This is a genomic window from Acinetobacter sp. FY731, from assembly GCF_059515905.1.
This window is the reverse complement of record NZ_JCAKNB010000004.1, coordinates 57,672-115,342: the sequence shown is the minus strand read 5'-3', so window position 1 is coordinate 115,342 and position 57,671 is coordinate 57,672. Positions and strand designations below refer to the sequence as shown.

Annotated in this window: 53 protein-coding genes and 3 pseudogenes (2 of these 56 cut by a window edge); 28 read left to right on the top strand and 28 right to left on the bottom strand. The window is 34.2% G+C overall.

The window, feature by feature from the left end; translation table 11 throughout:
* Both AC5YC8_RS06685 and AC5YC8_RS06680 read right to left on the bottom strand, forming a co-directional pair.
* A protein-coding gene (locus AC5YC8_RS06685) for a hypothetical protein (RefSeq protein WP_496163990.1) crosses the window boundary here: on the bottom strand, nt 1–108 show its beginning. 111 nt of this gene lie to the left of the window's left edge; the window shows 108 of its 219 coding nt (coding positions 1–108); the start codon lies at nt 106–108; its stop codon lies off the left edge, out of view.
* 77 nt (nt 109–185) lie between these two features.
* Nucleotides 186–1,967: a putative bifunctional diguanylate cyclase/phosphodiesterase gene (locus AC5YC8_RS06680; RefSeq protein WP_496163989.1), complete on the bottom strand. Its 1,782-nt coding sequence runs from the start codon at nt 1,965–1,967 to the stop codon at nt 186–188.
* 335 nt (nt 1,968–2,302) lie between these two features.
* Here AC5YC8_RS06680 and argC point away from each other — a divergent pair, with 335 nt between their 5' ends.
* The 5 genes from argC to AC5YC8_RS06655 all read left to right on the top strand — a co-directional run bounded on the left by argC (nt 2,303) and on the right by AC5YC8_RS06655 (nt 7,337).
* On the top strand, nt 2,303–3,352 hold the full coding sequence (gene argC, locus AC5YC8_RS06675) for an N-acetyl-gamma-glutamyl-phosphate reductase (RefSeq protein WP_496117916.1): 1,050 nt from the start codon (nt 2,303–2,305) through the stop codon (nt 3,350–3,352).
* Nucleotides 3,353–3,430: 78 nt separating this feature from the next.
* Nucleotides 3,431–4,177, top strand: a complete 747-nt coding sequence (locus AC5YC8_RS06670) for a DUF6776 family protein (protein WP_496163988.1) — start codon at nt 3,431–3,433, stop codon at nt 4,175–4,177.
* 18 nt (nt 4,178–4,195) lie between these two features.
* Nucleotides 4,196–4,612 carry an ATP-dependent Clp protease adapter ClpS gene (gene clpS, locus AC5YC8_RS06665; RefSeq protein ID WP_496117919.1) on the top strand — a complete coding sequence of 139 codons (417 nt, stop codon included), beginning with the start codon at nt 4,196–4,198 and terminating at the stop codon, nt 4,610–4,612.
* 9 nt (nt 4,613–4,621) lie between these two features.
* Nucleotides 4,622–6,898, top strand: coding sequence for an ATP-dependent Clp protease ATP-binding subunit ClpA (clpA, locus tag AC5YC8_RS06660; protein ID WP_496117921.1), 2,277 nt, complete (start codon nt 4,622–4,624; stop codon nt 6,896–6,898).
* 85 nt (nt 6,899–6,983) lie between these two features.
* A complete protein-coding gene (locus AC5YC8_RS06655; RefSeq protein ID WP_496117923.1) occupies nt 6,984–7,337 on the top strand; it encodes a YnfA family protein in 354 nt (117 codons plus the stop codon).
* Nucleotides 7,338–7,416: 79 nt separating this feature from the next.
* Here the strand turns inward: AC5YC8_RS06655 and AC5YC8_RS06650 are convergent, their stop codons facing one another.
* A complete protein-coding gene (locus AC5YC8_RS06650) occupies nt 7,417–7,938 on the bottom strand; it encodes a lytic transglycosylase domain-containing protein (protein ID WP_496163987.1) in 522 nt (173 codons plus the stop codon).
* A 241-nt stretch (nt 7,939–8,179) separates the two neighbouring features.
* Between AC5YC8_RS06650 and ybaK the strand changes: the two genes are divergently transcribed.
* The 3 genes and pseudogenes from ybaK (at nt 8,180) to adeS (ending at nt 11,142) form a co-directional block, all read left to right on the top strand.
* Entirely contained in the window at nt 8,180–8,647 is a 468-nt protein-coding gene (ybaK, locus tag AC5YC8_RS06645; protein WP_496163986.1) for a Cys-tRNA(Pro) deacylase, read from the top strand.
* A 362-nt stretch (nt 8,648–9,009) separates the two neighbouring features.
* Nucleotides 9,010–9,768: an alpha/beta fold hydrolase gene (locus AC5YC8_RS06640; protein ID WP_496163985.1), complete on the top strand. Its 759-nt coding sequence runs from the start codon at nt 9,010–9,012 to the stop codon at nt 9,766–9,768.
* A gap of 281 nt (nt 9,769–10,049) precedes the next feature.
* A pseudogene (gene adeS / locus AC5YC8_RS06635) lies at nt 10,050–11,142 on the top strand (two-component sensor histidine kinase AdeS).
* A 129-nt stretch (nt 11,143–11,271) separates the two neighbouring features.
* Here adeS and AC5YC8_RS06630 read toward each other — a convergent pair.
* The 5 genes and pseudogenes from AC5YC8_RS06630 to AC5YC8_RS06610 all read right to left on the bottom strand — a co-directional run.
* Nucleotides 11,272–11,558, bottom strand: a pseudogene (locus tag AC5YC8_RS06630) (adenosine deaminase); the annotation flags it as partial.
* Between the two features lie 93 nt (nt 11,559–11,651).
* The gene (locus AC5YC8_RS06625) at nt 11,652–12,194 is read right to left on the bottom strand and encodes a GNAT family N-acetyltransferase (RefSeq protein WP_496163984.1); all 543 of its coding nucleotides are present in this window, start codon (nt 12,192–12,194) and stop codon (nt 11,652–11,654) included.
* Between the two features lie 79 nt (nt 12,195–12,273).
* Nucleotides 12,274–12,450 carry an efflux RND transporter permease subunit gene (locus AC5YC8_RS06620; RefSeq protein ID WP_496163983.1) on the bottom strand — a complete coding sequence of 59 codons (177 nt, stop codon included), beginning with the start codon at nt 12,448–12,450 and terminating at the stop codon, nt 12,274–12,276.
* Nucleotides 12,441–14,072: pseudogene (locus AC5YC8_RS06615) on the bottom strand (efflux RND transporter permease subunit); the annotation flags it as partial. The pseudogene AC5YC8_RS06615 and the gene AC5YC8_RS06620, both read right to left, overlap by 10 nt.
* A complete protein-coding gene (locus tag AC5YC8_RS06610) occupies nt 14,069–15,247 on the bottom strand; it encodes an efflux RND transporter periplasmic adaptor subunit (RefSeq protein ID WP_496163982.1) in 1,179 nt (392 codons plus the stop codon). The pseudogene AC5YC8_RS06615 and the gene AC5YC8_RS06610, both read right to left, overlap by 4 nt.
* Nucleotides 15,248–15,426: 179 nt before the next feature.
* Between AC5YC8_RS06610 and AC5YC8_RS06605 the strand changes: the two genes are divergently transcribed.
* Entirely contained in the window at nt 15,427–16,125 is a 699-nt protein-coding gene (locus tag AC5YC8_RS06605; protein WP_496163981.1) for a DUF1826 domain-containing protein, read from the top strand.
* 72 nt (nt 16,126–16,197) lie between these two features.
* Here the strand turns inward: AC5YC8_RS06605 and AC5YC8_RS06600 are convergent, their stop codons facing one another.
* Complete coding sequence (locus tag AC5YC8_RS06600; protein ID WP_496163980.1) at nt 16,198–16,902, bottom strand: SDR family oxidoreductase; 705 nt, start codon at nt 16,900–16,902, stop codon at nt 16,198–16,200.
* A gap of 117 nt (nt 16,903–17,019) precedes the next feature.
* Between AC5YC8_RS06600 and AC5YC8_RS06595 the strand changes: the two genes are divergently transcribed.
* Entirely contained in the window at nt 17,020–17,904 is an 885-nt protein-coding gene (locus tag AC5YC8_RS06595) for a LysR substrate-binding domain-containing protein (protein ID WP_496163979.1), read from the top strand.
* Between the two features lie 89 nt (nt 17,905–17,993).
* Here the strand turns inward: AC5YC8_RS06595 and AC5YC8_RS06590 are convergent, their stop codons facing one another.
* Nucleotides 17,994–19,040 (bottom strand): NAD(P)-dependent alcohol dehydrogenase, encoded by a 1,047-nt coding sequence (locus tag AC5YC8_RS06590; protein WP_496163978.1) that lies wholly within the window; start codon nt 19,038–19,040, stop codon nt 17,994–17,996.
* Between the two features lie 215 nt (nt 19,041–19,255).
* On the opposite strand from AC5YC8_RS06590, the gene AC5YC8_RS06585 reads away from it, so the two are divergent.
* On the top strand, nt 19,256–19,696 hold the full coding sequence (locus tag AC5YC8_RS06585) for a DUF2147 domain-containing protein (RefSeq protein ID WP_496163977.1): 441 nt from the start codon (nt 19,256–19,258) through the stop codon (nt 19,694–19,696).
* Between the two features lie 58 nt (nt 19,697–19,754).
* Here the strand turns inward: AC5YC8_RS06585 and AC5YC8_RS06580 are convergent, their stop codons facing one another.
* From AC5YC8_RS06580 to cysK, 3 genes are all read right to left on the bottom strand, one after another.
* A complete protein-coding gene (locus AC5YC8_RS06580; RefSeq protein ID WP_496163976.1) occupies nt 19,755–20,645 on the bottom strand; it encodes a DMT family transporter in 891 nt (296 codons plus the stop codon).
* Between the two features lie 107 nt (nt 20,646–20,752).
* Nucleotides 20,753–21,646, bottom strand: a complete 894-nt coding sequence (locus AC5YC8_RS06575) for a LysR family transcriptional regulator (protein ID WP_496117942.1) — start codon at nt 21,644–21,646, stop codon at nt 20,753–20,755.
* Between the two features lie 176 nt (nt 21,647–21,822).
* Complete coding sequence (gene cysK, locus AC5YC8_RS06570; RefSeq protein ID WP_496117943.1) at nt 21,823–22,818, bottom strand: cysteine synthase A; 996 nt, start codon at nt 22,816–22,818, stop codon at nt 21,823–21,825.
* 372 nt (nt 22,819–23,190) lie between these two features.
* On the opposite strand from cysK, the gene plsB reads away from it, so the two are divergent.
* The 6 genes from plsB to AC5YC8_RS06540 all read left to right on the top strand — a co-directional run bounded on the left by plsB (nt 23,191) and on the right by AC5YC8_RS06540 (nt 30,646).
* Nucleotides 23,191–25,686, top strand: coding sequence for a glycerol-3-phosphate 1-O-acyltransferase PlsB (gene plsB, locus AC5YC8_RS06565; RefSeq protein ID WP_496163975.1), 2,496 nt, complete (start codon nt 23,191–23,193; stop codon nt 25,684–25,686).
* Between the two features lie 165 nt (nt 25,687–25,851).
* Nucleotides 25,852–26,157, top strand: a complete 306-nt coding sequence (locus AC5YC8_RS06560) for an ArsR/SmtB family transcription factor (protein ID WP_496118043.1) — start codon at nt 25,852–25,854, stop codon at nt 26,155–26,157.
* A 101-nt stretch (nt 26,158–26,258) separates the two neighbouring features.
* Nucleotides 26,259–27,989 (top strand): SulP family inorganic anion transporter, encoded by a 1,731-nt coding sequence (locus tag AC5YC8_RS06555; RefSeq protein ID WP_496117946.1) that lies wholly within the window; start codon nt 26,259–26,261, stop codon nt 27,987–27,989.
* A 209-nt stretch (nt 27,990–28,198) separates the two neighbouring features.
* On the top strand, nt 28,199–29,392 hold the full coding sequence (gene sstT / locus AC5YC8_RS06550) for a serine/threonine transporter SstT (RefSeq protein ID WP_496117948.1): 1,194 nt from the start codon (nt 28,199–28,201) through the stop codon (nt 29,390–29,392).
* Between the two features lie 31 nt (nt 29,393–29,423).
* On the top strand, nt 29,424–30,095 hold the full coding sequence (locus tag AC5YC8_RS06545) for a YoaK family protein (protein ID WP_496117950.1): 672 nt from the start codon (nt 29,424–29,426) through the stop codon (nt 30,093–30,095).
* 14 nt (nt 30,096–30,109) lie between these two features.
* Entirely contained in the window at nt 30,110–30,646 is a 537-nt protein-coding gene (locus tag AC5YC8_RS06540; RefSeq protein WP_496117952.1) for a DUF2058 domain-containing protein, read from the top strand.
* A gap of 39 nt (nt 30,647–30,685) precedes the next feature.
* On the opposite strand, the gene AC5YC8_RS06535 is transcribed toward AC5YC8_RS06540, so the two are convergent.
* Nucleotides 30,686–31,126 (bottom strand): hypothetical protein, encoded by a 441-nt coding sequence (locus tag AC5YC8_RS06535; protein WP_496163974.1) that lies wholly within the window; start codon nt 31,124–31,126, stop codon nt 30,686–30,688.
* 229 nt (nt 31,127–31,355) lie between these two features.
* Between AC5YC8_RS06535 and AC5YC8_RS06530 the strand changes: the two genes are divergently transcribed.
* Together AC5YC8_RS06530 and gcvH are read left to right on the top strand one after the other, a co-directional pair.
* Nucleotides 31,356–33,179, top strand: a complete 1,824-nt coding sequence (locus AC5YC8_RS06530) for an ABC transporter ATP-binding protein (protein ID WP_496163973.1) — start codon at nt 31,356–31,358, stop codon at nt 33,177–33,179.
* Nucleotides 33,180–33,443: 264 nt separating this feature from the next.
* The gene (gene gcvH, locus AC5YC8_RS06525; RefSeq protein WP_496117957.1) at nt 33,444–33,818 is read left to right on the top strand and encodes a glycine cleavage system protein GcvH; all 375 of its coding nucleotides are present in this window, start codon (nt 33,444–33,446) and stop codon (nt 33,816–33,818) included.
* Nucleotides 33,819–33,899: 81 nt separating this feature from the next.
* Here gcvH and AC5YC8_RS06520 read toward each other — a convergent pair whose 3' ends face one another.
* From AC5YC8_RS06520 to AC5YC8_RS06510, 3 genes are all read right to left on the bottom strand, one after another.
* Nucleotides 33,900–35,060, bottom strand: coding sequence for a PilT/PilU family type 4a pilus ATPase (locus tag AC5YC8_RS06520; protein WP_496117959.1), 1,161 nt, complete (start codon nt 35,058–35,060; stop codon nt 33,900–33,902).
* Nucleotides 35,061–35,297: 237 nt separating this feature from the next.
* Nucleotides 35,298–36,353, bottom strand: coding sequence for a 3-deoxy-7-phosphoheptulonate synthase (locus tag AC5YC8_RS06515; RefSeq protein ID WP_496163972.1), 1,056 nt, complete (start codon nt 36,351–36,353; stop codon nt 35,298–35,300).
* Between the two features lie 496 nt (nt 36,354–36,849).
* Nucleotides 36,850–37,959, bottom strand: a complete 1,110-nt coding sequence (locus AC5YC8_RS06510) for an S-(hydroxymethyl)glutathione dehydrogenase/class III alcohol dehydrogenase (RefSeq protein ID WP_496117963.1) — start codon at nt 37,957–37,959, stop codon at nt 36,850–36,852.
* A 119-nt stretch (nt 37,960–38,078) separates the two neighbouring features.
* Between AC5YC8_RS06510 and AC5YC8_RS06505 the strand changes: the two genes are divergently transcribed.
* Together AC5YC8_RS06505 and AC5YC8_RS06500 are read left to right on the top strand one after the other, a co-directional pair.
* Nucleotides 38,079–39,653 carry a phospholipase D family protein gene (locus AC5YC8_RS06505; protein ID WP_496164146.1) on the top strand — a complete coding sequence of 525 codons (1,575 nt, stop codon included), beginning with the start codon at nt 38,079–38,081 and terminating at the stop codon, nt 39,651–39,653.
* A gap of 133 nt (nt 39,654–39,786) precedes the next feature.
* Nucleotides 39,787–40,224 (top strand): hypothetical protein, encoded by a 438-nt coding sequence (locus tag AC5YC8_RS06500; protein WP_496117965.1) that lies wholly within the window; start codon nt 39,787–39,789, stop codon nt 40,222–40,224.
* On the opposite strand, the gene AC5YC8_RS06495 is transcribed toward AC5YC8_RS06500, so the two are convergent.
* Nucleotides 40,221–41,621, bottom strand: a complete 1,401-nt coding sequence (locus AC5YC8_RS06495; RefSeq protein WP_496163971.1) for an aminotransferase-like domain-containing protein — start codon at nt 41,619–41,621, stop codon at nt 40,221–40,223. The two genes, AC5YC8_RS06500 and AC5YC8_RS06495, sit on opposite strands and share 4 nt — an antisense overlap.
* A gap of 136 nt (nt 41,622–41,757) precedes the next feature.
* Here AC5YC8_RS06495 and AC5YC8_RS06490 point away from each other — a divergent pair, with 136 nt between their 5' ends.
* On the top strand, nt 41,758–42,621 hold the full coding sequence (locus AC5YC8_RS06490) for a DMT family transporter (RefSeq protein WP_496163970.1): 864 nt from the start codon (nt 41,758–41,760) through the stop codon (nt 42,619–42,621).
* 24 nt (nt 42,622–42,645) lie between these two features.
* On the opposite strand, the gene AC5YC8_RS06485 is transcribed toward AC5YC8_RS06490, so the two are convergent.
* The 3 genes from AC5YC8_RS06485 to AC5YC8_RS06475 all read right to left on the bottom strand — a co-directional run bounded on the left by AC5YC8_RS06485 (nt 42,646) and on the right by AC5YC8_RS06475 (nt 45,255).
* Nucleotides 42,646–43,242: a uracil-DNA glycosylase family protein gene (locus AC5YC8_RS06485; protein ID WP_496163969.1), complete on the bottom strand. Its 597-nt coding sequence runs from the start codon at nt 43,240–43,242 to the stop codon at nt 42,646–42,648.
* A 38-nt stretch (nt 43,243–43,280) separates the two neighbouring features.
* Nucleotides 43,281–43,991, bottom strand: coding sequence for an SGNH/GDSL hydrolase family protein (locus AC5YC8_RS06480; protein WP_496117972.1), 711 nt, complete (start codon nt 43,989–43,991; stop codon nt 43,281–43,283).
* Between the two features lie 217 nt (nt 43,992–44,208).
* Entirely contained in the window at nt 44,209–45,255 is a 1,047-nt protein-coding gene (locus tag AC5YC8_RS06475; protein ID WP_496117974.1) for a fatty acid desaturase, read from the bottom strand.
* A gap of 341 nt (nt 45,256–45,596) precedes the next feature.
* On the opposite strand from AC5YC8_RS06475, the gene AC5YC8_RS06470 reads away from it, so the two are divergent.
* Complete coding sequence (locus AC5YC8_RS06470) at nt 45,597–46,772, top strand: multidrug effflux MFS transporter (protein WP_496163968.1); 1,176 nt, start codon at nt 45,597–45,599, stop codon at nt 46,770–46,772.
* A gap of 45 nt (nt 46,773–46,817) precedes the next feature.
* Here the strand turns inward: AC5YC8_RS06470 and AC5YC8_RS06465 are convergent, their stop codons facing one another.
* From AC5YC8_RS06465 to AC5YC8_RS06450, 4 genes are all read right to left on the bottom strand, one after another.
* Complete coding sequence (locus AC5YC8_RS06465) at nt 46,818–47,561, bottom strand: SDR family oxidoreductase (RefSeq protein ID WP_496163967.1); 744 nt, start codon at nt 47,559–47,561, stop codon at nt 46,818–46,820.
* Between the two features lie 28 nt (nt 47,562–47,589).
* Complete coding sequence (locus tag AC5YC8_RS06460) at nt 47,590–48,285, bottom strand: histidine phosphatase family protein (protein ID WP_496163966.1); 696 nt, start codon at nt 48,283–48,285, stop codon at nt 47,590–47,592.
* The gene (locus AC5YC8_RS06455; RefSeq protein WP_496163965.1) at nt 48,282–49,403 is read right to left on the bottom strand and encodes a phosphotransferase family protein; all 1,122 of its coding nucleotides are present in this window, start codon (nt 49,401–49,403) and stop codon (nt 48,282–48,284) included. The genes AC5YC8_RS06460 and AC5YC8_RS06455 overlap by 4 nt, the downstream gene beginning before the upstream one ends.
* Before the next feature lie 92 nt (nt 49,404–49,495).
* On the bottom strand, nt 49,496–50,737 hold the full coding sequence (locus AC5YC8_RS06450; protein WP_496163964.1) for an acyl-CoA dehydrogenase family protein: 1,242 nt from the start codon (nt 50,735–50,737) through the stop codon (nt 49,496–49,498).
* 92 nt (nt 50,738–50,829) lie between these two features.
* Here AC5YC8_RS06450 and AC5YC8_RS06445 point away from each other — a divergent pair, with 92 nt between their 5' ends.
* Nucleotides 50,830–51,747, top strand: a complete 918-nt coding sequence (locus AC5YC8_RS06445) for a LysR family transcriptional regulator (RefSeq protein WP_496117986.1) — start codon at nt 50,830–50,832, stop codon at nt 51,745–51,747.
* 70 nt (nt 51,748–51,817) lie between these two features.
* Here the strand turns inward: AC5YC8_RS06445 and lpxB are convergent, their stop codons facing one another.
* Nucleotides 51,818–52,987 (bottom strand): lipid-A-disaccharide synthase, encoded by a 1,170-nt coding sequence (gene lpxB / locus AC5YC8_RS06440; protein ID WP_496163963.1) that lies wholly within the window; start codon nt 52,985–52,987, stop codon nt 51,818–51,820.
* Nucleotides 52,988–53,578: 591 nt separating this feature from the next.
* Between lpxB and AC5YC8_RS06435 the strand changes: the two genes are divergently transcribed.
* The 3 genes from AC5YC8_RS06435 to AC5YC8_RS06425 all read left to right on the top strand — a co-directional run bounded on the left by AC5YC8_RS06435 (nt 53,579) and on the right by AC5YC8_RS06425 (nt 56,301).
* A complete protein-coding gene (locus AC5YC8_RS06435; protein WP_496163962.1) occupies nt 53,579–54,469 on the top strand; it encodes a sulfite exporter TauE/SafE family protein in 891 nt (296 codons plus the stop codon).
* A gap of 127 nt (nt 54,470–54,596) precedes the next feature.
* Nucleotides 54,597–55,688: a 3-deoxy-7-phosphoheptulonate synthase gene (locus AC5YC8_RS06430; RefSeq protein ID WP_496118047.1), complete on the top strand. Its 1,092-nt coding sequence runs from the start codon at nt 54,597–54,599 to the stop codon at nt 55,686–55,688.
* 88 nt (nt 55,689–55,776) lie between these two features.
* Nucleotides 55,777–56,301: a protein tyrosine phosphatase family protein gene (locus tag AC5YC8_RS06425; RefSeq protein ID WP_496117995.1), complete on the top strand. Its 525-nt coding sequence runs from the start codon at nt 55,777–55,779 to the stop codon at nt 56,299–56,301.
* On the opposite strand, the gene ispF is transcribed toward AC5YC8_RS06425, so the two are convergent.
* Nucleotides 56,289–56,777: a 2-C-methyl-D-erythritol 2,4-cyclodiphosphate synthase gene (gene ispF, locus AC5YC8_RS06420; RefSeq protein ID WP_496163961.1), complete on the bottom strand. Its 489-nt coding sequence runs from the start codon at nt 56,775–56,777 to the stop codon at nt 56,289–56,291. The genes AC5YC8_RS06425 and ispF overlap by 13 nt on opposite strands.
* Before the next feature lie 95 nt (nt 56,778–56,872).
* Here ispF and AC5YC8_RS06415 point away from each other — a divergent pair, with 95 nt between their 5' ends.
* Entirely contained in the window at nt 56,873–57,523 is a 651-nt protein-coding gene (locus AC5YC8_RS06415) for an A1S_1983 family putative colistin resistance protein (RefSeq protein WP_496163960.1), read from the top strand.
* A 51-nt stretch (nt 57,524–57,574) separates the two neighbouring features.
* Here the strand turns inward: AC5YC8_RS06415 and AC5YC8_RS06410 are convergent, their stop codons facing one another.
* Nucleotides 57,575–57,671, bottom strand: the 3' end of a protein-coding gene (locus tag AC5YC8_RS06410; protein WP_496163959.1) for an AEC family transporter. The gene runs 812 nt beyond the window's last position; only the last 97 of its 909 coding nucleotides appear in the window; its start codon lies off the right edge, out of view — the gene reads right to left on this strand; it ends in the stop codon at nt 57,575–57,577.

Below are 57,671 nucleotides of genomic sequence, written 5' to 3'. Positions count from 1 at the left end.
TTTAATTTTCCCTGTTTCAATGTCTTCAACATCTGGGTGGCATATAGATATAGATTCTTCTGCATTAATAAAAATATCTAAAGCTTCTCGTTTTTTAATTAATGTCATTTTTATAACTCAGTATAGTGTTGTTAAACAGTTGATTATTAATCTAATTAATCAAATAGAGTGTAATACTTAATAGGTTATTTATCTAGTAAATTTTCAACTTCTTTTGCTGTAATGGCATCTTTAAATAAGAAGCCTTGTCCTTGTGGGCAACCCATTTTTTTAAGCATATTGAGTTGCTCTTGGTTTTCAATACCTTCGGCAATGACATTCATGTTTAGCAAATGTCCTAATTTGATAATACCTTCCACAATAGCAGCACTAGAGTGTTCTTTGGTTATTTTCTCGATAAAGCTATAGTCAATTTTAATACAGTTAACGGGTAAATCTCTTAGATGTGTTAAAGATGAATGTCCTGTACCAAAATCATCGAGCGAAATTTTAATGCCTGCATCATGAAGTTTATTTAAAGCACGTGTTACATAATCCACGCCATGATCGGCAAATAAATGTTCTGTAATTTCTATTTCTATATGTTGGGGCGAAATACCAGCATCGTGTATACGCTGTAATAAGATTTCTGCGTAGTTATCACGGAAAAACTCAACAGGTGAAGCATTAATTGCAACAGGGATTATTTTTTTACCTTTTGATTGCCAAGTTTTGATATCTGCAAAAATTTTACTTTGCATATCTGCACTAATTTTAGTGGAAAGTTCAAAGTCATCAAAAGCTTCAGTAATGGTTTCAGGGGTAAAGACAGTATTGGATTGAGGGCAGATCCATCGAAGTAGTGCTTCTAAACCGATAATTTCTAATGTTGAAAGGTCAACTTTGACTTGATAATACGGTGTAATGGATTTTTCACGCAGAATACGCCGTGCTGTTTCTATTTGAATTGCTTTATTTCGAGGCTCATTAAACATATTTTCATTGAAATATTGAATGCCACCACGACCACGTATTTTTAAATTCTTTAAGGCGGTATCAGCGCATTGTAATAAGTTAGAAAAATTGTCAGCATCTTGAGGATATAAAGAACAACCTACACTCATACTGCTATTTAATAGCTTTCCATGATATTCAAATGGCTTAAGGGTGAGATCTAGAATCCTTTGGCTTATTGCATTGATATCATCAATACTCTGTATATCGTAATAAACGACAGCAAATTCATCGCTTCCAAGTCGAGCAATTAAACTTGAACTTGAGAATTCTTTTTGTAGTCTTTTGGCGAGATGTTTAAGAACAAAATCTCCAGCGGTATAGCCTTGCGTATCATTAATATTCTTAAAATGATCTAAACCAATGATAAATACACCAATATGTCTATATTTTTTATCCGATTTTAATAGATTTTGTACGGTATTTTTTAATCCATAACGGTTGAGTAAACCTGTTAGTTCATCAGTTTCATTGGATATGCATAAGGCATTTTTAACTTGATGGTTTATTTCTTCTTGAGTTTGCAATTGGGTTAGAACATTTTTATGCGCTTGATAGTGTTTTTGTACATTAATAAGACTTACAAACCATTCGACTGTTTTTAGCGCATTAATGTTTGGTTTAGCAAAGGCAAGAAACCAGTAGTACTCATTGTTACTATTTTTAATTCTAAAAGGATGTTGAACATTATGTGGGTTAGTCGTTTCAAGATTTAATAATTCTTTAAAGTTTTCTAAATCTTTATGGTGAATTGCATCGAAAATATCTTGTAATTGTAAGTTGGTTTTAGATGGGTTGAGATAATGCTGAAAATCTTTATTAATATAAATGTTGTCTGAACGTAGTATGAAAGCAAAATTTGGAATTTGATTTAATAGTGTTTTATTGTGTTTTGAAATTAGGGAATGTGCTGTCGCTACAGGCTTCTTTAGGGCTGTAAGATCATGTTTTGACTTTATCGTTGTTTTCCGCACTTTTTTGACCTTGTTAAAGTAGCAGTGGATTTAAAAAAATCACTTGATCTATTTGTGTTTTGAGTAATTAAATTTATAGTTAAAACACGCATTTTTCAACATGCGACTTTTTCCGCTATGTATTCGCTATCATATAGATAAACTTAAATAAATATACACAAATTTATTATTTTAGATGCAATGTTTTTATGACTACTTAAGTGAAAGTAATGAGTAGACTAAATAAAGAAGTTAAAAAATCAACAAACTCGATCAAAATTGTTCAGAAAGTTTTTAAACCCTGCCATACTAAGCAAGGAATATATCAATAAATTTTTTAAATTGAGGTAACTAGCGTGATTTCTGTCGGGATTGTTGGTGGAACAGGTTATACAGGCGTTGAATTATTACGTCTTTTATTGCGTCATCCAAATGTGCAAGTCACTGTTTTAACTTCTCGAACTGAAGCTGGTCGTCGTGTAGATGATATGTTCCCAAGTTTACGTGGGCAAACAGATCTTAAATATTCAGATTTAGACATTCAAGAATTAAAGAAATGTGATGTTGTATTCTTTGCAACGCCTCATGGTGTCGCAATGAAACATGCTGCCGAGCTTGTAGCTGCAAATACTAAGGTTGTTGACCTTGCTGCAGACTTTAGATTGCAAGATTTGGCTCAATTTGAAAAATGGTATGGCTTAGAACATGCTTGCCCAGATGTATTAAAAGCTTCGGCATACGGTTTGTCTGAATTAAATCGTGAAAAAATTAAACAAGCGAGCGTGATTGGTAACCCTGGCTGTTATCCAACAACAGTTCAATTAGGTTTAGCGCCTGTATTGAAAGCTGTTGAAGCATTAGTGAAACCAGAAAGTATTATTATCGATGCGAAATCTGGTGTATCTGGTGCAGGGCGTAAAGCAAGTTTAGGTATGATTTACTCTGAGAATGCAGATAACTTTAAAGCCTATGGTGTTGCAGGGCATCGTCATCATCCTGAAATTGTAGAAGCACTAGAGAATATTTCGGGTCAAAAAGGCGTGTTTGATCATATTTTGTTTGTACCACACTTAGTTCCGATGATTCGTGGCATGTTTAGTACAATCTATATTGATTTAACAGAAGCGGGTCAAACAGCAGATTTACAAAGTATTTATGAGCAATTCTATGCGAATGAACAATTCGTAGATGTAATGCCTGCAGGAAGTTCGCCTGAAACTCGTTCTGTACGTGGCGCAAATCAATTACGTATTGCACTATATAAACCTCAGCCGCAAAAATTAGTGATTTTGGTTGTACAAGACAACTTAGTGAAAGGCGCTGCGGGTCAAGCAGTTCAAAATATGAATTTGATGTTTAATTTTGCTGAAAATGCAGGGTTAGATGTGATTGGGTTATTACCATAAGTAACGCTTTTCAACTACACAGAGAGAATGTTTTCGAATTAAATCTGTGTTTTGAAAAATATTGAAGAAGAGATGACGATGAGCAACATTGAATCTAATGCTGAAGAAAAACAAATAAAGTCGAAAAAGCTACATTTACAAGGCAATATGCCACTTGTAGTTGGTGCAGCAGTTTTGATTTTAGGTAGTGGCTTGTTAGGCTATAGTGTTGGACATCGTCAAGGTTTAACGGTCGCTGGTTATGATGCCGATGCACAGCAACTTGTAGAAGTTGTTGGTGTACAAAAAAATCGATTAGAAACGCTCAACAAATCTCTAAACGCTGCTGTTCAAGAGCGTGATGTTGCTATTAGTAATTCAAATGATTTATTTGCACAGGTGACGCAAGCCAAAGCAGATAAAACTCAAACCGATAGTATGCTCACAATTTATCGGGAAGTACTTAGACAACGTGGTGGCTTAAGTTTGACAGTTCAAAACTTAGGAGTTAAACCACTTGTTGATAATGCCTATGAATATCAAATTGATTTAATACAAGTTAGTCCATCTAGAACTAAAGCATCAGGTAATGTAGAACTACGTTTAATCCAAGGTTCTGAAGTTCTTGTGGTACCTATGGAAAGTACCCATTTTGATTTTGAAGATTTTCAGCGTTTAACTGGACGTTGGACTATGCCGAAAGGTTTCTCGCCTCAATATATGGAAGTGCGTGTAACAGGATCATCTCCAATTGTTAAGCGTTTTAGTTGGTCAAGAGGAAAACCTGTAGATGCTGTTTCAACAACTGTTGCAGACATTCCTCAAGTAAAAGCAACAGTTCAATAGTGTGTGTTTGAATTAAATATGAGTAATTTAAAACGTCAAATTTGTTTGGCTGATATAAAAAATGGATTTTCTCAATCAGGTTTTGTGGATTGGCATTTAAATATTCGCACTAACATGCAAGACGAGAATCATGAAGAGGATGGTGATACAGTTGTTCAGACTGCACCTCCCGAATTTAAACGTCCGCCTATGTACGCCGTCGTTCTATTAAATGACGATTACACACCAATGGACTTTGTTATTGAAATTTTACAAGAAAAGTTCGCAATGAATCTTGACCAAGCTACTCAAGTAATGCTAACTGTACATTATGAAGGAAAGGGTATTGCTGGCGTCTATCCAAGAGATATAGCGGAAACAAAAGCAAACCTAGTCAATAATTACGCTCGATCACAAGGTCATCCTTTACTTTGTCAGATAGAGCCTAAAGATTAAGGGGATCACATGCTAAGTCGACAATTAGAAGTATCATTACGTTTGGCTGTTAGCATGGCTCGTCAAAAGAGACATGAGTTTCTGACAGTTGAACATTTGTTATTGGCATTATTAGATAACGACTCTGCGGTTAATGCTTTAAAGGCATGTGGCGCAGATATTATTGTACTGCGTAAAGAACTAGAAGAATTTGCAGAACAAAATACACCTAAATTAGCTGAAGATAGTGATTTAGCACCTCATCCTACAGAAAGTTTTGATCGTATTTTACAGCGTGCAATTTTTCATGTTCAGTCTAGTGGCGGAGATCGTACTGTTGAAGGTGCAGATGTTCTTGTTGCTATGTATTCAGAGCGCGATACATTTGCTGTATATCTATTAAAACGCCATCAAATTAATCGTCTTACTTTAACGCAGTACCTATCACATGGTGCGCGTAAACAAGAAGAGCATACAGAGGAAGAAGTAGAAGATCTTGATGGTGAGCAACTATCATCTTCAAATGCAGGTCCTTTAGAGCTGTATACGTTGAATCTAAATGCTGAGGCGCAAAAAGGGAAAACAGATCCTCTCATTGGTCGTGAAAAAGAAATTGAGCGTGCAGCACAAATTTTATGTCGTCGCCGTAAAAATAATCCTTTATTGGTCGGCGATCCTGGTGTGGGTAAAACTTCAATTGCTGAAGGTTTAGCTTGGCTCATTGTGAATGGTAAAGCACCTAAGCCTTTAGCGAATGCAGAAGTTTATAGCTTAGATATTGGTGCATTGGTTGCAGGTACAAAATACCGTGGTGATTTTGAAAAACGCTTAAAACAACTTTTAAATGTTTTAAAGAAAAAACCAGAAGCGATTTTGTTTATTGATGAAATTCACATGATTATTGGTGCAGGCTCAAGTATGGGCAGCACAATGGATGCATCAAACTTAATTAAACCAGCACTTTCAAATGGTACTTTGCGTTGTATTGGTTCTACAACATTCCAAGAATATCGCCAAGTTTTTGAGAAAGATCATGCTTTATCACGCCGTTTCCAAAAAATTGATGTAAATGAGCCTTCTATTTCAGAAACTATTGATATTTTACGTGGTTTGAAATCTAAATTTGAAGAATTCCATCATGTGAAATATGACGATCAAGCGATTATTACCGCAGTAGAGCTTTCTGCTAAATTTATTAATGATCGTTTCTTACCAGACAAAGCCATTGATGTTATTGATGAAGCAGGTGCTCAGCGCCGTTTAAAAGCGGAGCAAGATGACACCGTTATTACGGTTGAAAATGTAGAAGATATTGTTTCTAAAATTGCACGCATTCCTGCAAAAACAGTATCTAAAGACGATAAAACTGTACTAGCAAATCTTGAACGTGACCTTAAGCGTGTTGTGTTTGGTCAAGACGATGCCATTGTTGCATTAGCATCAGCAATCAAGCTTTCACGTGCAGGATTAAAATCTCCAGATAAGCCTGTTGGTAGTTTTGTATTTGCTGGCCCAACAGGTGTAGGTAAAACCGAAGTGACTAAACAGCTTGCCAAATTACTCGGTGTAGAGCTTGTCCGTTTCGATATGTCTGAATATATGGAGCGTCACGCTGTATCACGTTTAATTGGTGCACCTCCGGGTTATGTTGGTTTTGACCAAGGTGGCTTATTAACCGATGCAATTCATAAAAACCCACATTGTGTTCTATTGCTAGATGAAATTGAGAAAGCACATCCAGATGTGTTTAATCTATTACTGCAAATTATGGATCATGGCTCATTGACTGATAATAATGGTCGTAAGTCAGATTTCCGCAATGTGGTTCTTGTTCTTACGACAAATATTGGCGCAGAAAGTATTTCACGTACCAATATTGGTTTCATGGAACAAGACAATAGTAATGATAACCAAGATGCAATGAAAAAAGCATTTTCACCTGAATTCCGTAACCGTTTAGACAGTGTGATTCAATTTAAAGCACTACCAACAACAGTGATTGAAAATGTGGTTGATAAGTTCTTAACTGAACTGCAAGCACAGTTGGATGAGAAAAAAGTTATTCTTGAAGTTGGTAAAGCAGCACGTACATGGTTGGCGGAAAATGGCTATGATCGTTTAATGGGTGCAAGACCTATGCAACGCTTAATTCAAGAACACTTGAAAAAGCCTTTAGCTGAAATGATTCTTTTTGGTGAATTAGCAGAAAATGGCGGTAATGTTGCTGTCACTGTTAAAAAGGAAAAAGGCAAAGCTGTAGGTTTAAAACTTGCTATTTTCGAAGATCAAACAGCAGAACCTGCTTAATAAACTTCCATGCTAAAAATAACTCGTGTATACACGAGTTATTTTTTATCTAAATTTTTTAAAGATCATGTTGTGAGGCATTGCTATGGATTTTCAAATTACAAAAATAATCACGACATTCTTTTTATTTTTTATTACGGCTATTGCTGAAATATTAGGATGCTACTTCCCATATTTAATTTTAAATCAAGGGAAAAGTCATTGGTTATGGATTCCTACTGCAATTAGTCTTGCTGTATTTGTTTGGTTGCTGACTTTACATCCTGCAGCCTCGGGACGAATTTATGCTGCTTATGGCGGTATTTATATTTTTACCGCATTACTGTGGCTTAAATATGTCGATCAAGTGAGTCTTAGCCGTTGGGATATTGCTGGAGGATGTGTAGTTGTTATTGGTGCTGCATTGATTATATTACAACCACAAGGTTTAATTCGTTAAAATATAGCAGTTTACAGTTGTTATAGAATATTAAAAAAGGATGCCTACAAGCATCCTTTTTGACATAAATTAATTGATATTAAAGAGCATGTTTTAATTCTTTTCTATGTTGTTTAACTTGTTTTGCGTAGCGTTTACCTTGTTTTTTCATTTTACGATTGGTGTTATAACCCGTTGGACCAACATTATAATATGCCAATGCTTTAGGCATGCTCCCTGCGGATGCTTCATATTTTTTTAAAACATAAGTTCCACAATTCACATTTGCAGTTTCATCAAACAAATCTCCTGGGCAAATATTTTGCCAATAACGTGGAATAACTTGTGTTAAGCCTACAGCAGAAGCATTTGATACAACAGTAGATCTGTATGATGATTCTTGGCGAATTAGTGCTGCAATCAGCAGGGGATCCATATTATAACGATCTGCAGTTGCAACAATAATAGGAGATACACGATCTGCGGTAGTTGGGTTTACAGAGTAGGCACGTTGAATGCCAGAAGATAATTTTGTTGCACGTTTTTCTACAGAGCCCATTCCTAACGAAGAACAACCTGTAAAAATAAGCGTAGTCATTGAAATTCCAACAACTTTAAGCATATTTAAGTTTTTTATTTTAGGGATAAAGTTAACGCGTTTTAAAGTAAACAAAATACAAACCAACTCAAACAAAATATTTACCCGAATATAAGGAAAGCATGTATTTATCGTCAAGGGTATATTCGCAATGATTTTATAGAATTTGTTTACAGGAAATGATTTAAATTATGACTTTAAAAATTAACAACTAAATTTAAAAGGCATATAATTTACATCATAGTGATTTTTGATTGATAGACCGATGACACCAGCATGTAAAATTTTAAAATCAAATAAAATAGAATACAGTATTCATGAATATGAGCATGATCAAAATGCTAAAAGTTTTGGTTTAGAAGCTGCTGAAAAGTTAGGTTTAGATGTTCATGAAGTGTTTAAAACCTTAATGGTCACAGATGATAAGACTTACTTTATTGCTGTATTGCCTGTGAATCATCAACTAAATTTAAAGAAAGTTGCGAGTGCCTTAGGTTGTAAAAAATTACACATGGCAGATCCTAAAGATGCTGAACGGCTAACAGGATATCTAGTGGGTGGAATTAGTCCTGTAGGTCAGAAAAAGCGTTTAAAAACAGTTATTGATATAACCGCAGAAACCTTAAACAAAATATATGTTAGTGGTGGAAAGCGAGGGTTAGATATCGGTGTAAACCCTAAAGATTTAGCAAAGGTATTAGGGGCAAGTTTTTTCGATATTCTTGATATCTAATACAAAAGCACAGATATTTTTGCTTAAAATATAGGCCTTATTTAGTTGAAGTTTACAGTAAAACTCAATGTTATAAAAATCCTCGGGGATATATCTGCATAAAAACCTAAAATGATTAGTTTTTTTAATAAATGTAATATCGAAATATAGCAACATGGCGATCAATTTAAAAATAGCCTAAGCAATCTAAGCATTAACTCACAAACACGTGGATACATAACAGCTATTTTATGACTGTTGTAATAAGTATTTAAGCGTAATGTGGAAGGAATTAGCTTATCGCATCAAAATAGCCTAAGCAAATTTCTATTTTTAAAAGAAAAACCTATAATCCTATAAATCTCAAAAGCAAACAGCAGCACATGATCCTTAATTTTGAATATCAAGAAAATAAAGAAAATCCTGAAGCTCGAACAATCGTATTTATTCATGGTTTGTTTGGAAGCTTAAGTAATTTAGGCATGCTGGCGAGGGCATTCACGGCTACACATCATGTCTTACAAATTGACGTGCGTAACCACGGCAAATCAAGTCATTCCTATGAAGTAAATTATAAAGTGATGGCTCAAGATGTTATTGAAACGCTAGATCATTTAAATATTGATAAATTTATTGCTATAGGTCATTCAATGGGTGGAAAAATTTCCATGAAATTGGCTGAGCTTGCACAAAAGCGTTTAGAGAAGCTTGTGGTATTAGATATGGCACCGTATGCATCGACACAGCGTAACCACGATAAAGTTTTTGAAGCTTTATTTGCTGTAGAAAATGCGGAGATTGAATCTAGACAAGATGCACTACATATTATGCGTGAATATTTAAATGAAGAAATGGTGATTCAATTTTTAATGAAGTCATTTAATAAGGGTCATTGGCTTTTTTATGTAAAAGCACTTTATGATAATTATTCAAATATTTTAGATTGGGATGCGATGCATAGTGAAGTTTCTGCCATTTTTATTCGTGGTGGCGTTTCACCATATTTAGCACACGATGCTCAGCAACAAGCTGTTTATACGCAATTTCCAAATGCAATCATTCATACTGTAGATGGTGCTGGTCATTGGTTACATGCAGAAAAAACAAATGAAGTTTTAGAACATATACAAAGTTTCATTTAATATTCTAAATAACAATGCATCTAGAGCTACATATATAGGTGCATTTTTTAAACTGAAAACATTTCGTATAATGTATATTATGTTAAATCATGAACACCTAATAATAACTTCATATCCTTCTTACTTAAACCACAATTCAATAACTTAAGTGATTTCTATTTCACTTATAAAATATGATATGTTGACCTTAAGAGTAAGTTACGAAAAAAACTTGAAGAAAATGGTTTAACAGGCTTACATTATGAATGTGCGCGGCGTTGGTTATCGATTGGATCAGAATTATGACACTTAAATCGTTTAAAAACTCCATTGGGATTAATTCCCAATTTATTCTGATGATGAGCCTATTAAATCTAGGCATAACATTTTTATCCTATTTTTTAGGATATTTTGTTTACAGTTGGGCAATTGAGAGCGGTTTTTTTGGATGCTTCGGTCATTAATTCGGACGACTTCCCTATTACTCAATTTGATTTTGTTTGGTTTTTTTTAGTGATTTTAACGGGTTTTATACTGTCTACTTTTTTAGCTTTTAAATATGGCAAACGGTATACGCAACCCATTAGGGCTTTAGCCAATGTCGCACAAGAAATTCAACAAGGGAATTTATCCGTTAGGATTGAAGAACCGCATCATGATATCCCACACGAGTTAAAATCATTAATTCAAAATTTTAATGCTATGGCAAATCAACTTGAAGTTTCAGTGAATAATTCAATTGTTTGGAATGCAGCCATAGCTCATGAATTACGAACACCTGTGACGATTCTACAAGGCCGTTTACAAGGTGTAGTCGATGGCATCTTTGTTGCGGATCACGCATTACATCAAAGTTTATTAAATCAAGTCGAAGGATTATCTTATTTAGTTGAAGATTTACGTACATTAACTTTAATCGAAAATAGACAACTTCGCTTGGAACTTGAAAAAACCAATTTACAAACGAGTATTTATAAGTGCTTGCACATGTTTCATGATCGTTTTGAAACCAAAGGATTAATTGAAACCGTTAACCTAACCAGTGATAACGTAACCTGCGATGTTCGACGCATGGAACAAGTTTTTATTGCGTTGTTTTCCAATACTTTAAGATATGCAAATCCTGGGCAGGTATTAATTACAACTTATAAAACATCAGAATATTGGACTTTGACCTTAGAGGATGAAGGACCTGGTATTGATGAAGAACATCTTGAACATTTGTTTAAGCCTTTTTACCGATTAGAAGACTCTAGATCTCGATCTGATGGTGGTACAGGACTTGGTCTAGCTGTGATTGATGCCATTATCGAAGCGCATCAAGGTAAAATTCGTTACTCAAAATCAAAAACATTAGGTGGAAGTTGTTTTACCATTCAACTTAAATCGACGTGATTTTAAACTATTTATCTAAACACTGATCTTCAGTCAAAATAGAGAATGAAAAACACTCTCTATTTTGCTTTTTAAAAGCTCAACCGTATTTAATGTGACTGTGAAGATTGGCTATATTTAGCAAGCATAAGTAATTTGAAATTCTTGCTGAGCACGTTCTATATTTAAGGTCGCAACACGTAAATCTCGATTATTATCTAAAGCCAAATCAATCACTTTAAGTAAACGAGCATCGGAAAAAAATCTTGATAGCCTGTTTCAGCAATAGATTGACCCGCCGTTTGCATATAACTTGCAGGAATATTGGCTTGTATAGCAGGTTTTGAACCTTTCATGCTTTGACAAGCAACTAAAGTCAGCGCAAGTGTGGAAATGGTCATACCACGACCAAGCGTCGACCATGTAGCGTATTTCATAAAAACTGCTCCGAACGAAACATCGTTTTCGGTTTAAATTTTAAAATATTGTTAAATAAGAACGTGTGACTAAGGTGTGCGTTTGGATGAAACTTATACTTGTTTAAGCTTCCACTCTTTTTTAAGCACGGCATATTGCAAAGTGTTTTCATACTTTGGTGTGCCATCGGCATGAGTCACAAAAGAGATAAATTCCAAAAACAGCGCTTCTTTACGGAAACCTAAACGCTCACATAACTTTTGCGAGGCAATGTTGTCATCTTCAACATAGGCATAAATACGGCGCGCATCGCATTGCTCAAAAAGGAAATTAATCCATGCTTCTGTACTTTCTTTGGCATATCCTTTTCCTTGAAATTTGGGATTAAAATTCCAACCGACAGAATAAGTATCGGGTTCTTCTTTCATAAAGAAAATTTCACCAATCAGCTGATCTGTATCTTTCAAGCAAACTGCAACATAATCCTGACTTTGTTGTCGTTTATGAATTTTCGCTAAAGCCTCTTCAAACGTATGAATTTGATCCGATGCAAAACAGCTTGGCTGAGGCTGTGATAAATAATCTAATAATCCAGAAGCATCACGTTCTGTAAAACTTTTTAATATTAATCGAGGCGTTTCTAGGTCAATATTCATCTTTAATCTCTCTTTATTCATTGTTGGACTATAAAGTGAACGAAAAGCTTATATGCTTCCCGCTCACCTCATCAGTTCCTTAATGTGCAATTTTTCGTTTAGAAAATTTCTCTACTGTTGCCATTACAACAATGAAGAAGATCGGTACAAAAATAACAGCGAGGATGGTTCCACTAATCATTCCGCCAAATACACCTGTACCAATGGCCTTTTGCGTTTCAGAACTTGCACCTGAAGCAATGACCAAAGGAAGCACAGCATAGCGATGGTTTTATGCTGAATCACTTTAAATAAACCACGTTCATAGCGATTATTTAATTTTTCAAAACCACGATCAAACCAAGCAAATACACCTTTTTTCACATGATCTTTATCAATCGGCTTTAACATAGTGGCACAAAGTGCAGGTGTTAGCGTTAAAGCAAGGAATGCAGAAAATAAAATTGAAACCGACATGGTGATGGTAAATTGGCGGTAAATAATACCGACCGAACCCGCTGCCATAGCCATAGGTAAGAAAACTGCTGCAAGTACCAAGGTAATCCCAATAATTGGATTGGAAATTTCCTTCATGGCTTTTGAGGTTGCTTCTACAGGTGAAAGCCCTTCTGTTGCCATAATCCGTTCAATATTTTCAATCACCACAATGGCATCATCGACAATAATACCGATCGCAAGCACCATACCAAACATGGTCAACACGTTGATCGAAAAGCCTGCCAAAAGCATGACTGCAAAAGTTCCCAAAAGTGCAATGGGTGCAACGATGGCAGGAATTAAGGTATAACGTACGTTATGCAAGAAAATAAACATGACAATAAACACCAATGCCATGGCTTCAAGCAAAGTCACAATTACTTTTTGAATCGATACTTTAACAAAGGGCGCTGTATCGTAAGGAACCGAAAAGTTCATACCTTCAGGCAATGCTGAACTTAATTGCTCTATTTTAGCTCTAACACCCTCAGCCGTTTTTACTGCATTGGCACCCGGACTCATTTGAATTGCGACCGCAGTCGATGGATTACCATTTTCCAAAATCGCAAAGTTATATGCCTGCGCACCTAATTCAACACGTGCGACATCAACCAATCGAACATTGGCACCACTGCTGTTTGAACGCAAACTAATATTTTCAAATTGCTCAACCGTTTCCAACTGTCCTTTTGCAGTTAATGGAATGGTAATTTGTTGCCCACCCAATGCAGGGACATCACCTGTACGACCGGGTGAAATCGGTAAGTTTTGGTTTTGAATGGCTGTCGTAACATCTTTAATGCTTAAACCATAAGACACTAAACGTGTAGGATCAACCCAAATACGCATGGCTTTTTCAGCACCAAAGTTTTGGACTTTACCGACACCATCCACACGTTTGAGTTCTTCAATGACATTACGGGTCATATAATCACTCAAATCGACTTCAGTGAATTTATTATTCGGCGAATTTAAACCCACCATCATTAAAAAGCCTGATGATGCCGCATCAACCATTAAACCTTGTTGTCGTACAGGTTGAGGTAATCTTGGTTCAATCGCTTTAATCTTGTTTTGTACATCTACCTGAGCCATTTCAATGTCTGTGCCCGGTTTAAATGTAGCCGTTACGGTCGCACTACCAGAACTGTCTGAACTTGAGTTGTAATACAGTAAGTTTTTCACCCCTGACATTTCACGTTCAATCAACGTCACGACACTATCATTCAGTGTTTTTGGCGTTGCACCTGGGTAAGTTGCTGTAATACTAATTTGCGGTGGCGCAACACTTGGAAAACGCGCAATCGGCAGTTTCGGTATACTCAGTACACCAACTAAAATGATAAATAAAGCAATCACCCATGCAAAAATCGGGCGCCTAATGAAAAATTGAGACATTATTTTTGCCCTCCATTTTCATTACTACCCGCCTTTGTAGACGTTACAGGTGCTTGCCATTGTTTGATTTTTAAAGTCTGATTCGGCTGAATACGGTCAATGCCTTCAACTACAACACGTTCACCTGTTTTTAGACCTGTTTGAACAACATAACTATTGTTAAAACGCTGACCAATTTGCACAGCTCTGTTTTCAGCCAAGCCTTTTTGATTAATGACAGTGACATTTGCCTGACCACTAATATCATGCTGTATTGCTTGTTCAGGCACCAAGATTGCATTATCAATTTTGGCACGGCTTAAGTTGACACGAACATACATCCCTGGCAGTAGTTTTTGATCTGTGTTGTTCGCCACAATACGAATAGTGACATCACCCGTATCTGGATCAACTTTGGTATCTGAAAATAATATTTCGCCCGTTACATTGTAAGGCTTGCCTTGGCTATTTAAAATTTCAACTTGATGATTTGCATTAGTGGCATTACCTTGTTGTAAGGCATCTTGTAATTTTTCATAATCACTAATTGACTGTTTTACATCAACATAAACTTTATTAATTTGTTGAACGACCGCCATAGCATTGGTGTCACCTTGACTCACCAAAGCACCTTCTGTCACCAAAATTTCACCAATAATGCCTGAGATTGGTGCTGTAACCGTTGCATATTTTAAATTCAGTTTTTGTCGAGTAAGCGTCGCTTGCATTTGAGCAACATCCGCTTTTGCTTTGCTCAATTCTGCTTGAGTATTATTGAACTCTTGCTGACTAATCGCATTTACTTTCACTAATTCGGCATAACGATTTAACAAAACTTGTAAACGAGCAACTTCTGCTTGTACACGATTTAAACTTGCAATATTGCTTTTTACATCTGCTTGAAATATTTCAGAATTTAATTTAAACAAAGGTTGTCCTGCTTGCACATAAGAACCTTGTTTAAACAATACTTTATCGACAATTCCACCCACTTGCGGACGAATTTCTGCCACCCGATATGCAGCAACACGCGCAGGAAGATTTTCAATTAAATTTAATGATTGTGCTTGAACTGTCATTGCACTCACTACAGCTGGAGGCATTTCAGCTGTAGTTTCTTGATTCTCTGATTTGCCACATCCTGTCACAAGGATGCTCATTGCCAGAACTGAACCAACCAAATGAAGTCTTTTTTTCATGATTTTCACGAGAGAGTTTTAGATGCTCACATTATGAAAAACGATTGTTTATGGAGTGCTAACGATATGTGGAGATTGTGTGGAGAGACAAAAAATAGTTTTGATCTTCATCTAAACATGCGCTATTCGAAAACAACATGTATCATTCACACATATTTAAAAATCATCTTATTTTCTGTATGAACAACTCTTTTGCGAATAACCCTCAAATTAAAGTCGTAAATAACTTCTCTGAGTTGGTGACTATAGATTTTCACGGCTTAAACAATGCAATGTGTTGGCAACGAAATTTAATGGGAGATTTCAAGGAAATTACAAATAAGCTCTCATTAAATGAAAATATGACTGAAATTTCTATTGAAGATTTAATGGCGCTCAATTTGTCTGAACATGGAAATTTAGCACGAAAAATCATTTTAGAAGATATTCAGCACTTAACCGATTTTGGTGCATCACCTTCATTAAACCTATTGAAATGCTATGAGCGTGATGATGAGCTCGATTTTATTTCTACAGATGTTTATTCATTTCATGTTGATCGATCCCCCATAGCAACCGATACTTTCTTATGCACTTATCACGGCGCATCAAGCGATATTATTGCGAATGATCAGGTTGAGCAAAAAATTCTAATTCCTGAAATACGTACAAAACTTAAAACTTTATATGATGGTGATGAATCTGGATTTATTCAGTTTCTTGAAGAATATTTCTTTGATTTACATTATCAGCCTAAAGAAAATGCGAAACCTATTAATTTAGGACATGGTCATTTATGGCGTTTAGCGGTTGATCATCCAACACAGCAAGTTTTACCCTGTGTTCACCGAGCACCTTTAGAAAATGAAGGTGAATATCGTTTATTATTGATTTGTTAAATATTTTAATCATTTAAAAGCAGCAAGCGACAATTTATGTCGCTTACCTAGTAATTTAGCCGAATATTCACTTTAAATAGAACGTGTAATACCGCCATCAACACGAATATTTTGTCCTGTTATATAACCCGCCCCATTTGATACTAAAAAACTAATAGTTGAGGTAATTTCTTGACTTGTTCCGTATCGTTGTAAAGGTACAGACGCTCGTCTATCATCTGTTTCAGGAAGACTATCAATCCACCCCGGAAGAACATTATTCATTCTCACGTTTTTAGATGCGTATTGATCTGCAAAAATTTTAGTAAAAGATGCCAAACCTGCACGGAAAATAGCTGAAGTAGGAAACATTTCACTAGGCTCAAATGTCCAAGCACTCGAAATATTAATAATAACCCCTGATTTTTGCTGTTCCATAATAGGGGTAATGAATCGTGTTGCACGAATAACATTCATTAAATAAGTATCTAAACCTTGATGCCATTGTTCATCGGTAATTTCGAGAATAGGTGCACGTGGTCCGTGACCAGCGCTATTCACTAAAACATCTATGCGCCCCCATTTTTGGTAAGCCAAATCTACAAGTTTTTGAATATCATCAACAGATTGGTTCGAACCTGTCACACCTATACCATTTAGACTTTTTGCAATTTCTTCACCTTTACCTGAAGATGAAAGAATACCAATATGATAACCATCTTCATGTAATTGGTACGCTGTTGCTGCACCTATACCGCTACCGCCAGCCATAATTAAAGCTACTTTTTCTACAGTCACTTGTGCTATCCTCAAATTCGATTTATATCTATTTATTAAGATTTAAAACAGAATAACATGCATTTTTTTGTATTTGCCCCAAGCTTTTCTGTGTATTAACTATAGAAAAACTACTGTATGAAATCATTAAAAAAACTACCCTCACTCAATGCTTTGAAAGCATTTGAAGCCGTAAGCAGACATCTAAATTTTAAACTGGCAGCAAATGAGCTTAATGTCACACAAAGTGCTGTCGCTCAACAAATACGAAGCCTAGAACAAGAATTATCGGTTCAACTTTTTGATCGTCATTCGAAAGGTGTTTCCTTAACCGTAAATGGTCATCACTATGCAAATAGCATTCAGCTTGCTTTTAATGTCATTCATGAAGCTACACAGTCGTTTATTGATGAAAAACAGAATATTACAATAAGTACAACACCAACTTTTGCATCTAAATGGCTTATTCCTAGACTTGCTAGCTTTACAGCTATACATCCAGAAATTGAGTTGCAAATTTTAGCGACAGAAAAAATATCTCACTTTCAAAATGATCATGTAGATTTAGCCATACGTTATGGGAATGTGCCATCAAGCGTAGGATTAAATGTTGAATTACTCATACAAGATTCTTTTATTGCAGTTGCGAGCCCCGACTTAGTTAAGCTCAAACACGAATATATGCACTTAGATGAGTTATTTGAATATCCTTTATTACACGATGCCCATAATTTATGGAGTGTTTTTTTAGAACATATAAATTCTAAAATTAGACCTAGAGCATTTAAAAATTTAAGATTTAATCAAACAACATTAGCAATTGATGCTGCAATTTCAGCACAAGGAATTATTCTTACAAATCCACTTTTTATTGATACCGAACTTAATAATGGAAGATTAATAAAAGTAATTGAACAAGAATTGTGTTTGGAAACAGGCTTTTATTTGGTATCACCCCGCTATTCTAAAAAATCTGAAAGCTTGATTAAAGTTCGTGATTGGCTAATTTCACAATTTCAATGAATTTTACTTTTTATAATATTAAGGAACCTACGAATGTAGATTCCTTAATGGCTTTTAATATTAATAAATTATTGAATTAAAATAATTTATTAATTAAAACTTTTAACATCAATCACAAATCTATATTTAACGTCACTTTTTAACATACGTTCGTATGCATCATTAATACTTTGCATATCAATCATTTCAATATCTGAAACAATATTATGCTTACCACAAAAATCAAGTAATTCTTGTGTTTCCGCAATACCACCAATAACAGAACCAGCCACAGCTTTACGTCCCATAATTAATGGAATGGTATTTGTACTAATTTCACCTAAATATCCAACTAAAACGATAGTTCCATTTAAAGATAGTGTTGGGATATAAGGTTTTAAATCATGGTTATAAGGCACAGTATCAATAATTAAATCAAATTGATTACGTACTTCTTTCATCTGATTTTTATCGGTTGAAAGAACAACATGATGTGCGCCTAAAATTTTCGCATCTTTTTCTTTATCGGCAGATCTAGTAAATAATGTAACTTCTGCACCTAAAGCATGCGCCAATTTAATTGCCATATGTCCTAAGCCACCCAAACCAACAACGGCAACTTTAGAACCCGAACCAATATTCCAATGACGTAATGGCGACCATGTCGTAATACCTGCACATAATAATGGCGGCACAGCTTTAGTATCTAAGGTTTCAGGAACTTTGAGTACAAATGCTTCGCTACAGACTATTGTTTTTGAATATCCACCATACGTTGTACGCCCATCATGACGGTCAATACTGGCATAAGTGCCTGTATTTCCATTTTCACAATATTGCTCTAAGCCTGCATCACAAGATGAACATGTACGGCAAGAATCCACCATACATCCTATACCAACTAAATCGCCTACTTTAAATTTAGTCGCCTTTGCACCTAATGCTGTAACCCGACCTACAATCTCATGACCAGGTACAATAGGATAAGTACTAAATCCCCAATCATTGCGTGCTTGATGCAGGTCAGAATGGCAAACACCACAATATTCAATATCTATAACGACATCATCTTCACGCGGATCACGGCGCTCAAATGTATAAGGTGCGAGTGGACTAGATGAAGTTTGTGCTGCATATCCTAAGACTTGTATTGGCATAGGTATTCTCCAGAATTTTTAATCTTCTAAAATGGCTATAAATAAAAATACACTCGATTTATATATACCAATATCACATGAAAAAGGGATTGTGTAAGATAAAACGTAAATTAAAAATTCATTTCAAAAAAACTACTTATTTAAGCTTCTATAGCACATACTTTATGTGTATTTTGTATACACAATAGCTTTCTCAAATGGATTGGGATTTTTAAATGATTAAAATATTTTTAGGATTAATAAGCATATTTATCTTGTCTAATATAACAAATGCAGCAGATCCACTTCATGGAACTAAATGGAAAACTGTTGATGATAAACTTCAGAAATCGGTTTCTATTGTTCAATTTAATGAAAGTTCAAATGGCATACTCTCTGCAAAAATTATTCAAATTTTAGTGCCTGAAGATGTTGCTAAGTGCGTAACATGTGTTGGCTTATTTCAGAATAAACCTCTTCAAGGTGCCCAAATTGTTACGGGTTTAAAAAATAAAGGTAACAACAGATATGAAGATGGAAAAATTATAGACCCTAAAAACGGTAAAACTTATAGCTTTAATGCACAGTTAGCACCAGATGGAAAAACCTTAACAGGTCGTGGTTATATTGGTATTTCAGCACTAGGTCGTGACCAAACTTGGTTACGCGTTAATTAAATCATTCATTATTATGCTCATAAAAAAGTCTCATATTTGAGGCTTTTTTTACATGGTTTTATGCCCAAATAACAAGCATTGCAGCAACAACAACCCATAAAAGCCCCCAATGATCTGTAGAGACTAATTTTTCTTTAAATAAATAAACAGAAATAAGTAAGCTAAATAAAATTTCAATTTGTCCCAATGTTGTAACTATCGCAACAGATTGCACACTCATAGCGGTAAACCATCCTAAAGATGCAATACAACTACTAAAACTGATTTTAAAAACTAGACCTATACGATCCCACATTGCCCATAACGTTGAGCGCTTAAAAATCATTAAAAAGACAAGAAGTACGGCGCATTGTATACCTGTAATTGTAAATAAAATCCAAGCTGCACGGTGTAACACAGGTAACATATCAAGTTGTAAGCTGGCTTGGCGTACCAATAAAGATGTGATCGCAAAGCACAAACCACTACCTGTGCCAATAATGAGCGTACTCCAAGAGAATTTAGTGCTTTGAATACCTCCTTTGCTTAATAAAAAGATAGCAAAAGCACCTAAAAATACACCTAGCCAAGCCAATAAACTTAAATGCTCACCCAGTAAAATCACACCAATAATTGCAGCAAGAATAGCCTCACTTTTAGCTAATCCAACACCAATGGCATAATTTTTTTGACGAAATAGTCGAACTAATAAAATAGTCGCTAAAATTTGGCTCATTGCTGCAATAAAAACAAATATCCAAAATTTTGCATGAAAACTTACATGTGCCGTGACTGTTTGTTCTGTATAAAGAAAATTTAAATATAAACCTGCAATTGGAAATGCAAAAATAAATCGTGCAAGTGTTACGCCATAGCCATCTACTGAAGTGCTCAACTGTTTTTGAAAAGCATTACGCCATGCCTGCATAAATGCAGCCATTAATGTGAAGAGAATCCAGCTGATCGCCATGAAAGATGACTTATCCTATAAATTCAGGCAAATGTACTCCTTTCACATTGTCATTTCTAATAGATATTTTGGTTAAAAACTTAAATGTTTAGAAGTTGTTCATCTGATTATTTTACTAAAATATCATGGAACATTTTACGGAGCCATTGGTGGCTTGTTTTATGATGACATGACATATGCCAATATTGTTTTACTGCGTATGTAGGAAAAGAAATTGGCGCATTAAAAATTTGTAAATTACCACGCGATAAAAGCACTTCGCTCAAATAATAAGGCACAGTGGCTATAGCATCCGTTTCTTGTACAACTAACCCCACACCTAAATAACTTGGCAATCGCATTAAAATATTACGTTTCAAATCTAAATTTAAAAGTTCATTTTCAATATGGTAGTGCCCAATACCTGCATCAATATCAATATGCGACTCTTTTAAATATTGTGCTGTTGTAATATCAACATCTTTTAGTCTTGGATGGTTTTTTGATGCAATCACGACATAATATTGTTCAAATAGCTTTTGCTGATAAAAGCCATTTTCTAAATGTGGTAAGAACCCTAGTGCAAGATCAATTTCACCATTGGCCATTTGATATGTTGTTTCAGTTGTGATTGGACGTACATTTAAGCGAATATTCGGTGCATACTGTTTCAAATATTGTGAAATTTTAGGTAATAACACCAAATGTGAAACATCAGTCATAGCTAAAGTAAATTGCTGTTGAGAGGTTGTTTCATCAAAAGCAACATTAAAATTATTAATCGTTTCAACTTTATTGAGTGCTTCACTAATGAGTGGGAACAACTGCTTAGAAAGTTCAGTTGGCACCATTTCATTACCAATACGTAAAAATAAAGGGTCGTTATAGTGTTGACGTATACGGTTTAGAATATTACTTACTGTAGGTTGATTCATACCTAAATGTTCAGCAGCAACAGACACACTCTTATGCTTATAAACATATAAGAATATATTGAGCACCTTACAATCGAGTTCAAACACTTAAGCCAATTCCTTTTTTTTTATAACAACACAGACCTATATCATCTGCTTTTTAGCGTTATTTTCAATGTGAAAAATATACAATTTACTTTTTATTTTAATCTTATACTTATAAAAAAGTAAGAACCTATACAAGATAAGTTCTTACTTATAGTTAAAACAGCTTATTTGTAGAATTAATCGGCTGAAATATCTTCAAAAAGAACAGAAGATAAATAGCGTTCACCAGCATCAGGTAGAATCACAACAATAGTTTTTCCTGCATTTTCAGGACGTGCAGCCAATTTTGCAGCAGCAGCCAAAGCCGCACCACTTGAAATACCTACAAACAAACCTTCAGAAGTTGCAGATTTACGCGCAAAGTCAATTGCTTCAGCACTTTCAATGGCAATCACTTCATCTACTAAGTCTAAATCTAGGTTTTTAGGAATGAAGTTTGCACCAATACCTTGAATTTTATGAGGACCAGGTGTTAAGTCTTGTCCTTTTTTCGCTTGACCAATAATTGGAGATTCTGCAGGTTCAACAGCAACAGAATAAAGTGCCTGTCCTTTTACTTTTTCAAAGTAGCGTGAAATACCTGTAATCGTTCCACCTGTACCTACACCTGCCACAAGAATATCTACTTTACCTTGTGTTGCTGCCCAAATTTCAGGACCTGTTGTTTCTTCATGAATTTGTGGGTTTGCAGGGTTTGCAAACTGTTGTGGCAAGAAGTATAGCTCAGGATTTTCAGCAACAAGACGTTCAGCTTCTTCTACCGCACCTTTCATACCTTTAGCAGGTTCTGTAAGAACTAAATTTGCACCTAAAGCTTTTAATACTTTACGACGTTCAACACTCATACTTGCTGGCATTGTTAATGTAATGTCGTAGCCTTTTGCTGCGGCAACAAAAGCCAAAGCAATACCCGTGTTTCCACTTGTTGGTTCTACAATATGCATACCCGCTTTAAGAACACCACGTTTTTCAGCATCTGCAATCAGTGCTGCACCAACACGATCTTTTACGGAAAATGCAGGATTTCTACTTTCAATTTTTGCTAAAACAGTTGCACCATTTGCTAAGCGATTAATACGAACTAACGGCGTGTTACCAATCGCTTCTGCGTTATTGCTATAAACTGCAATTCCAAGATTATCGGGAGTTGTGAATGCTGAATCTGTTGTCATTTTAAATTCCTATATCATTATTGAATCTATAAGATGAAATTATCATACATCTTTATGAATATAGAAGCTTAAAATTTATCTCATAATAGTTACAAGAAAATGTGATTAACTTTCAACTAAATATGAATAAGACTTCGATTTTTTATGCTATTAAAATTGAAATACCGCTATAAAAACCCAATATAAGGTTAAACTTATGTAGTTATATCAAGATGATAATTAAATTTTTTCTTAAAGCCTTTTAAAATCGTATCTTTATCTATTCACCACATGTATGTGTCATTTATAGATATAAGAAAAATAAGTAAAAAAGCTTCATGTGAATTTAATGCGATATAACTATCTACGTAGTCATAATATTTAGGAAACACAATGTCTAACACGCGCTATAGTAAGATTTATCGCAATCTAACAAAAAAAATTCTAGATAAAATTGTGACGCCTCAAGTATTAGGGAATACTGCCGAGCTTGAACAAAATGTTGCACAAAGCTCAGATAAAACAAAAATTTGTTATGTGATTGAAGATCCTTCTGTTAGCAACACTGTACTTATAGACAAAGAAGCTCTAGAGCGAGGGTTACCTTCTTTATTCTCTCCATTAGAAATTGCAAAACTGAATGAATCCGATTCAATTCTAGCGTTAAACGAAACAGAACAAACAGATGAAAATTATCACTATTCAGCAAAACTTATACGCTTAATAGAAACTTTAGAAAAAAATACAGAATACGATATTCAACTTATCCCCGTGACTGTATTGTGGGGGCGCGCACCTGAATATGAAAATTCATGGTTTAAAGCACTATTTGCAGATGCTTGGGCAAAACCTAACAAACTAAAACAAACCATTAATATTTCTTTATATGGGCGCGATAACTATATCGAGTTTCATAAAGCACTTTCTTTGCGCGAACTCATTGAAAAAGCAAAAACTGAACACCCCAACTTCTCTCCTGCTCATTTAATTGTTCAAGAGCTAGATGAAAATTTTAATAAACATAAAGAAGCCATTTTAGGTCCAGACTTGTCTGACCGCCGTAATCTAATTAATAAACTAATGAAAACGGAAGCTGTACAAACAGCAATTCGTAAAGAAAGTATTGATAAAAAAGTCAGTATGTTTGAAGCAGAAAACCGAGCAAAAGGTTATTTAACCGAAATTGTCTCCGATTTTTCATATTCAACATTACGTTTTGCTGAGCTTGCATTAACTAAACTTTGGACGCAACTTTATGATGGCATTGAAGTTCATAACTTCGATACTGTACGTGAACTTGCGAAAGACTATGAAATTGTCTACACACCTTGTCATCGTAGTCATATCGACTATTTACTCTTGTCTTATGTGATTTTTAACCGTGGTTTAATGGTTCCACATATTGCAGCAGGTATTAATTTAAATTTACCTGTTGTTGGGCAAATTATGCGTGGTGGTGGCGCTTATTTTATTCGCCGTACATTCAGTGGTAATGCACTTTATTCATCAGTGTTTAAAGAGTATTTACATAGCCTTTTATTACGTAACACTCCTCTTGAGTACTTTATTGAAGGTGGTCGCTCACGTACAGGTTTATTGCTACCACCTAAAAAAGGCATGTTGGCAATGACTATTGAAAGTCATTTACGCGGTTCAACTAAACCTATTGCTTTTATACCTACGTATTTTGGTTATGAAAAGCTTATGGAAGGCACTTCTTATTTAAATGAACTGAATGGAAAACCTAAAGAAGCAGAATCTTTATGGGGGATTTTAAATTCAGCTCGTAAAATTGAAAAAGTGTTTGGACAAGTTTATGTGAACTTCGGAGAACCTATTCTTCTAAATGACGTATTGAAAGACAATAATGCTGAAGAAATCAAACTCAAATTAAACGATGAACTACCTGAGGCTGTAGCCCAAACAGTTGATCAGACAGCAAATGAAATTTTAGAGAATATCAATAAAGCAGTTGTTATTAATCCTATTTCTATTATTTCATTAATTTTGCTGAATACAGAAAATCATACGCTTTCTCAAAACAAATTAAGTCAACAAATTGGTCTATTCAGAGATTTGTTGAAGTCCTTAAAATATGATGCACGTATGATTATTACAGACTTATCTGATGATGAAATTATTGAATATGCACATAAATTAAAGCAAGTCGAAATATATACGGAAAATAATGAAACACTTGTTCGTGTTACAGAAAGCCAAAAAATTCTACTGAGTTATTTTAGTAATAACATTTTACACTGCTTTATTTTACCGTCACTTATTTGCGCCTTAATCCAGTCAGATATAGATTCAACAAACATAATTAAACATCGCATCACTCAACTTTATCCATTCTTCAAAGAGGAGTTTTTCTTAAAGTGGGATGAAAGTGAATTAGATCGTGAAATTGATAAAATATTACAAAAACTCTCTGAGCTAAATGCGATTCACATTCAAGATGGAAAAATAAAGCCATCTTCAAGTGATACGCACAATATTGTAATGACATTGGCAGCACTTTCTGAATTAAGCTTGAATAATATGGTTCTTATTTCTCAACTCATTCCGAAATATAGCTCAAATATTGATTTGGATTTAAAAACTTTAGAGAAAATGGCTAAATCTGCATTAAAAAACTTATCAACTCATGAAGATTTTAAGTCTGGTTATTATTTTGATAGCGCAACATTACGTAGCTTTGTAAATGCCTTAAAACAGCATCAATTACTTATCTCGAGCCATCCTATTATTCGACCGATTGCTGAATTTGAAATAAAAACTTCAAACTACTTTTCTTGGTACAACCCTCAACTCACAGAACTCATTTATATATCCAATCAGTTTTCAGACAAAGAGTTAAAACAGTTTAAAGAGGCCACTAAAAAATAAGTTTCCATATAATATTATTTACTATTTTTTAATAAAGCTATCACATTTACTTATAAATAAAATTTGTAAGTATATAATAAATACCCATTAAAAATTAGACTAAATGCCCATGAATAAAGGGTTCTAGCATCATATACTAGAATCCTTTATTTCATGGGAATAGTGATGAACAGCGGGTTAAAGATTCATTCTATACAGAACTCTTCCGAGATTTTAGTCGGTGTTTTAAAAGCCATTGCGAATACAGATCGCCTTCTCATTTTATGTCATATTTCTAAAGCAGAACTTAATGTTTCTCAAATTGAGCTTGTGACAAAGATCAACCAACCCACCTTATCTCAACAGCTTATGGTTTTAAGAAAAAGTAATGCGGTACAAACCCGTAGAGAAGGTAAACAGATTTTTTATAGTATAAAAGATCATAAAATCGTGGAATTATTGAAAAACCTCGATCACTTATATTGCGCTTAAGTTATTTATTTTTCTCAATAAAAAAAGCTAAGAAAATCTTTCAAAGATTTCTTAGCTTTTTTTGTGCATAATATATATTAATTTGTGATTTAAAAAAAATTATGCGAAATATCAAGTCTACACTTCTTGAAAAAATACCTGCTTGGTCATGGTTGCGTCATTACAATCAAGATGCCTTTAAGTCGGACTTGTTATCTTCACTCATTGTCATTGCAATGTTAGTACCACAGGGAATGGCTTATGCCATGCTTGCGGGTCTACCGCCCGTTATGGGGCTTTATGCCAGTATTGCTCCAATGATCATTTATGCCATGGTTGGTAGTAGCCCAACCTTGTCCATTGGTCCTGTCGCAATTATTTCAATGATGACTTTTGCCACTCTAAATCCATTATTTGAAGTTGGTTCTCCAGTCTATATTCAAGCAGCATGCCTCCTTGCTTTGCTTGTTGGTATTATCTCTTTATTTCTAGGTTTGTTTCGATTCGGTTTTTTAATTCAGTTAATTAGCCACCCTGTAATCAAAAGTTTTATTATTGCATCTGCACTTTTAATTGCCTTGGGGCAACTTAAATTCCTATTTAATGTTCCGTTAAATGCAAACAACATTCCTGAATTTCTGAGCAGTCTTTTCAATTACTACTCTTATATTCATATACAAAGCCTTGTCTTTGGTACATGTGCAATCTTATTTTTAATCTTTGTACCGAAAGTTTTTAATCTTCAAACAGTGCGTAAGTTTTTTAGTTCTTCAAAATTTTTATCACGTGCTGTTCCTTTATTTTTGGTTGTTCTCTCTATTGCTTTGGTTTATTTCCTAAACTTGCAAAATTATGGCATTAAAACGGTCGGAGTTATTCCTTCAGGTTTTCCCCCATTAAATATGCCCTATTGGACATGGGATTTAGTTCTAAAACTACTTCCAGGTGCGGCAATGATTGCAATGATCAGCTTTATCGAGTCATTGGCTATTGCTCAAGCAACAGCATTACAACAACGTAGCCAGCTTAATAGTAATCAAGAATTAATTGCTTTAGGTTTTGCAAATATTGGAGCAGGTATAACATCTTCATTTCCTGTAACAGGTAGTTTGTCTAGAACGGTTGTCAATGCCGATGCAGGTGCAAAAACATCAATGGCCGGTGTGTTTTCATCTTTATTTATTATTGTTGTGAGTTTATATTTTACGGGCTTTTTTAGTGATTTACCTTTAGCTGTTCTTGCCGCGACAATTATCGTATCAATTTGGAAACTGGTTGAATTCAAACCTTTTTTTGAAACATGGAAATACTCCAAAGCCGATGGTATTGCAATGTGGGTAACTTTCTTTGGTGTAATTTGTATTGATATTTCAACCGGTCTTATTATTGGGATTATTTCAACATTTATTTTAATGCTATGGCGTATTAGCCGTCCCCATATTGCTGTAATTGGTTTAATTGAAGGTACACATCACTTTAGAAATATCCAAAGATATGATGTGGTAACAAACCCGCATATCTTATCTATACGTGTAGATGAAAATTTAACTTTTTTAAATGCAAATGCACTTAAAGGCTTTCTAATTAATGAAGTAAGTAAAAATCACAATTTAAAACATGTTGTTTTGAATTGCTCAAGTATTAGTTCTATCGACTTAAGTGCATTAGAAATGCTAGAAGACTTAAATCTAGAATTGGCAAAACTCAACATTTGCTTAAATCTATCCGAAATCAAAGGACCTGTTATGGATAAATTAGAAAACTCTAAGCTTTTAACATATTTGAAGGGACAAGTTTTCCTGACTCACTATAAAGCAATGCAAGTACTTTCCAAGGATGTAAATATCGAGTAAATTACTGCTCATAAAAAAAGCTTTATTTTTTTAATAGAGTAAAAAATGGTGTTATATTTTTTTAAATATGATGTAAAACAATAAAATTTGACTGTAAAAATAAGAGCTTATATTTTATATCGAAATTTTTTTTTAGCTAAATCTATTTTCGGTATAAAATACGCAACTAATTTTATATATGTCCTCGTAGTTTCTGACAAGGCCCCCTTATGTTTTCTGCTTTTACGCGATTAAGTTTAGTACAAAGAATTATTCTAGCCATTATTCTTGGTGTTGCCGTTGCAATCGTTTTCCCAACTTCTGCACATTATTTAAGTCTACTTGGTGATTTATTCATTAAAGCACTTAAATCGGTTGCCCCGATTTTAGTATTTGTTTTGGTTTTAGCATCTATTGCAAACTTTAAAATCGGAAGCAGTAACGCTTACATTAAGCCAATTATGGTTATGTATGCTGTTGGTATGTTCTTGGCTGCATTAAGTGCAGTTATTGTGAGTATTCTATTCCCAAGTGAATTATTCTTAAAAGTTGCTGCAACAGATATGGCACCTCCAGGGAGCTTGGCTGAAATTTTAAAGAACCTTCTTTTGAGTTTTGTAGCAAACCCTGTAACAGCAATTAGTGAAGCGAACTTTATTGGTATTTTAGCTTGGGCTGTTGCTCTAGGTATTGCTTTTCGCCATGCCTCAGATCCAACAAAAACAATGCTTAAAGATGCTGCCGATGCTGTAAACCGCGTTATTCGCTTAGTAATTTCATTTGCACCTGTAGGTATTTTTGGTTTAGTTGCTGTAACGTTTGCAGATGCAGGTTTAAAAACATTATCAAATTATGTACATCTTCTTGCTGTATTAATTGGAACTATGTTCTTTGTTGCATTGGTCATTAACCCTTTTATGGTTGCGATTATGACTCGATCTAATCCGTACCCATTGGTTTTTCAATGCTTACGTGAAAGTGGTATTACTGCTTTCTTTACACGTAGCTCTGCTGCAAACATTCCTGTAAACTTAGATTTAGCAAAACGTTTAGGTGTTCCAGAATCTACTGCGAGTGTTGCAATTCCTTTAGGTGCTGCAATTAACATGGCTGGGGCATCTGTAACAATTACGGTTCTAACATTAGCAACAGTAAATACTTTAGGTATTTCTGTAGACTTTACAACAATGCTAATTTTATCTGTTGTTGCAACTGTTTCTGCTTGTGGTGCTTCGGGCGTTGCTGGTGGATCATTACTTCTTATTCCTGTTGCTTGTGGCTTATTTGGAATTAGTACAGATATCGCAATGCAAGTTGTTGCAGTAGGTATGGTCATTAGTGTGTTACAAGACTCAACTGAAACTGCACTAAACTCTTCGACTGACGTATTATTTACAGCAGCTGTAGATCGTGGTTTAAGATAAGCTATTAAAAAGCTAACTTAATTAGAGAGCTATGCCATTTCAAACTTTGCCATATTGGCTACAATTTGGGACTTTTTTTCTAGCGATTAATGCAGGAATGGTGAATGTACTTGGTCTTGTGACTGTGCTTCACCAATCTATTTCACATATGACAGGCAATGTCAGTATGTTCGCTTTAGCCCTTCTTGATTGGAATTTCGCACAGCTTTTCTATTTATTCTTAATTATTGTTTGTTATGTAATAGGCTCATTTTATAGTGGGCTTATTTTAGCAAATAGCTATTTCAGCTTAAGTCGCCGTTATGGTTTACCACTAAGCCTAGTCGCATTATTTATTTTTTTCTGTTGGGCAGTTTTACCCTACTACCCTCAATATGCGCTATTGTGGGCAAGCGTAGCGATGGGTATGCAAAATGCAATGATTAGCCATTATAAAGGCACAATCATTCGTACTACCCACCTATCTGGCGTACTTACAGATTTAGGTCTAGTTTTAGGCTACTTCCTTCGTGGTTTAGATGTTGATAAAAAGCGTATTACGCTACATTTATTCATTCTCATTGGTTTTTTAATTGGCGGGATTCTCGCAGCAGCGATTTATCCACGATTAAAATTAGATGCTTTCCTTGTACCTGCATGCTTAAGTTTTATTTTAAGCATCATTTACTGGGGCGTTTATTTCCGTTATCGACATAAATTATAGGTTCTTAATTTCTCATGGTTAAAAATGCACTTCAAGCTCAACTACTTAAAGCAGGTTTAGTCGATAATAAAAAAGCTAAAAAGCTATCTAAACAAGCTGTACATGCAAAACGTACAGGTGAAAGCACAGATGTAGAAATCAAAGCTAAAATTGAACAAGATAAACAAGCAAAATTTGCAAAAGATCAAGCAATTGAATTAGAGAAAAAAGCCGCGTTGCAAGAAAAAGAATTACATGCCGCGATTGTTCAAATGATTAAGCAGCACAAAATCCGTGATACAGATGGTGATGTTGTTTATCAATTTATTGATGAAAGTAAGATTAAAAAAGTATATATCAACCAGCAAATTTATAATGCTTTGGTTACAGGTAGCCTTGTCATTGCTAAAGATGGTGAAAGTTATGCATTTTTACCCAAAGCACTTGCAGATCGTATCAATAGCAAATTAGAAGGTTTTATCATTGTAAATAATTCTGAAACAAACGAAGCAACAACCGATGAAGAAGACCCGTATGCTGCTTATGTTATTCCAGATGATTTAATGTGGTAATAAGTTTGCTCTAAATTTAGGGCAAACTCATTCAAAAAATTAATCAAAATCTATTGTAAAACCTGCACTATTTGATTTTTGCCCAGGGATCATGAAATTAGTATTACTATTTCTTTGGGCATCATATTCTTTTTTTGTGATCTCTCCTCGTTTAAGTGCGTTATTTAATGTTTGCGCTCTTTGAGAGTTAACTTCCTGATTTAAACCTACAATATCATTTTGACCAATATAATATTGTGCACGGTCATAAGCGCTCATATTAACTGTTGAAGAAGCATCCCAATTGGGTGTGGGCGTCGGTACTTCATTTTTTTTAGCTAGCTCAAAAAAATCAACTTTCTCTTTAGATGAATTGGTATCTGGCATTGTATTCTGATGATCTTTCTGAATAAAAAGCTTACTTTTAACATTTGTATCCGCATAAACTACGGATGTAATAGCCAATACATTTATCACAAAAAATGAAATTATAGTTTTCATAAATATCTCTCATTGGGAATAAAACTTAATTTTTATTGTTAGTAATTCTAAATAATTTATATTTTTTTATTGTTACATTCATGTGTACACAATAAATTTCACATGAAATGCTAGATATTCCCCCATCCCATAGTTGCTATTGTTTTCATGCTAAAATGACATTCATAAACTTAGATCATGTTTTCTAATAGCATGATTTACAAGATTCCATAACTAAGTGAGTTTAAATATGTTGAAGTGGTTTGAAAAACTATTGAATCCTTATCCAAATGAAGGACTTAATAAGCCACTTCCCACAAAGTTTTTCCCTTTTGTCTGGCAGGCATCTAAAGGTGTACGTCCTTATTTATTTATATTAATTATTTGTACTGCTGGCGCTGCCAGTTTTGAAGCTTTATTTTATGCAAAAATTGGCGACTTAGTGAATTGGCTAAGTAAAAGTCAGCCGGATACCTTTCTTGCTAATCATCAAGCTAATTTAACTATTTTAACCTTTATTTTATTTGCCAATATATTCTTTGCAAATTTCCAATCAATTATTAAACATCAAATTTTATATAGTACTTTTCCAATGCGTTTACGCTGGAAATTTCACAATTTACTTCTGCAACAAAGTTTAGATTTTTTTCATAATGATTTTGCTGGGCGGTTGTCCTCAAAAGTTATGCAAACTGCATTAGCAGTACGTGAGTTCTGGGTTATTTTGGGCGATATACTTGCCTATGTATTTATCTATTTCTTCACCATGATGATTGTTTTAGGTTCAATCTCACCGTTATTAATTGTGCCACTTTTAGTTTGGTTTACACTTTTCATTTGTGCTGCACTTTATTTTATTCCACGATTAAGCAAAGTTTCACATGCACAAGCAGATGCTCGAGCAGTCATGACTGGTCGTGTAACAGATGCCTATACAAATATTCAAACTGTCAAACTTTTCGCGCATGCTGGACGTGAAAGTCAGTATGCAAAAGCCTCTATGAAAGAGTTCATGGTTACGGTTTATAAGCAAATGCGTTTAGGCACAATGTATGAAATAAGCATTAACTTACTCAGTATTGTTTTATATGTTGGTGTACTTGGAACTGCTATTTGGCTTTGGACAATTGGTAAAGCTGAATTAGGTGTTATTGCTGCTGCAACGGCAATGATCCTAAAATTAAATAGTATTGCTGAGTTTATTATGTGGCAAACATCTGCATTATTTGAAAATGTCGGGACGATTCAAGATGGTATGAAAACACTTGGTCGCCCTATTAGCATTCAAGATAAAGAAAATGCTCATGAACTTAACATTAAAAATGGTGAAATTAGCTTTGAAAATATCACTTTTGCATATAACGATAAAAATGTGATTGATCACCTTAATTTAACCATTAAACCTGGTGAAAAAATTGGAATTGTAGGACGTTCAGGTGCAGGTAAATCCACACTTATTCAACTTCTTCTTCGCTTTTACACATTAAATGAAGGCAAAATTCTAATCGATAGTCAAAATATTGAAGATGTAACTCAAGATACATTAAGAAAAAATATTGCCCTTGTAACGCAAGATACTTCTTTATTGCATCGAACTGTTTCTGAAAATATTAAATATGGTCGTCCAAATGCAACAGATGAAGAAATGTTTGAAGCTGTACGTAAAGCAAAAGCTGAAGAATTTATTCCACATTTAACTGACTTGCGTGGCAAAAAAGGTTATGACGCTTATGTAGGAGAACGTGGTGTTAAACTTTCAGGTGGTCAGCGTCAACGTATTGCCATTGCTCGAGTATTTCTAAAAGATGCGCCTATTCTTATCTTAGATGAAGCAACAAGCGCATTAGATTCTGAGGTTGAAGCTGCTATTCAAAGTAGCTTAGATGAATTAATGAAAGGTAAAACAGTTATCGCAATTGCACATCGTCTTTCAACAATTGCACAAATGGATCGCTTAATTGTACTTGATCAAGGTCATATTGTTGAACAAGGTACACATGATGAATTAGTGGCTCTAAATGGAATTTACGCTCAACTTTGGCAACGTCAAACAGGTGGCTTTATTCTTGAATAAAAATACCCTCTATATAAAATAATAGAGGGAAATTTATAGAGATCATTCATCTAAAATAGAGTATGAATATAGTCTTTTAGCACTCAAGTCGAATGAGCACGACATCTTGCATAAGCTTATACTGTATTTTCAATAAATTATAGAAGTGGATGAAGTCTAAGCAATTGATCTATATCTCTTTACCAATTCATCTTTTGTTTTGTTGTAAAAACATGTATAAATCATAGCACATGTTATTTTGCCGTCTTTTAAGGAGTTACCACAATGAATCACCCTGCTGAATTAAAATATGCGACTACGCATGAATGGGTTCGTATTGAAGGTGATCTTGTTGTTACTGGTATCTCAGACCATGCACAAGATGCATTAGGCGATTTAGTTTATGTTGAAGCACCTGAAGTAGGTCAGCATATTACTGCGGGTGAACAAGCAGGTGTAGTGGAATCTGTAAAAACTGCTTCAGATATTCACGCACCTATTTCAGGTACAGTTGTAGAAGTGAATGCTGACTTAGAAGATGATCCCGATTTTGTAAATGATGCACCATATAGCAAAGGTTGGATTTATAAAATCAAACCTGACAATATTGCAGATATTGAAAACTTACTTTCTGCTGAACAATATGAAGCTGGCTTATAATTAAAATATAAGTGAATACTCAATAAAAAGGCATCTATTTAGATGCCTTTTTTATTCAAATACTACTTAAAATTATAAAAATTAAGCATCATCAGATTTATTCATTGTGAATGATGAGGATTCTGCAGGAATAGCTGAATCTTGACGTGTAGATTTCAATTTAATCTGTAGGCGTAATTCATTCAATGAATCTGCATTACGTAATGCTTCTTCATATGATATTTCGCCATAGTTATATAAATCGAATAGCGCTTGGTCAAAGGTTTGCATACCCAATTCACGTGAACGAGACATCACTTCTTTTAATTCATGGAAATTGCCTTTATGAATTAAATCTGAAACTAATGGCGTATTCAGCATAATTTCAACAGCAGCTCGACGTCCCTTACCATCCTGAGTTCGGATTAAACGCTGCGAAATAATGCCTTTTAAATTACTTGATAAATCCATAAGCAATTGATTACGGCGTTCTTCTGGGAAGAAGTTAATAATACGGTCAAGTGTTTGGTTGGCGTTATTTGAGTGAAGTGTACCTAAACATAAATGCCCTGTTTCCGCGAAAGCAATTGCATGTTCCATGGTTTCTGTATCACGAATCTCACCAATTAAAATTACATCTGGCGCTTGGCGTAATGTATTTTTTAAAGCATTGTGCCAAGAGTGGCAATCTACACCTACTTCACGATGCGTAATCATCGATTTTTTATGCTTATGTACATACTCAACAGGATCTTCTACAGTAATAATATGCCCTGCCGAATTTTCATTTCGATAGTCAATCATTGCAGCTAAAGATGTAGATTTACCTGAACCAGTACCACCTACCACCAAGACCAAACCGCGCTTTTCCATAATTACGCTTTTTAAGGTTTCAGGAAGCTTTAGTTTTTCAAAATTTGGAATTTCTGCGGTAATAGTACGAATTACCATACCAACATTAAGTTGCTGTTGAAAAATATTTACACGAAAACGAGAAACATTGGGAATACTAATCGCAAAATTACACTCAAGCTCAGATTCGAACTCTGCTCGCTGACGTTCATTCATTAAACTGTAAGCAAATAACTTTGTTTTTTCCGCCGTTAACTCTTGCTGACCAAATGCTTTCATTAAACCTTGATGTTTAATGCTAGGTGGGAAATCTGCGGTAATAAATAAATCAGATCCACCATACTCAACAACTTTTGTGAGCATATGAAACATAAATTTACGCGCTTCGTCGAGCAATTCTGTGGTGTACATTAAGTAGTTTCACTTTAAAATATATGAAGTATTTTTAAATATTGCCTTAATAAACAACATTTTAACTTTTATCTAAAATCATATTCTTATAATTTTCATCATGTTACAATATGCTATTAATTGAATTAACTCACATTTATTCATATAAATGATAATTATTTTATATTTTGCATTGTTTTTTATCTTAAAATTAAAAAAACCTCTAAATTTTAGAGGTTTTTTTGGACAAACAATAATTTAAGCACTTAATTTAATTTCATTACATCTTAAATTTTCAGCAACCTCGTTTAAAAGTTGTGCTGTTTTTTCCCAGCCTAAGCAACCATCTGTAACCGATTGTCCATAAGTCATATCACATGAAATTTTTTGATTACCATCAACTAAATGACTTTCAAGCATTACACCACGTACATTGCTTTGTAATCTTTCCGCTACAATTGTTTTTAACACGTCAGGTTGATTTAACGGATTTTTAGCACTATTACCATGGCTACAATCAATAACTAATGCGGGTAATTCACCTTTTGCTTTTTGTTTGATTTTTTCAATTTCAGCAAGTGTGAAGTTAACGCCTGTATTTGAACCACGTAAAATTAAATGTGCATGTGGGTTACCTTTAGATTCAATTAATGAAGGTAATCCAGATTGACTCATGCCTAAAAATTGATGTTCATTTGATGCAGATTGAATGGCATCTAATGCAATTTGAATTGAACCATCTGTACCATTTTTGAAACCAATGCTAAATGGCATGTGACTTGAAATTTCACGGTGAATTTGTGACTCACTTGTTCTTGCACCAATTGCACCCCAAGCCAATAAATCATCAAAATATGCTGTTGCCATTGGACTTAATATCTCTGAGGCAATAGGTAGCCCCATCTCAATAAGCTGCAAATATAGTTGACGAGATTTTTCTAAGCCCAATTGCATATTTGCAGATCCATCTAAGTTTGGATCGTATAAAAAGCCTTTCCATCCCACAGTGGTACGTGGTTTTTCAATATATGCACGCATAACAAGGAAAATTTGATCAGATACTTGTGCTTGTAATTCTAATAGTTTTTCAGCATATTCAAGCACTGCAATAGGATCATGAATTGAACATGGTCCTGTAATTACCATTAAGCGTTTATCTTTCCCATCTAAGATGTTTTGCACAGTTTGACGATGTTCTAAAATTTGCTGCGCTAATTTTGCAGATAGTGGTAAAGCAGCCTTTAGCGCTGTTGGTAAACTTAAAGTCGTTTCTTTCTTTATTTCTTTTTCTAATGTCGTTACTAAAGCATTCATTCTTCATTCCTTTGGACTGCATTTTTCAGTCCGATCATTTATTTGAGCATATTGGGTCTTGTGGATTGCGTCATAAGTTGACTAAAGTAAAACCAATAAGAGTTGCTAAAATATGACAAAGTAAATGTATTCATTAAAATTCTCCAAAATATAAATCAAAAGATATAAAAAAACCCGATTGGGTTGCCCCAATCAGGTATAAACTTGTGGGCAACCTATTTTGTTAGCCCAAACGCGTTCAGGCAATTATCTAAATTGCCAAAAATAATAAGTTGCGTTTGAAATTACAGGTTGCTTTAACATCTTTTCATCAATTAAAAATAAGCTTTCCAACAAAATACCTGTAGTTAAAGGCTTTGACAAGCTATTTTTTGTTTAATCTTAAAATTAAGACAAATCTTCGATGATTGCGCTCAACCATTACATTTTTAAATATACCTTTCATAAAATGTAAAAAAGCCTAATAAATTAGGCTTTTTTACAATCAATACTTATTTTAAAAATGTACAACAGAGCGAATGGATTTACCTTCATGCATTAAATCAAATGCTTCATTAATTTTATCTAGGCCCATTGTATGCGTAACAAAAGGTTCAAGTTTAATATCACCTTTCATTGCTTCTTCAACCATACCCGGAAGTTGTGAACGACCTTTTACACCACCAAATGCAGTACCTTTCCAAGTACGACCTGTAACAAGTTGAAATGGACGAGTTGAAATTTCTTGTCCAGAACCTGCAACACCAATAATGACAGATTGCCCCCAACCACGGTGAGCACATTCAAGCGCAGAACGCATCACATTCACATTACCAATACATTCAAATGAATGATCTACACCCCAACCTGTCATTTCAACGATGACTTCTTGAACAGGCTTGTCAAAATCTTTTGGATTTACAAAATCAGTTGCTCCAAACTCTTCAGCTAGTTTGAATTTTTCTGGGTTTGTATCGACTGCAATAATACGACTTGCTTTAGCTTTTTGAGCACCTTGTACAACAGCAAGACCAATACCACCTAAACCAAAGACTGCAACTGTGTCACCTTCTTGAACTTTGGCTGTATTTTTAACAGCGCCTAAACCTGTCGTTACCCCACAACCCAATAAACATACATGTTCTGGATTTGCTTCAGGATTAATCTTTGCCAAAGAAACTTCCGCAACAACTGTATATTCAGAGAATGTCGAACAGCCCATATAATGATAGATAGGTTCACCATTATAAGAGAAACGTGTTGTGCCATCAGGCATTACACCTTTACCTTGTGTTGCACGAACAGATGTACATAAGTTCGTTTTACCAGACTTACAGAATAAACATTCGCCACACTCTGCGGTATAAAGTGGAATAACGTGATCACCAACTTGAACGCTTGTGACACCTTCTCCAACTTCGACAACAATACCCGCTCCTTCATGACCAAGAACTGCAGGGAAAATACCCTCAGGATCATCACCAGATAAAGTGAAAGCATCCGTATGACAAACCCCTGTATGGGTGATTTTGACCAATACCTCACCAGCTTTAGGTGGTGCTACATCAATTTCAACAATTTGTAATGGTTGACCTGGAGCAAATGCGACAGCTGCACGAGATTTCATGTAATGCATTCCTTTATTGAGTTACTGACTTACAGATAATTTACAGTATCGTTATTTTATTCTCAGTTTCAACCTTTAACATACGTTATATTAAAGAGAAATGAGATTTAATGATTCACATGAATCTACTTTCTATGGAAATTAAAAAAACGCTTAAAATTACAATATTATTCATATTACTTACAGGATGTGATGTACCCATGAATCGAGCGGTCGAAAAAGAACATATTCAGCCTATAGATTTAAAAGAAAACAGCGATTATTGGCTACATGGGGAAAACTTTAATGCAAAACTTGAGCAAAATTTAACTGCATATTTAGCCTTAGATGATGCTCTTTTAAGTATTGCATCTAGATTACATATTATTAATAAAGCCAAACACAGCATAGATTTACAATATTACATTTGGGAAAATGACAGTATTGGACGCCTATTACTTTCAGAGCTTTTAAAAGCAGCGGATAGAGGTGTAAAAGTAAGGCTGTTAATTGATGATCAGAATGGTACACAATTAGATTCGACATTACAGAAACTTGCTCAACATCCAAATTTTGAAATTAAATTATTCAACCCATATAAGTTTAGAAAATTACGCGCAATAGACTATTTATTTAGATTAAAAAAGATCAATCATCGTATGCATAATAAATTGATTGTTGGTGATGGTGTTATTGCGGTAACAGGTGGACGCAACATTAGCCGTGAATATTTCGATGCGAGCGATCAGTTTCAATTCACCGATCTTGATATTATGTTTTATGGCACACCAGTATTAGAAGCAAATTCTTTATTTAACAGCTTTTGGAATGATCATTTAAGCTATTCTGTTCAACAATTATTAGGTGAAAGTTCATCTGAAGATTTAAAAGTTTTACGTAAAAAATATGAGTTAGATGGTTTAAGAAAAACACAACAAGAACAAAAAATTTATAATGCTGAAAAACTAATTCGTAGCACATTAAAAAGTAGTGCTATTCGCTGGGCTAAAGTACATTTAGTCGCAGACTCGCCCAATAAAATCAGAGGGACAATAAAGAAAGAAGAACTTATTTCTACACAAATTTTCAATATTATGGGACAACCTCAAAAGCATCTAGACTTAGTTTCAGCCTATTTTGTTCCGCAGCAAAAAGGTTTGGAATATTTACAAAATCTTCAGAAAAATAATATTGCTACCCGTGTTTTAACCAACTCCTATTTGGCTAATGATGTTCCTGTTGTCCATGCTTTTTATCAAAAGTATAGAAAAAGCTTATTGCAATCTGGCGTACAGTTATATGAATTTAAACCTTATATAGAGCGAAAAAAGCGTACATGGTATGAAGTCGCGACAGGTAATGTTATTCCAGCTAAAAATAAGAATGCATCTCGCTTGCATGCAAAATTTTTTGATATTGATGGCATGGTCTTTATTGGCTCATTTAATTTTGACCCCAGATCCGTTCACTTAAATACTGAAGTTGGTTTAGTGATTGAATCTGATCCATTACAACAAGAAATCCAACACAAATTAAATGAATACTTACCTAAAATTGCATACGAATTAAAACTTGATAAAAATGGTGAGTTAATTTGGTTAGAGTACAAATTAGATGGCTCTACCGTCATTTATCAAACAGAACCTGAAACCACTAATTTTCAGCGTTTTGCCTTTAAAGCTGTCTCATACCTACCTATTGAATGGCTAATGTAATGACAACAAATACACATTTTTATTCTTTATAGGTGTTTTAGTTAAAATATAAGCAAATTTTATTTTTGTATTTCGTTGAAAGTAGAAATAATTTAAAATTCACATTTTATATCTCCCCATTTGTTTATCTGTAATGCAATTTTTTGATTTAAGTCGCCAATTCAATTTAAGTAATATCTTAACCCCCTTCCAAACTTTAAATGATTTAAGCCGGCAAGAATGGTTTTTATCTAAAGTTCGAGTAGATCATGATTGTGAAAGTGATAATGAAATACTCGAAGGACAAGTCATCTTAAAGTCTAATCATAATATTCAAATTGAATTGGAATGGTTAATTCAAGATACTGGTCATGAATTACAAGTACTCTTTAAAGGTATAGAAACTCCTGCGAATAATGAAACATTAGTTATTGTTAAAGGTGCTCAGTTAGTTGATGAAGCAGAACAAAAACTTTCAACACAAGCCTTAATTTTATGGCTTGATGGAACACTTTTAGCAATGCTTCCAAATTTACGTAAAGAAATTAAAGCGCGATTAAACCTTTGGGATTATGTTGAATATGATAATTAATTTAGTCTTGTGTTTTCTTGCTTTAATTCGTCAATAGCATTTTCAAGTACATCAAATATTTTTTGATCTATACATTGTGCAACGTTAAAACGCATATAACATTCTGCACCTTCAGATTGGCTAAAAGCATTACCAGGTGCAAGAATGATGCTTTGTTTTAAGCATAATTGTGAAAGCTTTGAAGCATGAATCCCTTTGGGCAATTTACACCAAATGAAAATTCCTGCTTTAGGAATAATCCACGGTTCAATACCTAATTTTTCAAGTTTAATTATCGTATCTTTGGTAAATTTGAGTAGCTGTTTTTTAAGCCAATCAATGTGCTTAGGGAAACTTGTATCCATTAATGATTGATAAATAATTTCTGCATTTAAATTACTATTACTAAAATTTGTTGAAATTCTTAAATCTATTAAAGCATCAATGAGTTTTAAATTAGAAATAATATAACCACAACGTACAGCAGCAGATAAGGTTTTTGTATAACTACCAATTTGAATGACATGCTCAAAACCTGCTAATGAGGCATATCTAGGCGCAGGAGTGTATTCAAAATCTGAAAATATTTCATCTTCAATAATGGTTAAATTTGCTTGTTCAGCCAATTTTGCAATTTGATACGCTGTATGTAAGGAAAGGATAGCTCCCGTTGGGTTATGAATACCTGTATTTGTTAAATAAATTTTGGGCTTTAAACTAAGAGCCTGCTTAAATTTTTCTATATCTGGTCCATTTTGTGTGAATGGTATAGTAACCGCTTTCAAATGATGCGTTTTAATTAAAGCTTGAAAATTAAAATAACAAGGATCATCAATTAAAATGACATCTCCTGCTTTTAAAATAAGCCTAAAAATAAGATCAATAGATTGTGTAGCAGAATCAGAAATAAGAATTTGATTTGGATGTACTTTTAAATCATAAATTTCTTTTTTACGTGCAATAAGTTGTCTAAGTGGCAAGTGCCCATGTGGTACTGCGTAATTTATTAATAAAGATGTACTCGATTTGGCTGCATGTTTTAATGCTTTTCGTATAGTTTGCTCAGGCATCCAAGCTTCAGGTAACCAACCACAGCCCGGTTTTAATGTATCACGACTTGCTTCTAAAGCTTGCCTTGAAATCCATAGAGGATCGACTTCTCTTTGATAACTAAACTCTTGTTCAACAAAATTATAATGCTGTCTATTACCTAAAACATAATAACCTGCACCAGCACGAGACTCTAAAACACCTTTTGCAACAAGACGTGCATAGACTTCGACAATAGTAGACACGGAACAATTCATTTGTTGAGCAAATTGGCGCACAGATGGCAGTTTCGAACCTGCAATTAAACTTTTATTCGAAATTTGTAATTGAATAATTTCCGTAACAGATTCTATTTTGGTTTTAGACATAATCTAATTTCATATTTTTTAAAAAATTGTACTGCAATTTAAACCATAACAGTTACTTTAAATTGTATTGGATTGTATATGCAAGCTTTACCTTAAATGTCGTTTAATCAATTTGAAGATGCATGAGAATTGAAAAATGACGAATACAAATAACGGTTTTTTATATGGTTTTATCGGTGTTGTAATATTTGCTGGTTCATTACCTGCAACACGTATTGGTGTAATGGAATTCAGCCCCGAATTCATGACCTATGCTCGCTCATCTATTGCAGGAATTATTGGGTTAATTTTTTTAATAGCGACTAAACAAAATTTTCCAAATTATCGTCAATTCAAATCTCTACTTCTTGTTGCTTCAGGTGTAGTCATTGGATTTCCTCTTTTGACTGCATTTGCTTTACAAACAATAACTGCTGCAAGAGCAATTGTTTTTGTTGGAATGTTACCCCTTTCTACTGCAATTTTTGCTGTGCTTTGCGCCAATGAAAAACCTAAACCGATGTTTTGGTTTTTTGCGCTTCTAGGAAGTTCTTTTGTTGCTGGATATATGTTGCTACACGATCAAGGTTCAGTCTTACAAATAGGTGATTTATATATGATTGCAGCAGTTCTTATTTGCGGTTTGGGATATGCCGAAGGTGGAAAGCTTTCGCGTGAATTAGGTGGCTGGCAAGTGATATGTTGGGCTTTAACCATTATGTTACCTATCATGTTAATTTTTTCTATTATTTATGCACCTACACATTATTCAACAACTCAAATAGCACCAATAATTAGCCTTATATATGTTGCTTTATTTAGCACACTCATTGGTTTCTTATTTTGGTACAAAGGCTTAGCTTTAGGCGGAATTGCAAAAGTTGGACAAATTCAATTATTACAACCATTTATTGGTATGCTTATATCTGCTGTAGTTTTACATGAAAATATTGATGTCGCGATGATTATCATAAGTATCGCGGTTGTTATATGTGTCGGTTTAGCTAAAAAATTCGCCTAACCCAAATTATAGAAATAGACTTACCTAAAGTAAGCCTGTTTCTTCAAATAAATGTTTATAAGCTTCTGCCTTCTTCTCTAATGCCAATGGATATGCGCGAGATGATGATGGCATACGATATAGCGTTAAATTTCGATCATTAAATGAGCATGTAGAGGATTCACCAATTTTTGGCTTTGGTGTTCCTTCAGACATAGATAGCATAAGCGTATCAGTTGCTTTATCACCTGTAGTGACTATAGAAAAGCAGTTTGGCATTTCACTTAATAGTAAATGTATATCTGTCGCTGTTTCAATTTGCAAAAACTTATCTGACGCATTGGCTTTTAACCGCTTAACTTGATACGCCGTATCAAAAATACCAATACCTTTTTCATTTAAAAAATCTATTATTTTTTCTAAATGAAAATTCTTATTTGGCAAATCTAAAAAATAATCTTTATCTTGAAAAAAACAAATTCCAAATATACGCCACATATCATTTTGATAATTTGGATAATAAAAATCCATTTTCCATCGAGTCTTTGGTGGCGGAAAACTCCCTAGCATAAGAAGTTTCCCATTTTTAGGTAAAAATGGTTCTAAAGGATGTGTTTCTATTTCAACGTCTAGATTTTGCATTTCAATATCATTATTGCCCAACTCTTTATACTGTTATATTAAAAGTTTTTACGCACTTTATCCGCGACTTCTTTTGCCCAAATTTGATAAATTTCCTTACTTGGGTGGAATCCATCTTTTGCCATAGGTAAATTTAAATGCTGATATTTCAAAATATCGTACTCAATCCACTCTAAATACGGTGTTTTTTCTACAAGTTGTGAAAGCTCCTCATTCATTTTTTTAGAATATTGACCAAACAGCCAACCTAAAGGATTGGGTAATGCTGGGAATAAATTCATAGGAGGAACACCTGCTGCAATCACCAAATTTGGTTGAAATTTATCCTGAATAAGTTGATATAATTTTTCTTGTTTTTTAATCCAAGTATTTGCAGACATTAATTTTGTCACATCATTAACACCAACAGATGTAAGAACTACATCATAGTGTTGATTTGGTAAATCTTCTGTTGCTCGTACAATTTGAGCCGTTGCATCACCAGATTTTGCATGAAGTTTCCATGTAATTTCATAATGATCTTTCAATTCAGATAATATGCCTCCTAGTAAAGCATCATCTTGTATTTCAACACCAACACCTGCCGCAGCAGAATCGCCTAAAATAAGAATTGAAAGCTTTTTCCCTTGTCCTGTTACTCCATCACGTAAACCTTCAGGTTCAGGTAATCTGGGTGTATTTTTCTTTACTTTTTTGCCCTGAATAATAAGCGCAGGTATTAATGCAATAGTCGCAGCTTTTAAAAACATAATGATATCTATACATTTTTCTATGTATAAAATTGTATGATGAATAAGAGCTAAACTACATTGACCAAAGTGTCTAAAATACTAAAATTTATTACCCAAAATGCTCATAACAAACAAGTTTTAGTTTTGAAAATATATTTTTTGCAAACTATAAAATAATAAATCCCGCATTTATAGCAGGATTTATTATTTTATATTCATGGATGGAAGTTTAATTTTAGTTCCAACGGTTCACACGTTTAAAAGTGCCAATATCATTAAATCGAACACCAACCTCTTTCATCACTATATGTGCTGTTTTAGATGTCATTTGACGTACATAAAACGGTTCTTTTACAACAAAATGGTGAATTGCATGTGTAGAACCGAAGTTGCAACAAAACAATTGGAATGGCATTAACCACCACGGATTTAACACTTGTGTTTGCTTAATTACATCCCGTGGATCAATATCACCGTAATAATGCATATTTGAACTAATAAACTGTAAGCTAAATGAACGTACGAAATTAGGAATAATCCAAATAACAGCTAAAAAGTTAATTGTTGGCATGGCTTTTATTAATGTTGCAGACCAATGTATGGTTTGCCCAAATAATGGTGCAATACCATTTACTACATGATAAATCACAAATACATACCATAAACCGTAATAAATTAAGCTTAATGGTACAAAACCAAGTAATTGCGAAATAAGTGCAACTTTACGTTCTTTTTCAGGTTGTTTTTCAATAAACAAACCAATCATTTTATACATTTTAAATGGACGTAAATAAACAGTCATCAATTGATCACTAATAACAAGAATACGCTTAATCCCCCACGGCATACCATTACTAATGCCACGTTCCTCTAAGTCAAATTCTGAACCAGAATATTTATGATGATGCAGATGTAATCGTCTACGTGACCAAGGACTAATTGTGTTAGGTCGTGCTAACCAAACTAATGCCATCATTAAATGATGAGCCCAAGGCTTTTTCTTAAAATACATATAATGAATTAAATCATGTTCTAATTCATGTGTTAAAGATGCAAAAAATGCAATTAAAGGAATACACGCCCATACAGGTAGATAATCATACGCATAACCCACTGCACATAAAATCATTCCTGCAAGTGCAATAAATAAAATACTTGCACCAATAAAATTTTGATGTTTAAGAATAGGAAAACGCTGACGTAAATCTTCTCCTGCTTTAGTCACAACAGATCTAACTTTAGAAATTTTTTGCTGATCTGTCATTTCTGAAGAAAAAGACATATGGGTGAACCTTAAATTAATGAACATTTGTACATTAAAGTATTTTAATAAAAATGGAACTTGTTTTAATCAAAACATCATTCATTTGATTATCTTTTCATCATATTGATTTTAAATTAGATTGGTTGCTCTAAAATATATTTTTTAGTCATTCTATCAAAAGATCCATCTCATTAATTCACCATCTTAAATCATACGTAATATCGTATTTTTTATTTTAATTTTTACAGTTTTGTTTGAATTATGATGAAAATAATGACAATAGCTATGATGTGTTTTCAATACAAACTAGACTTCATCTAAACGAAACATTCGCAATTTAGCGATAAAGGCACGTAAATATGATGTATGGAAAAACCGTTCCATTATGGTTTTTAGCAATACTAACGCTCAGTGGCACATTGGCCATGCATATTTTTGTGCCTGTTTTACCTTTAGTAGGTCAATATTTCCATGCAGATATGCACCAAGTACAACTTACTTTAAGTATTTATATATTGGGTCTTGCACTTGGACAATTAATTTACGGCCCTTTAGCAGATAGCATTGGTCGAAGACCTGTTCTTATTTTTGGCATGATTTTATATACCTTGGCGGGTTTGGGTGCAATTTTCGCTAATAATTTATATTTCTTAATTATCATGCGATTTTTACAAGCATTAGGTGGATGTACGGGATTATTATTAGGTAGAGCTATTGTTAGAGATACATCTACAGGTATAGAAACAACCAAACGCCTTTCATTTATGAATATGATGGTGATGTTTGGTCCAGGATTAGCACCTATTTTAGGTGGATTCCTTGCTTCTATTTCAGGTTGGAAAAGTATTTTTGTATTCTTATCGATACTGGGTTTATTGAATTTACTATTAGTATGTATTTTTATCCAAGATACAACTCACAATAAAAAGAATAAAACATCCATTAAAAATGTCTTTATTGATTATCGTAAATTAATCACTTCATCTAAGTTTTTAGGTTATACCTTAGGCGGCAGTTTAGCGACAACCGCCTTTTATGGTTTTTTAGGTGTTTCCTCTTATATTGTTTTACATCAATTACATGGCACCCTTCATGATGTTGGTGTTTATTTAGCACTCATCATGGTTGGTGTTTGGTTAGGTACGTTTACATCTACACGATTAGTCTCACGTATTACCTTAAATAAAATGATTACTATGGGCTGTTGTATTAGCTTATTTTTTGCTTTGATATTATTTGGCTTTACCTATATCAATTATTTAACACCATATACCCTAATGGTACCTGTGGTGAGCTTTTGTTTTGGCGTTGGATTAACATCTACGGCAACTCTCACCAATGCATTAAATGTAAATCCTAAAATTGCAGGTTCGGCATCTGGCTTATATGGATTTACCCAAATGGCAATTGGTGCAATATGTACATCTTTAAGTGGAATTGGCGATAACCCTGCATTTTCCGCAGCTTTAATTTTAGTTATAGCAAGCGCAATTTCTATGGTTTGTTTTTATATTGCTAAACATGCCGATGCTTAAAAGAGGCTTTCGCCCCTTTTTACTCAATGAATGAAATTAACTTTGTTAACCTAATTTATTGACCAAGCTTAATGGTAATACTTTCATTGCTAAACCAATAGGTAGCCAAGGCCACTTAGGTACATAAGCTTTAGCTGGTGCTTTTTCAATTTCAGCTGCAAGCAAACGTGAACCTGTTTTTTCATCCACTTCAAAAGGTAGCTTTTTAGCACCTTCATTAATTTCTGTACGAATATAACCAGGGAAAATGGTTGTTACTTTAATTGGTGTATTTAATAATTCAGCGCGAATACCTTCAGCTAAAGCAGCAACACCCGCTTTACTTGCACCATACGCAGTTAAATGTTTAGGCATTCCACGAACAGCACTCATAGATGAAATCACGACAAGATGCCCATATTTTTGTTCACGGAATATTTCAACAGCCGCTTCACACTGGGCAAGTGCAGAAATAAAATTAGTTTCTACTGTTGCACGGTTAATGTCAAAATGACCTTTTCCAATACGACGTCCATCACCAATACCCGCATTTACAATAATACGATCTATGCTTCCAAGTTCTTTTTTAAAAGCTCTAAAAACTTCAAAAACTTGTTCATAATTGGTCACATCCAATACTTTGGTACTGACTTGAATGGCGTATTCAGATTCTAACTCTTGTTTTAAAGCATCTAAACGCTCTAGACGTCTTGCACAAATAGCTAAGTTATATCCTTTTTGTGCAAATTCACGTGCCATGCCAGCACCAATTCCTGAACTCGCACCTGTAATTAAAATTGTTTTTGTCATGGCTATTTTCCCTATCTTTATATTTACCTTAAACCCATGTCAGTAATTTTGGATCAATTGCTTTTAAATAATGATGTTCATTTAAGCTTAAAAGTCGCGGTTCGTTACCCACCAAATTTAAAGTTGTAATACTCGTATTCGCAATTGCCCACATTAAATTAAACGTTTTTTCTTCAGATAAACCGAGTAAATATCCCATTAAAAATGAAATAACTCCGCCAGATGTATAGACAACAGCATATTTAGGTTTTTTTTCCGCCAACTCATTACAAAGCTCTGTCAAAGCTCCAGTCACTCGAGTTTGGAAATCAATCCAAGATTCATCATAATCATGATATTCATTGCTCGTCCAACGCTTTGCTGCTTTTACAAAAATATCAGTTAAAAACTGCTCAGGATTTTCTGCAGCTGCAATACTTTCTTTTAAGATTGTTGGATTTGAAAATTTTGGATCATATTTTTCAAAAACCTGTCGGTGATCAAACTCATTCCAACCAGCATTTGTATGAATATTTGCTGTTGGAAAAAATTCATCTAAAGAAATTCTTGCTGTTTGCTGATGTCTTTGCATAGAACCAGAAACAATATAAGGCTCTTCTTTCAATAGCTTCTTTAAATATTTTCCTAATTCTTGTGCTTGAATTTCACCTTTAGGAGATAATTTATCGTAACTTTCAGCACCGAAAGAAGCTTGTCCGTGGCGAACAAGATAAATAGTCGTCATTTATGCATCAACTCTTTAAATTTAGTCATGTATTTTTGTGCAACTTCATTCGCTTCAATTTTCTGTAAGCCAATAAGTTTTAAAGCACGAATATGTAGGGCATGAATTACAATCCAAAAATCTTTAAATGCAGGATTATTGGTTTGTTTATGGTAATAACGATAATAAATTTGCTGCGCAATAACAGCTAAACGGAAAATGCCAAATACTTCATAGAATGTCCAATTATCCGTTTTTAAACCTGTTTTATTTAAATAATATTCAACCACTTCAGCACGCGTAAACATACCTTTTAAATGTGTAGGCTGACGACGCGTTGCTTTAAAAATTGGATTATCTGAATCTTCAACCCAATAGGCTAAAGCTGAACCTAAATCCATTAAAGGATCACCCAGCGTTGCCATTTCCCAATCCAATACACCAATAATTTTGGATGGATTTTCAGGATCTAAAATAAGATTATCAAAACGCCAGTCGTTATGAATCACACAAGTTCTTGAATCATTCGGAATATTGTCATTTAACCACTGACGTACATATTTAAAAGATGGAACATTTAATGTTTTAGCTTTTTCATAACGATGATCCCATCCTTCTACTTGTCTACGGCAATATCCTTCACCTTTACCTAGTTTTTCAAGATCTGTGCCTTCATAAGGAACTTGATGTAGCTCAATTAATTTATCAATAAAATTGGTACAAAGTTCACGAATTTGCTGTTCATTAAAATTAATTTCTTTGGGTAAATTCGCACGAGGAATAATACCTTCAATACGTTTCATTACATAGAAATCACATCCAATAACAGCTTCGTCCTGACACAATAAAACCATTTCAGGAACGACAGGATAAAATGCTGCAAGAGCTCGTTGCACATGATATTCACGTGCCATGTCGTGTGCAGATTTTGCTTTTGTTCCTTTCGGTGGCCTACGTAAAATTAAATCAGCATTTTGATATTTAAGTCGATAAGTCCAATTTGAAGCTCCACCTGCATATTGCGTTACGTCTACAGGACCTAAAATTTCTTCTCCGTGTTCAATTAACCAATTTCCCACGGCACGAACATCAAGCTCCTCACCATTTCGAACATTTCCACCTACATCTATCACGGACATTTTTATTCCCTAAATCCTGAATTTAAATATGTATATAATTAATTTATAACATGTTTATATCTATTTTAGACAAATATACTTATATCAATAAATTATTTACGTCTTTGAGTACGATAACCACGTTTAGCCAATTCCAGTTTTGCAATCATACCTTTATGAACTTCATCTGGACCATCTGCCAAACGTAAAGATCGAGCTTGTGCAAAAAAGCCTGTCAGTGGTGTATCACGAGAAACTCCTGCACCACCATGAATTTGCATTGCCATATCTACAACTTTTTCTAAAACACTGGGTGCAACCACTTTAATGGCAGAAATTTCTGTAAGTGCAGCCATATTACCGAGCTTATCCATTTTATAAGCCGCATATAATGTTAAAAGTCGTGCTTGATCAATCGCCACACGTGCTTCAGCTACACGCTCTAAGTTACCACCAAGCTTTAAAATTTCTGTACCAAAAGCTGTACGGCTCATACCTCGATCAATCATCAACTCGAGTGATTTTTCTGCAGCACCAATACAACGCATACAATGATGAATACGACCAGGTCCTAAGCGACCTTGTGCAATTTCAAAACCTTGTCCTGCTCCACCAATAAAGTTTTCTATCGGTACACGCACATGATCAAAACTCACTTCGCCGTGACCGTGAGGTGCGTCATAATCTCCAAAAACAGGAAGCATTCTTTCAATTTTGACACCTTTTGTATTTACAGGAACTAAAACCATCGAATGTTGATGATGACGATCTTTTGTTTCATCTGGTGTATGTGCCATAAAAATAATAACTTTTGCATTAGGATCGCCTAAACCTGAAGACCACCATTTACGACCATTTAATACAATTTCATTACCATCAATAACCGCCGTTGCTTGCATATTAGTTGCATCACTTGAAGCAACAGCAGGTTCTGTCATACAAAAAACTGAACGAATTTCACCTGCTAAAAGTGGTGTTAACCATTGTTCTTTTTGTGCATTTGAACCATAACGCCAAAGTACTTCCATATTTCCGCTATCGGGTGCATTGCAATTAAAAACGGTAGGTGCAAGTAAACTTCGACCTGAAATTTCTGCAATATGTGCATATTCTTGAACAGATAAGCCTTGCCCGAGTTCAGGACAAGGTAAGAACATATTCCATAAACCTTGTTGTTTTGCTTTATCTTTTAAGCCTTTTAGCTGCGTTGGCCACTGCCATTTTGTCCAATCCGCCCCCTGATTCAACTCATGAACTTCATGCCAAAAGTCGGCTTCAATAGGCTCTATCTCATCTTTTATAAATTTTTTCGTTCTTTCTAAATAGTCTTGTGCACGTGCCGAAAGTTCAAACATGACAGCATCCTTTTATATATTTACTAGAAATCCTTTACATACATTAACTCGAAAACTAATATGAATGAAATGATTTGATTCAATACAACACTATGAATAATACTCATAATATAAATACGATTGATTTATCACTTTTTCATAAAATAGATATCAATTTATATCCTCTGTTTATTGCTATTTACGAGCATAAAAACATATCTAAAGCAGCACAAATATTATGTATTAGTCAGTCTGCAGCAAGTCATGCTTTACAACGATTAAGACAGCAACTACATGATGATTTATTTGTACGTGCAAATAATCAAATGCTGCCAACTCCTTTTACTGAGCAAATTTATCCATCTATTAAAAATGCTCTTTCTGCCATTCAAAGTATTTCTTTTCAAAAACAAGAGTTTGAGCCAAATATGGTAAAGACCTTAAAAATTGCAATACATGATGAAATTGAACCGATGATTTTTCCAAAATTGGTTCAACACTTTCAACAGCATAATTTAGATATCCAATTTTTAAGTAGTAAGCTAGATCGCAAAACAGTTTTAGCAGATTTAGCCTCTCAACAAATTGATTTTGTAATAGATTTAGAACGCCATTTTGATGAAAAAATTCAGTTTACTCCCCTAATTTCGGACTATTTTGTTGCATGCTCACAACTCAAATATATTGATCAAGAGATTTATTTAAACTCACCTCATATTGGTGTTTCTTCACGTCGCGTAGGTATGCTGGTTGAAGATATTTATCTTGCGAAACAACAATATTCCAGACAAGTTTTTTTGCGCTGTCAGCATTACTCAACAGCATTACAAATTTTGGAACAATATCCTCATGCAATTTTGACCATTCCTAAGAATGTCTTAATGCATTTACAATTTTCAAATAAGCTTAAATTTTTTGATGTTCCTGTGGACATTCCTGAATTGAATGTTGGGATGTATTGGCATAAAGATTTAGTTGAAAATAGTCGGCATAAGTTTTTAAAAAAAGAAATAATTCATATTTTTGCTTAGGCTATTTTGTATTTATTCACTCATAAAAAAAATCGAGCACTTTGGCTCGATTTTTAATTACTATATAAACTTAGAGTAAATTTAAAATCACTTTTACTGGATCTTCATTATTTCCTGATAAGAGTTTTTTATGCATGGTTAGGTTCTGCATCACTTGAATCTGTGCGGTTTCGTCATTCATGAGCTTTTCAATTTCTGTTGCCAATTGTTCAGGTGTTGCATCATCCTGAATCAACTCTTTAATAATTCTCTTACCTGCAATAATATTAGGCAAAGAATAATATGGAATTTTAATTAGCATTTTAGCAATAACATACGTTAACCAATTCAACTTATAGAACGTCACCATAGGTCTATGTAAAAGCATAGCCTCTAATGTTGCCGTACCTGATGCTAAAGCAATGATATTCGAAGCATTCATCACCTGTCGTCCAATTTTAGACTCCGTATGATTATTTTCTAAAAGCTTCACATTTTGCTTAAAATTTGATGGATATTTTTCCAATAATGCTTCTATTTGCTGTTTTCGTGCATCATTAATGGCAGGAATAAGAAATATGTATTCAGGATGCTTTTGATAAACAATTTGAGCTGCATCTAAAACCAAAGGTCCAAGACGTTCAATTTCCCCACGGCGACTTCCCGGCAACAAAGCAATATGCTTATCATGCGTATTTAATCCTAGTTCCTCTTTTGCAGCTTGAATTGGATTTTCTAAAGGCAACTGACTTGCCAACGGATGTCCTACAAATGCGGCAGGTACATCAAATTTTTCATAAAAAGATTTTTCAAATGGAAATAAACAAAGCACTAAGTCAATTGACTTTTTAATGCCGTGTACACGCCCTTGACGCCAAGCCCAAACAGATGGACTTACATATTGAACTGTTTTAATCGGTAAATTTTTTTGCTTAATCGTTTTAGATAAACGTAAATTAAAATCTGGCGCATCAATACCAATAAAGATATCTACAGGATTTTTAGTCCACTTTTCAACTAACCCATCCCGTACAGCAAAAAGTTTTTTAATATCTTTAAGGACTTCCACAATCCCCATAACAGATAAAATATCCATTGGATAATCACTTTTGAAGCCTTCAGCAATCATTTGTGGACCACCAATACCCTCAAATTCTGCATCAATACCTTGCTCTCGAAAACTACGCATTAATTTAGCTCCGAGTGTATCTCCCGAAACTTCACCAACCACGATTCCAATTTTTAGCTTCCGATTTTGCAAGTGTCTATCCTTTACTTTTGATATTTATTTCAATTTTAGCATAGACTTCAAAATCAATAACTACTTCGCCTTCTATTCTTATTTTATCTAGATAATTTTTTCTATTTTATGGCTAACATTTACAAACGTCATACCACTTACGTATCCCATTAAAGCATTTTATATTCATCGACAAAGTGGTTCATTTCGATATTAATTTTATTAAGTTTTGATCTCTTTTATATATTTTTTTCACCTTAGCTAAGCCATTAATTCTATATTTTTTATACGATTTATTGAAAATAAAACTCTTAAATAAATAGACCTCATTACGTGATCTAAATCAAAATAACAATTCTATTTTCATTAAGTCATAAAGTACTGCATTCACGCCAATCATATCTAATAGTCCATTTTACTTATTAAAATCACGATAATTCCACTTACTTTCAATCAAATATGCACCGTATATTTACTACAATCTTTAGGCAATATTTGAAAACCCTAATGTATCTTTATCTTTTTTACTCATAAGCAAATCTATAATCAAGACAACAGCTTATCTATGAAAGTCATAAGATATGCACGTTTTTTCATAATTGGCATTTTTTCATGGCTGGTCCGATCGAGTTTATTTTAGCAGGTGTTTTAGTTGGTTTCTGTGTAGGAATAACAGGTGTCGGTGGTGGTTCACTCATGACGCCAATTCTAATTAGCCTTTATAAAATTGAACCACATATTGCTATTGGTACAGATTTACTTTATGCCGCAATTTCTAAGTTTTGTGGTTCTTTAGTACATGCAAAAAAAATGAATATTGTATGGCCAATTGTCATTTGGCTTGCTGTAGGAAGTATTCCAGCATCTTTTGCAACACACTGGGTATTAGAAAATTATTTAAGTCAATCTGCAAACTATAAAGCTGTTTTAACTACAGTATTGGGTTTCATGCTTACACTGACAGGTATTTCAATTGTCTTTCGTGGCTCTATTGAAAAATTCTTCAATAAATTACGTAAACAAAATCAAACAGAACTCACAAATGATATTGATGCCATAAAACAACAAGCGAAACGTAAACGCCCATATATTATTTTCATGGGAATTGTACTCGGTGTATTTGTGACATTATCTTCAGTAGGTGCAGGTGCTTTTGGCATTATGGCGCTTATTCTAATGTTCCCTAATTTACCCATGATTCGTATTATTGGCTCAGATGTTGTTCACGCTGTACTACTCACCTTAGTTGCAGGTTTAGGACACATGAGCTCAGGCAATGTAGATTTTGCCTTACTAGGATGGCTACTGTGTGGCTCTATTCCAGCTATTGTAATAGGAACTTTAATCAGTTCTCGTATGCCTGAAAAAATTATTCGTAAAATTTTAGGAATTACCTTATTTGCTATAGGTATTAACTTTATGATTAACCCTATAAAGTCAAAACCAGTTGAAAAACCAACCAGCGCGATGATTTTAACCATTGAAAAAACACAGCTTGGTTAATTTAACTTACAGATTCATCACTTTTTTTTCAAAGTAGTATTCGTCTTTTTTATAACAAAATTGCATAGCATTCATGTTATATTCGGACTATTAAACAACCTCTTGTATGATCAAACCAGTGACGGCAATGAATACACTACAGTCAAATCAAATTACACAGCCAGACATCGATGACGTGAATATCAGTAATATTCAACCACTTGTAACTCCAGCACAATTAAAAACTGAACTACCTTTGACTGAAACTGCCTATCAAACAGTATTACACGGTCGTGAGACAATTCGTAATATTCTAAATGGTCAAGATAAACGTCTTTTTGTTGTGATTGGTCCATGCTCTATTCATGACCCTGTTGCAGCACATGAATATGCAGACCGTTTAAAAGTATTAAGTGAAAAAGTAAAAGATACTTTATACATTGTTATGCGTGTTTATTTTGAAAAACCACGTACAACTGTTGGTTGGAAAGGTCTTATTAATGACCCAGACATGAATGATTCATTCAATATTGAAAAAGGTCTTCGTTTAGGTCGTAAGCTTCTTGTTGAATTAAATGAAAAAGGCTTACCTTGTGCAACTGAAGCACTCGACCCTAACTCGCCACAGTACTACCAAGATTTAATTTCATGGTCTGCAATTGGTGCACGTACAACAGAAAGTCAAACACACCGTGAAATGTCTTCAGGTCTTTCATCACCTGTTGGCTTTAAAAATGGTACAGATGGCGGTTTAACAGTTGCGACAAATGCAATGCAATCGGTTAAACATAGCCACAGCTTCCTTGGTTTGAATGAACAAGGTCAAGTTTCTGTTATTCGTACTAGTGGTAACCCATACGCACACGTTGTTTTACGTGGCGGTAATGGTAAACCTAACTATGATGCAGGCTCTGTTGCTGAAGCTGAAGCTGCCCTAGCTAAAGCAAAAGTAAGTAACAAAATTATGATTGATGCAAGCCATGCAAACTCAAATAAAGACCCGTACTTACAACCTCTTGTTCTTAGAAACCTGACAGAACAAATTTTAGATGGTAATAAATCTATTGTCGGTATTATGGTCGAAAGTCACCTAAAAGGTGGTCGTCAGGATATTCCTGAAAACTTATGCGATCTTGAATATGGCAAATCAGTAACTGATGGCTGTATCGATTGGGATACAACTGAACAAGCTCTTTTAGAAATGGACGCTGCACTAAAAGACGTACTACCAAACCGCTAATTTGTACAAAAAGTTTAAAATGCCATCTTTATGATGGCATTTTGCTTTATAGTAGTATTTTTATATTACTCTTATAGAAGCAATAATTATGAATGAAATAGCGAATAAATTATGTGAAGTTTCAAATTTTCAATTTATTCATGATCATTTATTTAGTTCTGGCCAACCTACAAGAGAGCAACTTCAAGCCATTAAAGAATATGGCGTAACTTCTGTTATTAACCTTGCTTTAGCAGATGCTGAACCACGTTTAGAGCAAGAAGATCGTATTTGTTTAGAGTTAGGCTTAAATTATTTTCATATCCCCGTACTTTGGGATACCCCTTCAGATGATCAATGTCTTTTTATTTTAGACCTCATCAATCACCTTGTACAAACTCAAATGGTTTGGATTCACTGTGCAAAAAACTATCGTGTTGCAAGTTTAATGTATTTATATCGCCAATATTATATGGATATTGATATGCCAACTGCACAAGAAGAATTGCATAAAATTTGGGAACCGAATGAAACCTGGACAGGTCTTATTCATGCTGTTGCTTTACAACTTCAAGGTCGTAAAGCAACACAAGACCTGCAACAAGAGCTAGCTCATTCAGATCATTTAGAATGAGCGATCAGCACTGTTGCTGTAGATAAAATTCCTTCCTGACGTCCTGTAAATCCAAGTTGTTCTGTCGTTGTTGCTTTAATACTAATTTGAGTAACATCGACATCTAAAACATTTGCAATACTTTGACGCATTTCTAAATTATGTTTTGCTAATTTTGGACGCTCACATGCAACCGTAATATCTGCATTATTCAAAACATAGCCACGGTCTAAAATCAGTTGATATACATGTTTTAAAAGGACTTTACTGTCTGCACCTTTAAAATTTGGATCTGTATCTGGAAAATGCTGACCAATATCACCCAAAGCTAATGCACCTAATAAAGCATCACATAAGGCATGTAATACAACATCACCATCTGAATGTGCTTTTAAACCTTGCGTGTGAGGAATTTGAATGCCCGCCAGAGTAACAAAATCACCCTCTTCAAATGCGTGAACATCAAGTCCTTGTCCAATTCGAATTTGTGCGACCACATCTGGCTCCTTAATAAATAAATTTTTGAAATCTTGTATTCATGCTTTCTATTTCGATATAGTAAGCATATAAGCGAATTAAAGTATAAGCGATCATGCTGTTGAAAACAGACATTAATCTTTTTAAATATTTAGGCTCAACTTTTATTTTGGGATGTATATATTCATCTTCATTATTTGCACAGGGTTTAAATTGCTCAAATACTGATGATTCTTCTTTAAAGAAAATATGTTCAGATAAATATTCAAAAGAACTTCACTTATTTAAAGAAAGTACATTAAAAACAAACTTGATTACAGATGCTCCAATTCGCTTAATTCAAGATACTGAAAAACTTTGGTTGCAACAGCTAAAACAATGTAAAAGTTTTGATTGCTATAAACAGCAGTTTGATGCTCGTTTGGAACAATTAAACTTTTACACATCAATGAATCAAAGCTTAACGCAGCACTACCTAAAATATGAAAATGGTAAAATTGCAGCACAACCTATTCATCTACAAATTCACCAACTCACGAAAAACAATATCAAAATTGAAGGTATTGCATACCGCAATCCAAACAATAAATTAGAAAAGCAAACTATTCCCTTCTTAGCTTATTCAACAACTGAGAAAAAAACTGAAATTACAAATAATGAAAATGACTGTAAATACACATTTAATTATACGAAAGCCTATTTACAGGTCAAAACTTCACAAAAAAAATGTGAAAGATTCTCTGGTATTTATAGGCTTTATGATTAAGAAATATAGTTAAAAGCAGGTGATTTCACCTGCTTTTTCAAAAATAATCCCTTAAAAAATAAAATACAAAATAATAGGCAAAGTAAATGCGGCAATCACTGTTTGCAAGCTAATGACTCCTGCCATTAATTGGCTATTTCCACCTAAA

Excerpts from the sequence above, each read along its gene's own strand:
- AC5YC8_RS06495 (WP_496163971.1), bottom strand. The coding sequence starts at position 41,621 with ATGTCTAAAACCAAAATAGAATCTGTTACGGAAATTATTCAATTACAA.
- AC5YC8_RS06490 (WP_496163970.1), top strand. The coding sequence starts at position 41,758 with ATGACGAATACAAATAACGGTTTTTTATATGGTTTTATCGGTGTTGTA.
- AC5YC8_RS06430 (WP_496118047.1), top strand. The coding sequence starts at position 54,597 with ATGAATACACTACAGTCAAATCAAATTACACAGCCAGACATCGATGAC.
- AC5YC8_RS06480 (WP_496117972.1), bottom strand. The coding sequence starts at position 43,991 with ATGTTTTTAAAAGCTGCGACTATTGCATTAATACCTGCGCTTATTATT.
- ybaK (WP_496163986.1), top strand. The coding sequence starts at position 8,180 with ATGACACCAGCATGTAAAATTTTAAAATCAAATAAAATAGAATACAGT.
- cysK (WP_496117943.1), bottom strand. The coding sequence starts at position 22,818 with ATGACAACAGATTCAGCATTCACAACTCCCGATAATCTTGGAATTGCA.
- AC5YC8_RS06515 (WP_496163972.1), bottom strand. The coding sequence starts at position 36,353 with ATGAATGCTTTAGTAACGACATTAGAAAAAGAAATAAAGAAAGAAACG.
- AC5YC8_RS06465 (WP_496163967.1), bottom strand. The coding sequence starts at position 47,561 with ATGACAAAAACAATTTTAATTACAGGTGCGAGTTCAGGAATTGGTGCT.
- clpA (WP_496117921.1), top strand. The coding sequence starts at position 4,622 with ATGCTAAGTCGACAATTAGAAGTATCATTACGTTTGGCTGTTAGCATG.
- AC5YC8_RS06445 (WP_496117986.1), top strand. The coding sequence starts at position 50,830 with ATGAATAATACTCATAATATAAATACGATTGATTTATCACTTTTTCAT.
- AC5YC8_RS06670 (WP_496163988.1), top strand. The coding sequence starts at position 3,431 with ATGAGCAACATTGAATCTAATGCTGAAGAAAAACAAATAAAGTCGAAA.
- AC5YC8_RS06590 (WP_496163978.1), bottom strand. The coding sequence starts at position 19,040 with ATGCCAATACAAGTCTTAGGATATGCAGCACAAACTTCATCTAGTCCA.
- AC5YC8_RS06425 (WP_496117995.1), top strand. The coding sequence starts at position 55,777 with ATGAATGAAATAGCGAATAAATTATGTGAAGTTTCAAATTTTCAATTT.
- AC5YC8_RS06450 (WP_496163964.1), bottom strand. The coding sequence starts at position 50,737 with ATGTTTGAACTTTCGGCACGTGCACAAGACTATTTAGAAAGAACGAAA.
- AC5YC8_RS06455 (WP_496163965.1), bottom strand. The coding sequence starts at position 49,403 with ATGTCCGTGATAGATGTAGGTGGAAATGTTCGAAATGGTGAGGAGCTT.
- AC5YC8_RS06610 (WP_496163982.1), bottom strand. The coding sequence starts at position 15,247 with ATGAAAAAAAGACTTCATTTGGTTGGTTCAGTTCTGGCAATGAGCATC.
- AC5YC8_RS06530 (WP_496163973.1), top strand. The coding sequence starts at position 31,356 with ATGTTGAAGTGGTTTGAAAAACTATTGAATCCTTATCCAAATGAAGGA.
- clpS (WP_496117919.1), top strand. The coding sequence starts at position 4,196 with ATGAGTAATTTAAAACGTCAAATTTGTTTGGCTGATATAAAAAATGGA.
- AC5YC8_RS06460 (WP_496163966.1), bottom strand. The coding sequence starts at position 48,285 with ATGACGACTATTTATCTTGTTCGCCACGGACAAGCTTCTTTCGGTGCT.
- AC5YC8_RS06470 (WP_496163968.1), top strand. The coding sequence starts at position 45,597 with ATGATGTATGGAAAAACCGTTCCATTATGGTTTTTAGCAATACTAACG.
- AC5YC8_RS06580 (WP_496163976.1), bottom strand. The coding sequence starts at position 20,645 with ATGGCGATCAGCTGGATTCTCTTCACATTAATGGCTGCATTTATGCAG.
- AC5YC8_RS06560 (WP_496118043.1), top strand. The coding sequence starts at position 25,852 with ATGAACAGCGGGTTAAAGATTCATTCTATACAGAACTCTTCCGAGATT.
- AC5YC8_RS06650 (WP_496163987.1), bottom strand. The coding sequence starts at position 7,938 with ATGCTTAAAGTTGTTGGAATTTCAATGACTACGCTTATTTTTACAGGT.
- AC5YC8_RS06605 (WP_496163981.1), top strand. The coding sequence starts at position 15,427 with ATGAACAACTCTTTTGCGAATAACCCTCAAATTAAAGTCGTAAATAAC.
- AC5YC8_RS06640 (WP_496163985.1), top strand. The coding sequence starts at position 9,010 with ATGATCCTTAATTTTGAATATCAAGAAAATAAAGAAAATCCTGAAGCT.
- AC5YC8_RS06510 (WP_496117963.1), bottom strand. The coding sequence starts at position 37,959 with ATGAAATCTCGTGCAGCTGTCGCATTTGCTCCAGGTCAACCATTACAA.
- AC5YC8_RS06505 (WP_496164146.1), top strand. The coding sequence starts at position 38,079 with ATGAATCTACTTTCTATGGAAATTAAAAAAACGCTTAAAATTACAATA.
- plsB (WP_496163975.1), top strand. The coding sequence starts at position 23,191 with ATGTCTAACACGCGCTATAGTAAGATTTATCGCAATCTAACAAAAAAA.
- AC5YC8_RS06595 (WP_496163979.1), top strand. The coding sequence starts at position 17,020 with ATGAAATCATTAAAAAAACTACCCTCACTCAATGCTTTGAAAGCATTT.
- AC5YC8_RS06500 (WP_496117965.1), top strand. The coding sequence starts at position 39,787 with ATGCAATTTTTTGATTTAAGTCGCCAATTCAATTTAAGTAATATCTTA.
- AC5YC8_RS06655 (WP_496117923.1), top strand. The coding sequence starts at position 6,984 with ATGGATTTTCAAATTACAAAAATAATCACGACATTCTTTTTATTTTTT.
- AC5YC8_RS06415 (WP_496163960.1), top strand. The coding sequence starts at position 56,873 with ATGCTGTTGAAAACAGACATTAATCTTTTTAAATATTTAGGCTCAACT.
- AC5YC8_RS06485 (WP_496163969.1), bottom strand. The coding sequence starts at position 43,242 with ATGCAAAATCTAGACGTTGAAATAGAAACACATCCTTTAGAACCATTT.
- sstT (WP_496117948.1), top strand. The coding sequence starts at position 28,199 with ATGTTTTCTGCTTTTACGCGATTAAGTTTAGTACAAAGAATTATTCTA.
- AC5YC8_RS06475 (WP_496117974.1), bottom strand. The coding sequence starts at position 45,255 with ATGTCTTTTTCTTCAGAAATGACAGATCAGCAAAAAATTTCTAAAGTT.
- AC5YC8_RS06585 (WP_496163977.1), top strand. The coding sequence starts at position 19,256 with ATGATTAAAATATTTTTAGGATTAATAAGCATATTTATCTTGTCTAAT.
- AC5YC8_RS06625 (WP_496163984.1), bottom strand. The coding sequence starts at position 12,194 with ATGAATATTGACCTAGAAACGCCTCGATTAATATTAAAAAGTTTTACA.
- AC5YC8_RS06435 (WP_496163962.1), top strand. The coding sequence starts at position 53,579 with ATGGCTGGTCCGATCGAGTTTATTTTAGCAGGTGTTTTAGTTGGTTTC.
- AC5YC8_RS06545 (WP_496117950.1), top strand. The coding sequence starts at position 29,424 with ATGCCATTTCAAACTTTGCCATATTGGCTACAATTTGGGACTTTTTTT.
- AC5YC8_RS06540 (WP_496117952.1), top strand. The coding sequence starts at position 30,110 with ATGGTTAAAAATGCACTTCAAGCTCAACTACTTAAAGCAGGTTTAGTC.
- gcvH (WP_496117957.1), top strand. The coding sequence starts at position 33,444 with ATGAATCACCCTGCTGAATTAAAATATGCGACTACGCATGAATGGGTT.
- AC5YC8_RS06535 (WP_496163974.1), bottom strand. The coding sequence starts at position 31,126 with ATGAAAACTATAATTTCATTTTTTGTGATAAATGTATTGGCTATTACA.
- AC5YC8_RS06520 (WP_496117959.1), bottom strand. The coding sequence starts at position 35,060 with ATGTACACCACAGAATTGCTCGACGAAGCGCGTAAATTTATGTTTCAT.
- AC5YC8_RS06555 (WP_496117946.1), top strand. The coding sequence starts at position 26,259 with ATGCGAAATATCAAGTCTACACTTCTTGAAAAAATACCTGCTTGGTCA.